Source organism: Pseudomonas sp. NFIX10 (genome assembly GCF_900111955.1).
Classification (GTDB): domain Bacteria; phylum Pseudomonadota; class Gammaproteobacteria; order Pseudomonadales; family Pseudomonadaceae; genus Aquipseudomonas; species Aquipseudomonas fluorescens_AA.
This window is the reverse complement of the sequence record NZ_FOKH01000007.1, coordinates 153481-211151: the sequence shown is the minus strand read 5'-3', so window position 1 is coordinate 211151 and position 57671 is coordinate 153481. Positions and strand designations below refer to the sequence as shown.

The 57671-nt window shown below is 61.2% G+C and carries 52 protein-coding genes; 16 read left to right on the top strand and 36 right to left on the bottom strand.

Translation table 11 applies throughout. The features are described from left to right. Nucleotides 1-379 precede the first annotated feature (379 nt). The 8 genes from rpoS to BM321_RS09275 all read right to left on the bottom strand — a co-directional run bounded on the left by rpoS (nucleotide 380) and on the right by BM321_RS09275 (nucleotide 7503). Nucleotides 380-1387 (bottom strand): RNA polymerase sigma factor RpoS, encoded by a 1008-nt coding sequence (gene rpoS, locus BM321_RS09310; RefSeq protein ID WP_047227588.1) that lies wholly within the window; start codon nucleotides 1385-1387, stop codon nucleotides 380-382. 106 nt (nucleotides 1388-1493) lie between these two features. Further along, a complete protein-coding gene (locus tag BM321_RS09305) occupies nucleotides 1494-2339 on the bottom strand; it encodes a peptidoglycan DD-metalloendopeptidase family protein (RefSeq protein WP_092442283.1) in 846 nt (281 codons plus the stop codon). Between the two features lie 211 nt (nucleotides 2340-2550). Next, complete coding sequence (locus tag BM321_RS09300; RefSeq protein WP_161796107.1) at nucleotides 2551-3186, bottom strand: protein-L-isoaspartate(D-aspartate) O-methyltransferase; 636 nt, start codon at nucleotides 3184-3186, stop codon at nucleotides 2551-2553. Between the two features lie 41 nt (nucleotides 3187-3227). Then, on the bottom strand, nucleotides 3228-3977 hold the full coding sequence (surE, locus tag BM321_RS09295) for a 5'/3'-nucleotidase SurE (protein WP_092330619.1): 750 nt from the start codon (nucleotides 3975-3977) through the stop codon (nucleotides 3228-3230). Then, nucleotides 3965-5023 carry a tRNA pseudouridine(13) synthase TruD gene (gene truD / locus BM321_RS09290; protein ID WP_092442282.1) on the bottom strand — a complete coding sequence of 353 codons (1059 nt, stop codon included), beginning with the start codon at nucleotides 5021-5023 and terminating at the stop codon, nucleotides 3965-3967. The genes surE and truD overlap by 13 nt, the downstream gene beginning before the upstream one ends. Next, nucleotides 5020-5493 (bottom strand): 2-C-methyl-D-erythritol 2,4-cyclodiphosphate synthase, encoded by a 474-nt coding sequence (gene ispF, locus BM321_RS09285; RefSeq protein ID WP_072408310.1) that lies wholly within the window; start codon nucleotides 5491-5493, stop codon nucleotides 5020-5022. Before ispF ends, truD begins: the two co-directional genes overlap by 4 nt. 43 nt (nucleotides 5494-5536) lie before the next feature. Then, nucleotides 5537-6382, bottom strand: coding sequence for an S-formylglutathione hydrolase (fghA, locus tag BM321_RS09280; protein ID WP_092202179.1), 846 nt, complete (start codon nucleotides 6380-6382; stop codon nucleotides 5537-5539). Nucleotides 6383-6390: 8 nt separating this feature from the next. After that, nucleotides 6391-7503, bottom strand: a complete 1113-nt coding sequence (locus tag BM321_RS09275; RefSeq protein ID WP_092330624.1) for an S-(hydroxymethyl)glutathione dehydrogenase/class III alcohol dehydrogenase — start codon at nucleotides 7501-7503, stop codon at nucleotides 6391-6393. Nucleotides 7504-7610: 107 nt separating this feature from the next. Between BM321_RS09275 and BM321_RS09270 the strand changes: the two genes are divergently transcribed. Then, nucleotides 7611-8507, top strand: coding sequence for a LysR substrate-binding domain-containing protein (locus tag BM321_RS09270; RefSeq protein ID WP_092330626.1), 897 nt, complete (start codon nucleotides 7611-7613; stop codon nucleotides 8505-8507). A gap of 168 nt (nucleotides 8508-8675) precedes the next feature. Here the strand turns inward: BM321_RS09270 and ispD are convergent, their stop codons facing one another. The 23 genes from ispD to rpsB all read right to left on the bottom strand — a co-directional run bounded on the left by ispD (nucleotide 8676) and on the right by rpsB (nucleotide 35092). After that, complete coding sequence (gene ispD / locus BM321_RS09265; RefSeq protein ID WP_092442281.1) at nucleotides 8676-9383, bottom strand: 2-C-methyl-D-erythritol 4-phosphate cytidylyltransferase; 708 nt, start codon at nucleotides 9381-9383, stop codon at nucleotides 8676-8678. Continuing rightward, a complete protein-coding gene (gene ftsB, locus BM321_RS09260) occupies nucleotides 9380-9658 on the bottom strand; it encodes a cell division protein FtsB (protein ID WP_003184873.1) in 279 nt (92 codons plus the stop codon). Before ftsB ends, ispD begins: the two co-directional genes overlap by 4 nt. Nucleotides 9659-9829: 171 nt before the next feature. Beyond that, entirely contained in the window at nucleotides 9830-11119 is a 1290-nt protein-coding gene (gene eno / locus BM321_RS09255; RefSeq protein WP_092442280.1) for a phosphopyruvate hydratase, read from the bottom strand. A gap of 247 nt (nucleotides 11120-11366) precedes the next feature. Continuing rightward, nucleotides 11367-12212: a 3-deoxy-8-phosphooctulonate synthase gene (kdsA, locus tag BM321_RS09250; RefSeq protein ID WP_092442279.1), complete on the bottom strand. Its 846-nt coding sequence runs from the start codon at nucleotides 12210-12212 to the stop codon at nucleotides 11367-11369. Nucleotides 12213-12216: 4 nt separating this feature from the next. Further along, nucleotides 12217-13848, bottom strand: coding sequence for a CTP synthase (locus tag BM321_RS09245; protein WP_058542194.1), 1632 nt, complete (start codon nucleotides 13846-13848; stop codon nucleotides 12217-12219). A 274-nt stretch (nucleotides 13849-14122) separates the two neighbouring features. Then, a complete protein-coding gene (tilS, locus tag BM321_RS09240; RefSeq protein ID WP_092442278.1) occupies nucleotides 14123-15451 on the bottom strand; it encodes a tRNA lysidine(34) synthetase TilS in 1329 nt (442 codons plus the stop codon). Between the two features lie 135 nt (nucleotides 15452-15586). Next, complete coding sequence (locus tag BM321_RS09235; RefSeq protein WP_092330636.1) at nucleotides 15587-16534, bottom strand: acetyl-CoA carboxylase carboxyltransferase subunit alpha; 948 nt, start codon at nucleotides 16532-16534, stop codon at nucleotides 15587-15589. A gap of 149 nt (nucleotides 16535-16683) precedes the next feature. Next, the gene (gene dnaE / locus BM321_RS09230; protein WP_092330638.1) at nucleotides 16684-20205 is read right to left on the bottom strand and encodes a DNA polymerase III subunit alpha; all 3522 of its coding nucleotides are present in this window, start codon (nucleotides 20203-20205) and stop codon (nucleotides 16684-16686) included. Nucleotides 20206-20446: 241 nt separating this feature from the next. Then, nucleotides 20447-21106: a ribonuclease HII gene (gene rnhB, locus BM321_RS09225; RefSeq protein ID WP_092442277.1), complete on the bottom strand. Its 660-nt coding sequence runs from the start codon at nucleotides 21104-21106 to the stop codon at nucleotides 20447-20449. Then, the gene (gene lpxB / locus BM321_RS09220) at nucleotides 21103-22233 is read right to left on the bottom strand and encodes a lipid-A-disaccharide synthase (RefSeq protein ID WP_092442276.1); all 1131 of its coding nucleotides are present in this window, start codon (nucleotides 22231-22233) and stop codon (nucleotides 21103-21105) included. The genes rnhB and lpxB overlap by 4 nt, the downstream gene beginning before the upstream one ends. A 2-nt stretch (nucleotides 22234-22235) precedes the next feature. Beyond that, nucleotides 22236-23012: an acyl-ACP--UDP-N-acetylglucosamine O-acyltransferase gene (gene lpxA / locus BM321_RS09215; protein WP_003198252.1), complete on the bottom strand. Its 777-nt coding sequence runs from the start codon at nucleotides 23010-23012 to the stop codon at nucleotides 22236-22238. Then, entirely contained in the window at nucleotides 23009-23449 is a 441-nt protein-coding gene (fabZ, locus tag BM321_RS09210; protein WP_003184897.1) for a 3-hydroxyacyl-ACP dehydratase FabZ, read from the bottom strand. The genes lpxA and fabZ overlap by 4 nt, the downstream gene beginning before the upstream one ends. 105 nt (nucleotides 23450-23554) lie before the next feature. Next, entirely contained in the window at nucleotides 23555-24610 is a 1056-nt protein-coding gene (gene lpxD, locus BM321_RS09205; protein ID WP_092330646.1) for a UDP-3-O-(3-hydroxymyristoyl)glucosamine N-acyltransferase, read from the bottom strand. Between the two features lie 3 nt (nucleotides 24611-24613). Beyond that, a complete protein-coding gene (locus tag BM321_RS09200) occupies nucleotides 24614-25117 on the bottom strand; it encodes an OmpH/Skp family outer membrane protein (protein ID WP_003184901.1) in 504 nt (167 codons plus the stop codon). A 45-nt stretch (nucleotides 25118-25162) separates the two neighbouring features. Continuing rightward, entirely contained in the window at nucleotides 25163-27538 is a 2376-nt protein-coding gene (gene bamA, locus BM321_RS09195; protein ID WP_092442275.1) for an outer membrane protein assembly factor BamA, read from the bottom strand. A gap of 74 nt (nucleotides 27539-27612) precedes the next feature. Continuing rightward, nucleotides 27613-28965 carry an RIP metalloprotease RseP gene (gene rseP, locus BM321_RS09190; protein WP_072408283.1) on the bottom strand — a complete coding sequence of 451 codons (1353 nt, stop codon included), beginning with the start codon at nucleotides 28963-28965 and terminating at the stop codon, nucleotides 27613-27615. A 52-nt stretch (nucleotides 28966-29017) separates the two neighbouring features. Further along, entirely contained in the window at nucleotides 29018-30208 is a 1191-nt protein-coding gene (ispC, locus tag BM321_RS09185) for a 1-deoxy-D-xylulose-5-phosphate reductoisomerase (protein WP_092442274.1), read from the bottom strand. Further along, nucleotides 30205-31011, bottom strand: a complete 807-nt coding sequence (locus BM321_RS09180) for a phosphatidate cytidylyltransferase (RefSeq protein ID WP_092442273.1) — start codon at nucleotides 31009-31011, stop codon at nucleotides 30205-30207. Before BM321_RS09180 ends, ispC begins: the two co-directional genes overlap by 4 nt. Beyond that, nucleotides 31011-31766, bottom strand: coding sequence for a polyprenyl diphosphate synthase (gene uppS, locus BM321_RS09175; protein WP_060739000.1), 756 nt, complete (start codon nucleotides 31764-31766; stop codon nucleotides 31011-31013). The genes BM321_RS09180 and uppS overlap by 1 nt, the downstream gene beginning before the upstream one ends. A 13-nt stretch (nucleotides 31767-31779) precedes the next feature. Further along, nucleotides 31780-32337: a ribosome recycling factor gene (gene frr, locus BM321_RS09170; protein ID WP_092330659.1), complete on the bottom strand. Its 558-nt coding sequence runs from the start codon at nucleotides 32335-32337 to the stop codon at nucleotides 31780-31782. After that, nucleotides 32334-33077: a UMP kinase gene (gene pyrH / locus BM321_RS09165; protein ID WP_024779012.1), complete on the bottom strand. Its 744-nt coding sequence runs from the start codon at nucleotides 33075-33077 to the stop codon at nucleotides 32334-32336. The genes frr and pyrH overlap by 4 nt, the downstream gene beginning before the upstream one ends. Nucleotides 33078-33292: 215 nt before the next feature. Beyond that, complete coding sequence (gene tsf, locus BM321_RS09160; protein WP_092202205.1) at nucleotides 33293-34159, bottom strand: translation elongation factor Ts; 867 nt, start codon at nucleotides 34157-34159, stop codon at nucleotides 33293-33295. Nucleotides 34160-34354: 195 nt separating this feature from the next. Then, nucleotides 34355-35092, bottom strand: coding sequence for a 30S ribosomal protein S2 (gene rpsB / locus BM321_RS09155; RefSeq protein WP_003198231.1), 738 nt, complete (start codon nucleotides 35090-35092; stop codon nucleotides 34355-34357). Nucleotides 35093-35539: 447 nt separating this feature from the next. Here rpsB and map point away from each other — a divergent pair, with 447 nt between their 5' ends. From map to dapC, 3 genes are all read left to right on the top strand, one after another. Continuing rightward, nucleotides 35540-36322 carry a type I methionyl aminopeptidase gene (gene map / locus BM321_RS09150; RefSeq protein ID WP_053118843.1) on the top strand — a complete coding sequence of 261 codons (783 nt, stop codon included), beginning with the start codon at nucleotides 35540-35542 and terminating at the stop codon, nucleotides 36320-36322. 53 nt (nucleotides 36323-36375) lie between these two features. Then, nucleotides 36376-39078 carry a [protein-PII] uridylyltransferase gene (locus tag BM321_RS09145; protein WP_092442272.1) on the top strand — a complete coding sequence of 901 codons (2703 nt, stop codon included), beginning with the start codon at nucleotides 36376-36378 and terminating at the stop codon, nucleotides 39076-39078. 135 nt (nucleotides 39079-39213) lie between these two features. Beyond that, nucleotides 39214-40413 carry a succinyldiaminopimelate transaminase gene (gene dapC / locus BM321_RS09140; protein WP_092442271.1) on the top strand — a complete coding sequence of 400 codons (1200 nt, stop codon included), beginning with the start codon at nucleotides 39214-39216 and terminating at the stop codon, nucleotides 40411-40413. Between the two features lie 307 nt (nucleotides 40414-40720). Here dapC and BM321_RS09135 read toward each other — a convergent pair whose 3' ends face one another. Beyond that, a complete protein-coding gene (locus BM321_RS09135) occupies nucleotides 40721-41083 on the bottom strand; it encodes a DUF6124 family protein (protein WP_092442270.1) in 363 nt (120 codons plus the stop codon). Between the two features lie 694 nt (nucleotides 41084-41777). On the opposite strand from BM321_RS09135, the gene BM321_RS09130 reads away from it, so the two are divergent. Next, on the top strand, nucleotides 41778-42149 hold the full coding sequence (locus BM321_RS09130) for a helix-turn-helix domain-containing protein (RefSeq protein WP_092442269.1): 372 nt from the start codon (nucleotides 41778-41780) through the stop codon (nucleotides 42147-42149). 249 nt (nucleotides 42150-42398) lie between these two features. On the opposite strand, the gene BM321_RS09125 is transcribed toward BM321_RS09130, so the two are convergent. Beyond that, nucleotides 42399-44045, bottom strand: coding sequence for a Na+/H+ antiporter (locus BM321_RS09125; RefSeq protein WP_092442268.1), 1647 nt, complete (start codon nucleotides 44043-44045; stop codon nucleotides 42399-42401). Nucleotides 44046-44227: 182 nt separating this feature from the next. Beyond that, on the bottom strand, nucleotides 44228-45580 hold the full coding sequence (locus BM321_RS09120; RefSeq protein WP_092442267.1) for a type III effector protein RopAA: 1353 nt from the start codon (nucleotides 45578-45580) through the stop codon (nucleotides 44228-44230). A gap of 178 nt (nucleotides 45581-45758) precedes the next feature. Between BM321_RS09120 and BM321_RS09115 the strand changes: the two genes are divergently transcribed. The 4 genes from BM321_RS09115 (at nucleotide 45759) to BM321_RS09100 (ending at nucleotide 48971) form a co-directional block, all read left to right on the top strand. Continuing rightward, nucleotides 45759-46121 (top strand): ArsC family reductase, encoded by a 363-nt coding sequence (locus tag BM321_RS09115; RefSeq protein ID WP_092330688.1) that lies wholly within the window; start codon nucleotides 45759-45761, stop codon nucleotides 46119-46121. 32 nt (nucleotides 46122-46153) lie between these two features. Further along, a complete protein-coding gene (gene dapD / locus BM321_RS09110; RefSeq protein WP_092330690.1) occupies nucleotides 46154-47188 on the top strand; it encodes a 2,3,4,5-tetrahydropyridine-2,6-dicarboxylate N-succinyltransferase in 1035 nt (344 codons plus the stop codon). Nucleotides 47189-47361: 173 nt separating this feature from the next. Continuing rightward, complete coding sequence (locus BM321_RS09105) at nucleotides 47362-48567, top strand: aminotransferase class V-fold PLP-dependent enzyme (RefSeq protein WP_092442266.1); 1206 nt, start codon at nucleotides 47362-47364, stop codon at nucleotides 48565-48567. Further along, nucleotides 48564-48971, top strand: coding sequence for a SufE family protein (locus BM321_RS09100; RefSeq protein WP_092442265.1), 408 nt, complete (start codon nucleotides 48564-48566; stop codon nucleotides 48969-48971). The genes BM321_RS09105 and BM321_RS09100 overlap by 4 nt, the downstream gene beginning before the upstream one ends. Before the next feature lie 58 nt (nucleotides 48972-49029). Here BM321_RS09100 and tcdA read toward each other — a convergent pair whose 3' ends face one another. After that, a complete protein-coding gene (gene tcdA, locus BM321_RS09095) occupies nucleotides 49030-49848 on the bottom strand; it encodes a tRNA cyclic N6-threonylcarbamoyladenosine(37) synthase TcdA (RefSeq protein WP_092442264.1) in 819 nt (272 codons plus the stop codon). A gap of 300 nt (nucleotides 49849-50148) precedes the next feature. Here tcdA and dapE point away from each other — a divergent pair, with 300 nt between their 5' ends. The 3 genes from dapE (at nucleotide 50149) to BM321_RS09080 (ending at nucleotide 52569) form a co-directional block, all read left to right on the top strand. Next, complete coding sequence (gene dapE / locus BM321_RS09090; protein WP_092442263.1) at nucleotides 50149-51300, top strand: succinyl-diaminopimelate desuccinylase; 1152 nt, start codon at nucleotides 50149-50151, stop codon at nucleotides 51298-51300. Next, nucleotides 51300-52109, top strand: coding sequence for a putative RNA methyltransferase (locus BM321_RS09085; RefSeq protein ID WP_092442262.1), 810 nt, complete (start codon nucleotides 51300-51302; stop codon nucleotides 52107-52109). Before dapE ends, BM321_RS09085 begins: the two co-directional genes overlap by 1 nt. An 82-nt stretch (nucleotides 52110-52191) precedes the next feature. Next, complete coding sequence (locus BM321_RS09080; RefSeq protein ID WP_092442261.1) at nucleotides 52192-52569, top strand: hypothetical protein; 378 nt, start codon at nucleotides 52192-52194, stop codon at nucleotides 52567-52569. A 258-nt stretch (nucleotides 52570-52827) separates the two neighbouring features. Here BM321_RS09080 and BM321_RS09075 read toward each other — a convergent pair whose 3' ends face one another. Beyond that, nucleotides 52828-53037, bottom strand: a complete 210-nt coding sequence (locus BM321_RS09075) for a cold shock domain-containing protein (RefSeq protein ID WP_092165825.1) — start codon at nucleotides 53035-53037, stop codon at nucleotides 52828-52830. Between the two features lie 233 nt (nucleotides 53038-53270). Between BM321_RS09075 and plsB the strand changes: the two genes are divergently transcribed. From plsB to BM321_RS09055, 4 genes are all read left to right on the top strand, one after another. After that, nucleotides 53271-55769, top strand: coding sequence for a glycerol-3-phosphate 1-O-acyltransferase PlsB (plsB, locus tag BM321_RS09070; RefSeq protein ID WP_092442260.1), 2499 nt, complete (start codon nucleotides 53271-53273; stop codon nucleotides 55767-55769). Nucleotides 55770-55956: 187 nt separating this feature from the next. Beyond that, entirely contained in the window at nucleotides 55957-56328 is a 372-nt protein-coding gene (locus BM321_RS09065) for a hypothetical protein (RefSeq protein ID WP_092442259.1), read from the top strand. A 95-nt stretch (nucleotides 56329-56423) separates the two neighbouring features. Next, the gene (locus BM321_RS09060) at nucleotides 56424-56819 is read left to right on the top strand and encodes a YbaY family lipoprotein (protein ID WP_092202229.1); all 396 of its coding nucleotides are present in this window, start codon (nucleotides 56424-56426) and stop codon (nucleotides 56817-56819) included. 33 nt (nucleotides 56820-56852) lie between these two features. Then, on the top strand, nucleotides 56853-57542 hold the full coding sequence (locus BM321_RS09055; protein ID WP_092330713.1) for a DUF4197 domain-containing protein: 690 nt from the start codon (nucleotides 56853-56855) through the stop codon (nucleotides 57540-57542). The last annotated feature ends 129 nt before the right edge of the window (nucleotides 57543-57671 follow it).

Here is a 57671-nt window from a genome sequence, read left to right as displayed (position 1 = left end):
CCTTTAATCCTATTCATCGTCCTGATGAATCGCGTCCTGCGATGTCCTTCCTTCCCCATCGTCCTTGACGGGTGTGTCTGTCCGTCGACACAGGACTGATATTAGTATTTTCCCAGGTGAGTGCAACGCGGCTGATACAGGTGGTTTGCTCTGTCACACCACATTCACAAAATAAAAATCTTTATAAATCATATATATACAAAAAAATCACGAGACTTATAGCTGTCTGTCCCGCCAATGAGGAACCGATCACTTACGTAACACTAGGCAAAGGCTTACAAGTTGAACCTACAAATAGAGCGGCCCTGGAAAAAACAACCCTTCGGAAACGGAAAAGCCCCGAACCAGTCGGGGCTTTTCTTGCTGCGCTGCACTCAGGTCATTGAAACAACGACTCGCTCGACAAGCCGTTCTTCTCCAGGATCTCTCGCAGACGCTTGAGGCCTTCCACCTGGATCTGCCTGACCCGTTCACGGGTCAAACCAATCTCCAGGCCTACATCTTCAAGGGTGCTGCTTTCATGCCCCCGCAAGCCGAAGCGGCGGATCACCACTTCCCGTTGCTTGTCGGTCAGCTCCGAGAGCCACTGGTCGATGCTCTGGGACAGGTCATCGTCCTGCAACAGCTCGCATGGATCGGTAGGTCGATCATCGGTGAGGGTGTCCAGCAAGGTTTTATCCGAGTCCGGCCCCAGGGAAACGTCCACCGAGGAGACTCGCTCGTTGAGCCCAAGCATGCGCTTGACCTCACCCACCGGTTTTTCCAGCAGGTTGGCGATTTCTTCGGGTGAAGGCTCATGGTCGAGTTTCTGGGTCAACTCGCGGGCGGCCCGCAGGTAGACGTTCAGTTCCTTGACCACATGAATCGGCAACCGGATCGTCCGGGTCTGGTTCATGATCGCCCGTTCGATGGTCTGGCGGATCCACCAGGTGGCGTAGGTCGAGAAGCGGAAGCCGCGTTCGGGGTCGAATTTCTCGACGGCGCGAATCAGGCCCAGGTTGCCTTCTTCGATCAGGTCCAGCAGCGAAAGCCCGCGATTGACGTAGCGTCGGGCGATTTTCACCACCAGGCGCAGGTTGCTTTCAATCATGCGTTTTCGACCGGCCGGGTCGCCACTTTGCGACAGCCGCGCAAAATGAACTTCTTCCTCGGGAGAGAGCAGTGGCGAAAAACCGATTTCGTTGAGGTACAGCTGAGTGGCGTCCAGCGCCCGGGTGTAATCGATGTACTTATGTTGTTTAAGTGAAGCGGAGTGTCTGGATTTGGCACGAACGGAAGGTGGAGTCGCCCCTTCATCATTCGACATCGAATCCATAGCGATGCCGGTCTCCATAAGGAGAACCTCATCGTCGATGTCAAACTCCGGCACTTCTTTACTGAGAGCCATTGTTATAGTCCTTTGGTGAGTTCGACCTCAAGCTCAAGCGACGCCTTTATCCTTGGCAACGCTGGAGCCTGTTCCCTCTACGTGACGGAACAGGCTGACAATCAAATCAACGACGTGGCAGGAATTGCAGCGGATCGACTGGTTTACCTTGTCGGCGAATCTCAAAGTGCAGTTTCACCCGGTCCGTTCCCGTTGATCCCATTTCGGCAATTGTCTGTCCGACCTTGACCTGCTGCCCCTCCCGAACCAACAGCCTGCGGTTGTGACCGTAGGCACTGACGTAGGTATCGCTGTGTTTGATGATCACGAGTTCGCCGTAGCCCCTCAAACCACTCCCGGCGTACACAACCGTGCCATCAGACGCGGCTAAAACAGGCTGTCCCAAATCCCCGGCGATATCAATTCCTTTATTCAAACTACCGTTTGAAGAGAATTTTCCAATGAGAACGCCATTAGAAGGCCATCCCCAGCCAGTCGGGGCGGGACCCGCAGGAGGCATCGGAGCAGGGGTCGGTTTGCTCGCGACGGACGGTATTACCGCTGTCCCAGAGCCCGCCGGCCGGCGAATGACAGTGGTTTTGCTCGACGACGAAGCCGTCGAACCCGACTGTGTCACCACCGCGGTAGGCGTTGAACCGCTACGGCCATCGAAGCGAATCGTCTGACCGGGGTGAATCGTATAAGGCGCAGGAATATTGTTGCGCGCCGCGAGGGCCTTGTAGTCCCAGCCGTAGCGAAAAGCGATGGAAAACAGCGTATCGCCGCGACGGACTACATATTGGCCGGTCGTTACCGTAGGACGTTGAGGTGTTGCGCTGTTGCGATCGACAACCCGGACATTGCTCGACGGCGTACTGGAACAACCGACCAGCAAAGTGCTCAAGACAAGGCCAGTCACCAGGCGCCGAAAGCTCGTGATACCCATACGCTGCGCAATGACTGTGAGACTCACCCGCCGCTCCCTTTGTGGTGGCTGAAAAATTGGAGGCTGCCTGTCCAGGCAGCGTTCATACAAATATAGCTGGCAACGACTGCGCCTCTATTAATGAAGCACAACGCGCCGCCGCACACGTTTGCTCGACGCCATTGGGCTCTGTTCAGCGAATCGGTGCCGCTGTAAGACACAGGCGTGGCCACGGAATTCAGCGCCTGTTTATAAATGCTCAGGCCAACGGTCCATTGAGCAACGGCACGAACCGCACCGCACCCAGGACGTGTCGCGAAAAACCGTGTTCTTCGCGCACGATCAGCATCAGTTGCTGGACTTCACCGGCGCCCACGGGAATGACCAGCCGCCCACCAGGGGCGAGCTGATCCAGCAGGGCCTGGGGCACGTCGGTGGCCACGGCGGTCACGATGATGCCGTTGTAGGGCGCCAAGGCCGGCCACCCTTCCCAGCCATCGCCCCAACGAAACACCACGTTGCGCAGGTTCAACTCCACCAGGCGTTCCTTGGCGCGATCCTGCAGCACCTTGATCCGCTCGACGGAAAACACCCGCTCGACCAGCTGCGACAACACCGCTGTCTGGTAACCCGAACCGGTGCCGATCTCCAGCACCTTGTCCAGCGGCCCGGCCTCGAGCAGCAACTCGCTCATGCGGGCCACCATGTACGGCTGGGAAATGGTCTGGTTGTGGCCGATGGGCAACGCCGTGTCTTCATAGGCACGATGGGCCAGGGCTTCATCGACGAACAGGTGCCGCGGCGTGCGGCGAATCACCTCCAACACCTGGGCGTTGGACAGGCCTTCTTCGTAGAGACGCTGGATCAATCGTTCACGGGTCCGCTGGGAGGTCATGCCAATCCCGCGGCGCATCATATCGTCTTGCTCACGAGCCATCAGCTCAGCCCCTCCAGCCAGCCATCGAGACTTCGAAAGGCGTCATTGAAGGTACGGTCCAACTGCAACGGCGTGATCGAGACATAACCCTGCATCACCGCATGGAAGTCGGTGCCCGGCCCGCCGTCCTCGGCATCCCCGGCGGCGGCGATCCAGTAGCCGGCCTTGCCGCGTGGGTCGACCACGTGCATGGGCCTGGCAGCGCGGGCGCGGTGGCCCAGGCGCGTGAGCTGGATGCCACGGATATGATCGAGCGGCAGATTCGGGATATTCACGTTCAACACCGTACGTGGCGGCAGGTCCAGCGCACCATGGGCTTCGACCAATTTACGGGCGAAGTAGGCGGCGGTCGGCAAGTTGTCGACCTGGCGTGAAACAAAGGAAAAGGCAAACGATGTTTTCCCCAGGAAGCGACCTTCCAGGGCCGCGGCGACTGTCCCGGAATAAAGCACGTCATCCCCCAGGTTAGCGCCCAGGTTGATGCCCGACACCACCATGTCCGGTGCTCGTTCCAGCAACCCGTTGATACCCAGGTGCACGCAATCGGTCGGGGTCCCGTTGAGGCTGATGAAACCGTTATCCAGATAGCAGGGGTGCAACGGACGGTCGAGCGTCAGCGAGCTGCTGGCGCCGCTTTTGTCCTGGTCCGGAGCGATGACCACGCACTCGGCAAAATCCGCCAGCGCAGCATAAAGCGCGGCAAGACCGGGTGCTGTCACCCCGTCGTCGTTAGAAATCAGAATACGCATGGGCTGTCCGTCTGCCCCACCGGCACCAGATCGACGAGTTCGCGCACCAAGACAGTGGCGAAACATCCGGCCGGCAGGACGAATTCCAATTGCAGAATGTCAGGCTGGGGATAATGCCACGACAGCCCGCCAATGGGCAGTCGCAGGATGCGACGTTCGTGACTCATTCCCGCGTTTATCAACCAGTCCCGCAGATCGGCCTCGCCCTCGGCGATGGCCTGTTCCAACGCAAAGGTCGCGCCGGCGGCAGGCGATGGCCCCTCGCCCCACTGCGGCCCGGTCGGGTGCAGATCGAGAATCGCCAGGCGTGGATCGCTGCATTCAGCCTCACCGGCCGGGAAAAAACTGCGGCTGTCGGTGAAGGCCAGCAAGTCGCCGACCTGCGCGTGTTGCCAGGTGCCATCGGCAACTCGTGCCGCCAGCACCCGGTTGAACAGGAAACTGCGGGCGGTGGACAACAGTCGCGAGCGCACGTTGCGCTGTTCCGGCAAGGCCTTGCGCGCGGCCCAGGCACGGGCATCGGCGACATTGCCGCCGTCATGGCCGAACCGCTGGGCGCCGAAATAATTGGGGATACCCTGGCGCATGATCTGTTGCAGTCGCGCCTCGATGGCGGCCACGTCCCCCTTGAACTGGGTCAGGCGCAGGGTGAAGCCATTGGCCGAGTGCGCGCCGCGTTGCAGCTTGCGTCGATGCCGGCCGGTCTTGAGGATCTTCAGCGTGTCGTTTTCTGCCGCCGACAGGTCGGGATCGGCCTTGCCCGGCAGTTGGACACTGAACCATTGGCGGGTCAGGGCCTGGCGGTCCTTGAGCCCGGCGTAACTGACGGTGCGCAACGGCACGCCGGCGGCCTTGGCGATGCGCCGGGCGGCCTCTTCAGTGTTCAGGCCGCGCTTTTCCACCCAGATCCACAAATGCTCGCCATCGCCGGTCAACGGGATATCGAGCACTTCGTCGACCTGGAAATCTTCAGCAGTGGCCTTGAGGACCGCGCTGCCCAGCGATGGGCCGTAGGCACGCGGCCCCAACAGTTCCAGTTCGGTCATGGGCGCAGCAACAAGGCAACGGAATGGACGGCGATGCCTTCTTCACGGCCGACGAAGCCAAGCTTTTCGGTGGTGGTGGCCTTGACGTTCACTTGGTCCAGCTCAACTTGAAGATCCTCGGCGATCAGGCGACGCATCGACTCGATGTGCGGCGCCATCTTGGGCGCCTGGGCGACAATGGTGTTGTCGACGTTGCCGACTTTCCAGCCCTTGGCATGGATCAGCGCGACCACATGGCGCAGCAGCACGCGGCTGTCGGCACCCTTGAATTGCGGGTCGGTGTCGGGGAAGTGCTTGCCGATGTCACCCAGCGCCGCGGCGCCGAGCAAGGCATCGCTCAAGGCATGCAGCAGGACATCACCGTCAGAATGCGCGAGCAGCCCGAAGCCGTGTGCGATCCGCACGCCGCCCAGAGTAATGAAGTCGCCTTCAGCGAAACGGTGAACATCGTAGCCGTGGCCAATACGCATAAAAAAACGCCCCGATTTTTGTCAGGGCGTGATTCTACCTGCATTAGGCGTTTAGAGCGCGCGCATGATGCTGCAAGTGGTCGTCAATGAAGCTGGCGATGAAGAAGTAGCTGTGGTCGTAGCCCGGTTGCAGGCGCAGCTCCAACGGATGGCCGGCGGACTTGGCCGCCTGTTGCAAGGCTTCGGGCTTGAGCTGGTTGGCCAGGAAATCATCGCGATCGCCCTGATCCACCAGCAATGGCAACTTCTCCTGCGCCTCAGCAATCAATGCACAGGCATCCCATTCCCGCCATTTCGAGCGGTCTTCCCCCAAGTAACGGGAGAACGCCTTCTGGCCCCATGGGCAATCCATTGGATTGTTGATCGGCGAAAAGGCCGACACCGAACGGTAACGCCCCGGGTTGCGAAGGGCGCAGACCAGCGCACCGTGGCCGCCCATGGAGTGGCCACTGATGCCGCGTTTGTCCGAAGCCGGGAAATGCGCTTCGACCAGCGCCGGTAATTCCTGCACCACGTAGTCATGCATCCGATAGTGCCGCGCCCACGGATCCTGCGTGGCGTTCAGATAAAAGCCCGCCCCCAGGCCGAAGTCCCAGGCATTGTCCGGATCGCCCGGCACGTCGGCACCACGAGGGCTGGTGTCCGGCGCGACGATGATCAGGCCCAGCTCGGCGGCCATGCGCTGGGCGCCGGCCTTTTGCATGAAGTTCTCGTCGGTGCAGGTCAGCCCGGACAGCCAATACAGCACCGGCAACTTGCCGCCCTGCTCGGCTTGCGGTGGCAGGTACACGGCAAACACCATGTCACAACCGAGCACCTCGGAACGGTGCCGGTAGCGCTTGTGCCAGCCGCCGAAGCTTTTCTGGCAAGAAATGTTTTCCAGACTCATGACCGACCTCAGAAATGGATAACGGTGCGGATGCTCTTGCCTTCATGCATCAGGTCGAACGCCTTGTTGATATCTTCCAGGCCCATGGTGTGGGTAATGAAGGTATCCAGCGGGATCTCGCCCTTCTCGGCCATTTCCACGTAGCTTGGCAATTCGCTGCGCCCGCGCACGCCGCCAAAGGCCGAACCGCGCCAGACGCGCCCGGTCACCAACTGGAATGGACGGGTAGCGATTTCCTGCCCGGCCCCGGCCACGCCGATGATCACCGACTCGCCCCAGCCCTTGTGGCAGCATTCCAGCGCGGCGCGCATCAACTGCACATTGCCGATGCATTCGAAGGAGAAGTCCACGCCGCCATCGGTCATGTCGACGATGACTTCCTGGATCGGACGGTCGAAGTCCTTCGGGTTGACGCAATCGGTGGCGCCCAGTTGCTTGGCGATTTCGAACTTGGCCGGGTTGATGTCGATGGCGATGATCCGCGCGGCCTTGGCCTTCACGGCGCCGATCACGGCCGACAGGCCGATGCCGCCCAGGCCGAAGATCGCCACGGTGTCACCCGGCTTGACCTTGGCGGTGTTGAGTACCGCGCCGATGCCCGTGGTGACGCCACACCCCAGCAGGCAGACTTTTTCCAGCGGCGCTTCTTTTGGAATCTTCGCGATGGAGATTTCCGGCAGCACGGTGTACTCGGAGAACGTCGACGTGCCCATGTAGTGGAAAATCGTCTCGCCTTTGTAGGAAAAACGCGAAGTGCCATCCGGCATCAGGCCTTTGCCCTGGGTGGCGCGAATCGCCTGGCAGAGGTTGGTCTTGCCCGACTTACAGAATTTGCACTGGCCGCACTCCGGCGTGTACAGCGGGATCACATGGTCACCCACCGCCACCGAGGTCACGCCCTCGCCGATGGCCTCGACAATGGCACCGCCTTCATGGCCCAGGATCGACGGGAAGATCCCTTCCGGGTCGGCGCCCGACAGGGTGTAGGCGTCGGTGTGGCAGACACCGGAAGCCACCACGCGCAACAGCACCTCGCCCGCCTTGGGCATGGCGACGTCGACTTCAACGATTTCCAGGGGTTTCTTGGCCTCGAAGGCAACGGCAGCGCGCGACTTGATCATTCGGGTACTCCAGCAAATAAATACAAGACCGGGAGTGTAATCCTCCGCCGGACAATGAATAATCCAGCCAAAAGCAAAACATTATTGCTGTACAGGGATAATCCTTCATGTCCGATAACCGCTGGGAAGGCATCGACGAATTTGTGGCCGTGGCCGAATGCAGCCAATTCACCGCCGCCGCCGAGCGTCTCGGGGTTTCGTCCTCCCATATCAGTCGACAAATCGTACGGCTCGAAGAACGTCTACAGACACGCTTGCTGTACCGCAGCACCCGCCGGGTGACCCTGACCGAAGCCGGACAAACTTTTTTGCAACATTGCCAGCGTCTGCAGGATGGACGCGAAGAAGCACTGCGAGCCGTCGGCGACCTGACCAGCGAACCCAAGGGCATGCTCCGCATGACCTGTGCCGTGGCCTATGGCGAACGGTTTATCGTGCCACTGGTGACGCGGTTCATGGGGCTCTACCCGCAGTTGCGGGTCGACATCGAGCTGAGCAATCGCCCGCTGGACCTGGTGCACGAGAGCCTGGACCTGGCGATTCGCCTGGGTCGCTTGCAGGATTCCCGCCTCGTCGCCACGCGCCTGGCCCCCCGGCGCATGTACTTGTGCGCCTCACCCTCTTACCTGGAACGCTATGGCCGGCCCCACAGCGTGTCGGAACTGAGCCGCCACAATTGCCTGATCGGCAGCTCCGACATCTGGCAACTGGAGCAGAACGGGCGGGAATTTTCCCAACGGGTGCAGGGAAACTGGCGCTGCAACAGTGGGCAAGCGGTGCTCGATGCGGCGCTGCAAGGCGTGGGGCTGTGTCAGTTGCCGGATTATTACGTGCTGGAGCATTTGCACAGCGGTGCGTTGATCTCGCTGTTGGAAGCCCATCAGCCGCCGAATACGGCGGTGTGGGCGTTGTATCCACAGCAGCGGCATCTGTCGCCGAAGGTGCGCAAGTTGGTGGATTACTTGAAGGAAGGGTTGGCTGAGCGGCCGGAATATCGGGGGTGACCGTAGTCTTTGCTGCCTGGGCTGATGCTATCGCGAGCAAGCTCGCTCCCACAGGGGTTTATCGTCGAATGATGGGCAAGTGTTCCACACCGGTCCATTGTGGGAGCGAGCTTGCTCGCGATAGCGCCAGCCCAGATGCTGAAGATCTAACGAGGGAACAGATCCCGCTTAACGCCGATTCGCCCAACGCTGGCGCAACCACTCGAGGTCTTCCGGCCGAGTGACCTTGATGTTATCCGCCCGCCCCTCAATCAACCGAGGCGCCTGCCCCGCCCATTCCAGGGCGGACGCTTCGTCGGTGATTACCGCATCCGCCACCAGGCTGTCAGCCAACGCCCGATGCAAGGCGCCGAGGCGGAACATCTGCGGCGTGTAGGCTTGCCAGATCACGCTGCGATCAATGGTTTCCAGCACGCGGCCATGCTGGTCGACGCGCTTGAGGGTGTCGCGCGCCGGAACGGCCAGCAGGCCGCCGACCGGGTCGTTCGCCAACTCGCTGAGCAGTGTGTCCAGGTCGTCCCGGCTCAGGTTGGGCCGTGCGGCATCGTGGACCAGCACCCAATCGTGATTGTCGGCGCCCTGCCCGTGCAGATGCAGCAAGGCATTGAGCACTGAATCGGAACGTTGCTCGCCACCGTCGACACGCTGGATGCGTGTGTCGCTGGCGCAGGCCAGGGTCGGCCAGTAAGGATCATCGTGTGCAAGGCTGACCACCACACCCTTGACGGTGGGATGGTCGAGGAAACAGCCGAGGCTGTGTTCGAGAATTGTGCGTCCGCCCAGTTGCAGGTATTGCTTGGGACGGTCGGCGGCCATCCGGGCGCCAACGCCCGCGGCAGGAATCACGGCCCAGAAGGCCGGCAAACGCATACTCATTGGGCCAACTGGTAGAGGGTTTCGCCCTCCTTGACCATGCCCAATTCATGTCGAGCCCGCTCTTCAACGGTCTCCATGCCTTTTTTCAACTCTGTCACTTCGGCGTCCATCACCCGATTACGCTCCAGCAGCGCCTCGTTTTCGGCGTGCTGGTCGGCAATTTGCTGAGTCAGGTCGGCCACTTGCGCCAAGCTGCCATTGCCCACCCACAGGCGGTACTGCAGGCCGGCCAGCAATAGGAGCAAGACAAGAAACAACCAATTGGGACTGCGCATCGAATATCAGGTATCCAGTGAAAAAAGACCGCCATGCCAAACTTTGAAGCGTCTGATAGCACGAAGCCTGGAAGAACCAGGCTTGTGCTTGATAAGGCATCAGATTAGAGGGAAAAGCGCCGCCATGGCGACTTTTCCGACCTAAGCCGCTGTCTTTTTACCATTTACCGCTTAACCGCGAAACTCGGCGCGACCGTTGTACTTGGCCTTGCCATTCAATTGCTCTTCGATACGCAGCAATTGGTTGTACTTGGAAACGCGGTCGGAACGGCACAGCGAACCGGTCTTGATCTGGCCCGCCGCAGTGCCCACGGCCAGGTCGGCAATGGTCGAGTCTTCGGTTTCACCGGAGCGGTGGGAGATCACGGCGGTATAGCCGGCGGCCTTGGCCATCTGGATGGCTTCCAGGGTTTCGGTCAGGGTGCCGATCTGGTTGAACTTGATCAGGATCGAGTTGGCGATCTTCTTGTCGATGCCTTCTTTCAGGATCTTGGTGTTGGTCACGAACAGGTCGTCACCTACCAGTTGGATCTTCTCGCCGATCTTGTCGGTGAGGATTTTCCAGCCAGCCCAGTCGGACTCGTCCAGACCGTCTTCGATGGAGATGATCGGATAACGTTCGGTCAGGCCCTTGAGGTAGTCGGCGAAACCTTCGGCGGTGAACACCTGGCCTTCGCCGGACAGGTTGTACTTGCCGTCTTCGAAGAACTCACTGGCGGCGCAGTCCAGGGCCAGGGTCACGTCGGTACCCAGCTTGTAGCCAGCGTTGGCCACGGCTTCGGAGATCACTTTCAGCGCGTCTTCGTTGGACGCCAGGTTCGGTGCGAAACCGCCTTCGTCGCCAACGGCGGTGCTCAGGCCACGGGCCTTCAGCACGGCCTTGAGGTGATGGAAAATCTCGGTGCCCATGCGCAGGCCTTCGGAGAAGGTCTTGGCGCCAACCGGCTGCACCATGAACTCCTGGATGTCGACGTTGTTATCGGCATGCTCGCCGCCGTTGATGATGTTCATCATCGGCACCGGCATCGAGTAGACACCCGGGGTACCGTTGAGGTTGGCGATGTGCGCGTACAGCGGCAGGTCCTGGTCCTGGGCAGCGGCCTTGGCGGCGGCCAGGGACACGGCGAGGATCGCGTTGGCGCCCAGGGAGGCTTTGTTCTCGGTACCGTCGAGCTTGATCATCGCGTGATCGAGGGCTTTCTGGTCGGCAGGGTCCTTGCCCAGCAACAGTTCACGGATCGGCCCGTTGATGTTGGCGACGGCTTTGAGCACGCCCTTGCCCAGGTAACGGCTCTTGTCGCCATCACGCAGCTCCAGCGCTTCGCGCGAGCCAGTGGAAGCACCGGACGGCGCGCAGGCGCTGCCGATGATACCGTTGTCGAGAAGCACGTCCGCTTCAACAGTGGGGTTGCCACGGGAGTCGAGAACTTCACGACCTTTGATGTCGACGATTTTTGCCATTGTTGTAAACACTCCAAAGTTGACTAGAACGTTGCAGAAAACTTGCTCACGCTCAGCTGCGATGCAGCCTAGAGCCTGGATGGGGAGCGCTTCGCGCTCCAGCGGGAGCAAGCTCCCTCGCCACAAGGAGCAAGGCTTGTCGACGATGAGCCCTGAAGGACACCATCGCAAGCCATGCTCCCACAAGAGCAGTGCGGCCAGCGGGCCAGAGCGATAATCGAGCGGTACTTTACCGGAGAAAACCGCGTTACGCGGTTTCTATCGTCGGAAAACCCTTGACCAGCTCGTCCAATGCCTTGAGCTGAGACAGGAAAGGTTCCAGCTTGTTCAAGCGCAAGGCACAAGGGCCGTCGCACTTGGCGTTGTCCGGATCGGGGTGGGCCTCGAGGAACAGGCCGGCCAGGGACTGGCTCATGCCCGCCTTGGCCAGGTCGGTGACCTGGGCGCGACGACCGCCGGCGGAATCGGAGCGACCACCGGGCATCTGCAAGGCGTGGGTCACGTCGAAGAACACCGGGTACTCGAACTGCTTCATGATGCCGAAGCCGAGCATGTCCACCACCAGGTTGTTATAGCCAAAGCTCGAGCCACGCTCGCAGAGGATCAACTGGTCATTGCCGGCCTCTTCGCACTTGCTCAGGATGTGTTTCATTTCCTGGGGCGCGAGGAACTGGGCTTTCTTGATGTTGATCACCGCACCGGTCTTGGCCATCGCCACCACCAGGTCGGTCTGGCGCGACAGGAAAGCCGGCAACTGGATGATGTCGCAGACCTCGGCGACGACCGCGGCCTGGGCAGGCTCGTGGACGTCGGTGATGATCGGCACGCCAAAGGCTTGCTTGATGTCCTGGAAGATCCGCATGCCTTCTTCCAGGCCCGGGCCACGGTAGGACGTCACGGACGAACGATTGGCCTTGTCGAAACTGGCCTTGAACACGTAAGGGATACCCAGTTTCTGGGTCACCCTCACGTACTCCTCGCAGACCTGCATCGCCATGTCGCGGCTTTCCAGCACGTTCATGCCGCCGAACAGCACCATGGGCTTGTCGTTGGCAATCTCGATGTCGCCGACGCGGATGATCTTCTGGGCCATCGTCTTATGCCTTTTTCTGGTGTTGAGCCAATGCGGCCTTCACGAAACCGCTGAACAGCGGATGACCGTCCCGAGGCGTGGAGGTGAACTCGGGGTGGAACTGACAGGCGACAAACCATGGATGGTCCGGGGACTCGACCACTTCCACCAGCGCGCCGTCACCGGAACGACCGGAGATTTTCAGGCCGGCCTCGATCAGTTGCGGCAGCAGGTTGTTGTTCACTTCGTAGCGATGACGGTGACGCTCGACGATCACATCCTTGGCGTAGCAATCGTGCACCTTGGAGCCGGCTTCGAGCAGGCATTCCTGGGCGCCCAGACGCATGGTGCCGCCCAGGTCCGAGCTTTCGGTGCGCACTTCCACGGCGCCGGTGGCATCTTCCCACTCGGTGATCAGGCCCACGACCGGATGGCCGCTGGCGCGATCGAACTCGGTGGAGTTGGCGTCCTTCCAGCCCAGCACGTTACGGGCGAACTCGATGACCGCCACTTGCATGCCCAGGCAGATCCCCAGGTAAGGCACCTTGTTTTCACGGGCGTACTGCACCGCAGTGATCTTGCCTTCCACGCCCCGCAGGCCGAAGCCGCCCGGCACGAGGATCGCATCGGCGCCTTCGAGCAGGCCGGTGCCCTGGTTCTCGATGTCTTCGGAATCGATGTAGCGCAGGTTGACCTTGGTGCGGTTGCTGATACCGGCGTGACTCATCGCCTCGATCAGCGACTTGTAGGCGTCCAGCAGTTCCATGTACTTGCCGACCATGGCGATAGTGACTTCGTGTTCCGGATTGAGCTTGGCATCGACCACGGCGTCCCATTCGGACAGGTCGGCGCTGGCGCATTGCAGGCCGAAACGCTCGACGACGAAATCGTCCAGGCCCTGGGAGTGCAGGATGCCCGGGATCTTGTAGATGGTGTCGGCGTCTTCCAGGCCGATGACCGCGCGCTCTTCGACGTTGGTGAACTGGGCGATCTTGCGACGCGACGAGATGTCGATCGGGTGGTCGGAGCGGCAGATCAGCACGTCCGGCTGCAGGCCGATGGAGCGCAGTTCCTTGACCGAGTGCTGGGTCGGCTTGGTCTTGGTTTCGCCGGCGGTGGCGATGTACGGGACCAGGGTCAGGTGCATCAGCATCGCGCGCTTGGCGCCGATTTCGAAACGCAACTGGCGGATGGCTTCGAGGAACGGCTGGGACTCGATATCGCCCACGGTCCCGCCGATTTCGACCATCGCCACGTCGGCGTCGCCGGCACCCTTGATGATGCGGCGCTTGATTTCGTCGGTGATGTGCGGGATGACCTGGATGGTCGCGCCCAGGTAGTCACCACGACGCTCTTTGCGCAGCACGTGTTCGTAGACACGGCCGGTGGTGAAGTTGTTGTTCTGGGTCATGGTCGTGCGGATGAACCGCTCGTAGTGGCCCAGGTCCAGGTCGGTCTCGGCGCCGTCGTGGGTGACGAACACTTCACCGTGCTGGAACGGGCTCATGGTGCCCGGGTCGACGTTGATGTACGGGTCCAGCTTGAGCATGGTGACCTTAAGTCCCCGCGCCTCCAGGATGGCCGCCAATGAAGCCGAGGCAATGCCTTTCCCCAATGAAGAAACAACACCGCCCGTGACGAATATGTAGCGCGTCATGAAAAACCCTAGAAGTCTGCGTTAAAGCGGTCCGAGCCGCCGGGGAAAGCGAAGGAAGGCCGAAGCCCCCGATCACCTGCATTAATCACAGTGCACCTTTCAAAAAAACCGCCGCGTTGGGACAGACCGGAAGTGAAATCACCGGTACGTTGCTCGCTACACATTTTTTGGAATCGCCCAGCAAAGACTGCTTGGTAATCGGCAACTCCTGCAATTCAGGCGAATCCACAGAAGTTGTATCAAGAAGGGAGCGTAGTCTACCGGAAAGCCCCTTTCAGCTCAAACCCAGATCTTGGTTTCCTGGCGTCCAGATCAATCGCCAGCTGCCACCCGCTTGCGCATTGAGCCCGGCCAGGTTGGCCACCGCCAGCAATTGCTCACCTTGATAAAGCAGCGGCAATCGGCCGCGAACGAACGCCGGCACGCCCTTTTCATTGAGCAAACGCTTGAGATCACGATGACCACGACCGGCTAACGCCAGCACCTCGCCGCCTTGACGATAGCGCACGCTAAGCGGCCCCGCAGGCGGCTGGCCGATAAGCGCCACCCGACCATTGCCCGGCAAGGGCAGCGGCAGCGCCGGATCCGCCCAATCGACGGGGCCTGGCAGCGAACATAGCCAGTGGTCGGATAACCACCAGACCCGCCCGGCGGCCCGGTGCAGCTCGCCGCCGGCCAGTCGCCAGATGGGCCGGGCATCGTCCGCGGCATCGCGCAACGAGTCCCAGCCGGCCCAGTGATCGCTGTCGGGCAGCAGGGTCAGCGGCGCCAGCCAGTGGCTCAATGCGTTGCGCTGACGGGCCGGCGACAACGCCCGCAACGGCGCCAGCACCAGCGATTGCAACCCAAGCCAGTCGAACGCATCTGGCGTCGCGGCCTGGGCCAAGTCGATCCGCGCCAAATCGTCCAGCAAGCCTTGGGCTTCGCCCATGTGCGCAGCACTTCGGGCCAGGGTCGCCGAGGCTTGCGGCCAGTGCTCGACCAGCACTGGAAAAACCCGCTGGCGCAGATAGTTGCGCGCGTAGCGGTGATCATCGTTGGACGGGTCGTCGATCCAGCTCAAGCCCTGTTGCGTCGCATAGGCTTGCAGCTCGGCACGGGACACCTCGAGCAAGGGCCGCAGCAGATGCCCCAGGCCCAAAGACCGCTGCCGTGGCATCGCCGCCAGGCCCCTCACCCCTGCTCCCCGCAGCAGGCGAAACAACATGGTTTCGGCCTGGTCATCCCGATGCTGGGCGGTGAGCAGCACTTCATTGCCCTGGAGGGCCGCCACGAACGCGCCATAACGCGCCTCCCGGGCGGCACGCTCGATACTGGCGCCAGGGCGCACTTGCACATTCACCACGTCCAGCGGCACATCAAGGGCCGCACAGACCGAACGGCAATGATCCGGCCACGCCTCGGCCACTGCCTGAAGGCCGTGATGCACATGGATAGCACTCAGCGCGGGCAGGGCGTGGTGTCGTGAAAGGGTCGCGAGCAGGTGCAGCAGGACGGTGGAGTCGAGGCCGCCGGAGAAGGCGATGCGCCAGGTGGCGGCGTTGCGCCAGGGGGATAGCTGTGTGAGGAGCCGGGTTGGCAGGTCGATCCTGGGCTGATTCATAGAAACTGGCCTTCACACCAATCAAATGTGGGAGCGAGCTTGCTCGCGATGGCGGCGTATCAGTCAACTTATCTGTTGAATGTTAAACCGTTATCGCGAGCAAGCTCGCTCCCACACAGGGGTACAGCGCCTGGATCAGAGACCGTAGCTCATCAACCGCTCGTAACGACGGGCCAGCAGCGCGTCGTTGTCGAACTTCTTGAGCATCGACAGCTGGGAACTCAGCTCGGCGCGGATCAGTGCCGCCGCCGCAGCCGGGTCGCGGTGGGCGCCGCCCACGGGCTCGTTGATCACTTTGTCGACGATGCCCAGGCCCTTGAGACGCTCGGCGGTAATACCCATGGCCTCGGCGGCATCCGGCGCCTTCTCGGCCGTTTTCCACAGGATCGAGGCGCAACCTTCCGGCGAGATCACCGCATAAGTGGAATACTGCAGCATGTTCAACTGGTCGCAGACACCGATGGCCAACGCACCGCCGGAACCGCCCTCGCCAATCACGGTGGCGATGATCGGGGTTTTCAGGCGTGCCATGACGCGCAGGTTCCAGGCAATCGCTTCGCTCTGGTTGCGCTCTTCGGCGTCGATGCCCGGGTAGGCGCCCGGGGTGTCGATGAAGGTCAGGATCGGCATCTTGAAGCGCTCGGCCATCTCCATCAGGCGGCACGCCTTGCGGTAGCCTTCCGGACGCGGCATGCCGAAGTTGCGACGCACCTTCTCGCGGACTTCGCGGCCTTTCTGATGGCCGATAACCATTACCGGCTGCTCGTCCAGGCGGGCAACGCCGCCGACGATCGCGGCGTCGTCGGAGAAGTGACGGTCGCCATGCAGCTCATCGAACTCGGTAAAGATGTGCTCGATGTAGTCCAGGGTGTAGGGGCGACGCGGGTGACGTGCCAGGCGGGCGATCTGCCAGCTAGTCAGCTTGCCGAAGATGTCCTCGGTCAGCGTGCGGCTTTTGTCCTGCAGACGAGAGATTTCATCGCCGATATTCAGCGAATTGTCATTACCGACCAAGCGCAACTCTTCGATCTTGGCTTGCAGGTCGGCGATCGGCTGTTCGAAATCAAGAAAATTCGGGTTCATAGGCGTCCGTCTTGGGTCGACGTCCAAGAGAGCTTGGGCCGGCCGGTTGTCTATTCGCGCCTACCTTAAGGGAGAGGCGCGTTCAGGTCGAGATTAAAAATTCGGGTCGAGATCAGGAGCTTTCCGGTTTCAACAGTGGCCCCTGGCCGTCAACGGTATTGGAGGAAGACGTTGTCTTTGCCGAACTGGTCACGCAAGGCTTGAATCAACGCATCCGCCGGATCGATCCGCCAGCCTTCGCCGAACTGCAGCACGGCCTTGGCATCGGGGCGAACGTACTCCATGGTGATCGGACAGGCACCGCGATGACGCTTGAACAATTCGCCCAACCAGCGTAGCTGATCGCCCTTGAGGTCTTGGGTCTGCAACTTCAGGCGCAGGCTCTCGGCCAGGTTGGTACGGGCATCTTCCATGCTCATCACCCGCTTGACCCGCAACCGCAGGCCACCGGAGAAGTCATCGTTGCTGACTTCGCCTTCCACCACCACCATCGCGTCGGTCTGCAACAGCGACTGCGCCGAATGGAACGCATCGGCGAAAAGTGACGCCTCGATGCGCCCGGAGCGGTCGTCGAGGGTGATGAAACCCATCTTGTCGCCCTTTTTGTTCTTCATCACCCGCAAAGCGATGATCATGCCGGCGACCGTCTGAGTGTCGCGCGCCGGCTTGAGGTCAATGATGCGCTGGCGGGCGAAGCGGCGGATCTCGCCTTCGTATTCGTCGATCGGGTGACCGGTGAGGTACAGGCCCAGGGTGTCTTTTTCACCCTTGAGGCGTTCCTTGAGGGTCAGCTCCTTGGCCTTGCGATGGTTGCCGTAGACATCGGCGTCCTCCTCGACGAACAGCCCGCCAAACAGGTCGGCGTGGCCGCTGTCGTGGGTACGGGCGGTCTGTTCGGCGGCCTTGATCGCCTCCTCCATCGCCGCCAGCAACACCGCGCGGTTGCGGTCGATGTTGGCCTGGTAGGCCTTGGGCTCATCCTGGAAGTAAGGCCCGAGCCGGTCCAACGCGCCACTGCGGATCAAGCCGTCGAGGGTGCGCTTGTTGATGCGCTTGAGATCGACCCGCGCACAGAAATCGAACAGGTCCTTGAACGGCCCGTCCTGGCGCGCTTCGGTGATGGCTTCCACCGGCCCCTCGCCCACGCCCTTGATCGCACCGAGGCCATAGATGATGCGGCCTTCGTCGTTCACCGTGAACTTGAACTCCGAAGCGTTCACGTCCGGTGCGTCAAGGCGCAGCTTCATGGTCCGCACTTCTTCGATCAAGGTCACGACCTTGTCGGTGTTGTGCATATCCGCCGACAGTACCGCGGCCATGAATGGCGCCGGGTAATGGGCTTTCAACCATGCGGTCTGGTACGACACCAGACCATAGGCGGCGGAGTGGGATTTGTTGAAGCCGTAGCCGGCGAATTTTTCCACCAGGTCGAAGATGTTGCCCGCCAGGTCCGCATCGATGCCGTTGTTCGCGCAACCTTCGATGAAACCGCCGCGCTGCTTGGCCATTTCCTCGGGTTTTTTCTTACCCATGGCTCGACGCAGCATGTCCGCGCCGCCGAGGGTGTAGCCGGCCATCACCTGGGCAATCTGCATCACCTGTTCCTGGTACAGGATGATGCCATAGGTCGGAGCCAGCACCGGCTTGAGGCCGTCGTACTGATAATCCGGGTGCGGGTACGCCAGCTCGGCGCGACCGTGTTTACGGTTGATGAAGTCATCCACCATGCCCGATTGCAGGGGCCCCGGACGGAACAGGGCCACCAGTGCGATCAGGTCTTCCAGGCAGTCGGGCTTGAGCTTCTTGATCAGCTCCTTCATGCCTCGGGATTCAAGCTGGAACACCGCCGTGGTTTCGGCTTTTTGCAACAGGCTGTAGGTCGGCTTGTCATCCAGCGGGATGAAGGCAATGTCCAGCGGCTCTTCGCCGACCTTGGCCCGGTCGCGGTTGATGGTTTTCAGCGCCCAGTCGATGATCGTCAGGGTCCGCAGGCCGAGGAAGTCGAACTTCACCAGGCCCGCCGCCTCGACGTCGTCCTTGTCGAACTGGGTCACCAGGCCGTCGCCTTCTTCATCGCAATAGATCGGCGAGAAGTCCGTCAGCTTGGTCGGCGCGATGACCACGCCCCCGGCGTGCTTGCCGACGTTACGCACCACGCCTTCGAGCTTGCGGGCCATCTCCCAGATTTCCGCGGCCTCTTCGTCGACCTTGATGAAGTCCCGCAGGATTTCTTCCTGCTCATAGGCTTTCTCCAGGGTCATGCCGACTTCGAACGGAATCATCTTCGACAGGCGATCCGCCAGACCGTAGGACTTGCCCTGCACCCGCGCCACGTCACGCACCACCGCCTTGGCGGCCATGGAACCGAAGGTGATGATCTGGCTTACCGCGTTGCGGCCGTATTTCTCGGCCACGTAGTCGATGACCCGGTCGCGGCCGTCCATGCAGAAGTCGACGTCGAAGTCGGGCATGGAGACCCGTTCCGGGTTGAGGAAACGTTCGAACAGCAGGTCATATTCCAGCGGGTCGAGGTCGGTGATCTTCTGCACGTAGGCCACCAGCGACCCGGCACCCGATCCACGGCCAGGGCCCACCGGCACGCCGTTGTTCTTGGCCCACTGGATGAAGTCCATCACGATCAGGAAGTAACCGGGAAAACCCATCTGGATGATGATATCCAGCTCGAAATTCAACCGATCGACATAGACCTGGCGCTTGGCTTCGTAATCTTCGGTGGTGTCCTTGGGCAACAGGACGCGGAGGCGTTCTTCGAGGCCGTCGAAGGAGACTTTGCGGAAATATTCGTCGATGGTCATGCCATCGGGAATCGGGAAGTTGGGCAGGAAGTGCTTGCCCAGCTTCACTTCGATGTTGCAGCGCTTGGCGATCTCGACAGTGTTTTCCAGCGCCTCGGGCAAGTCGCTGAACAACTCGGCCATTTCCTCGGCGCTCTTGAGGTATTGCTGGTCGCTGTAGTTCTTCGACCGACGCGGGTCATCGAGGGCACGGCCCTCACCGATGCAGACCCGCGTTTCGTGGGCTTCGAAATCTTCCTGCTTGATGAACCGCACGTCGTTGGTCGCCACCAGCGGCGCGCCGATCCTGTCGGCCAGGGCCACGGCGGCATGCAGGTGCTCTTCGTCATTGGGACGGTTGGTGCGTTGCACCTCGATGTAGAAGCGGTCCGGGAACACCGCCATCCAGTCACGGGCCAGGGTCTCGGCTTCGTCGGGACTGCCACTGAGCAGGGCCAGGCCGATTTCACCTTCCTTGGCCGCCGACAGCATGATCAGCCCTTCGCTGGCCTCGGCCACCCACTCGCGCTCGATGATGATCGAGCCGTTGCGCTGGCCATCGATAAAGCCGCGGGAGATCAGCTCGGTGAGGTTGCGATAACCCACGCCGTTCATCACCAACAGGCTGATACGGCTCAGCGGCGCGTCCGGATCCTTGTTCGACAACCACAGGTCGGCGCCACAGATCGGCTTGATCCCGGCGCCCATGGCGGCCTTGTAGAACTTGACCAGCGAGCACATGTTGTTCTGGTCGGTAACCGCCACGGCAGGCATGTTCATGCCCACCAGGGTCTTGACCAGGGGCTTGATCCGCACCAGACCGTCGACCAGGGAGTATTCAGTGTGCAGGCGTAGATGAACGAATGAAGCCGGCATAGTGATCCTGCGTTAAGTCATGAAAACAACAAGGCCCGGATTGTACCGGGCCTTGGGTAAAACATCAGCCATGAGTGTCCGGTCTTGAAAACGCGAACACGGCTTTTGTGGCGAGGGGATTTATCCCCGCTGGGGCGCGAAGCGGCCCTTAAACCTGACAACCCGTCACGCCTGATAGACTTCGGGACTGCTTCGCAGTCCAGCGGGGATAAATCCCCTCGCCACAAAAGCATCGTTCGTCTTAAGAAACAGGGCACTGATTGTTTATGATCAACCCTTCACGGGCTTCATAAGCCAGCCGCACCGGGGCGAACGAGCGCCGGTGGATCGGCGTTGGTCCCAGGCGCGCCAGGGCTTCCAGATGAACGGGGGTCGGGTAGCCCTTGTGGTTGCCGATGCCGTAGCCCGGGTAGATCAACTCGAAGGCGCTCATTTCCCGGTCACGGCTGACCTTCGCCAGGATCGAGGCCGCCGCGATGGCCGGCACCTTGCCGTCGCCCTGGATGACCGCTTCGGCGCGCATCGACAGTTTCGGGCAGCGATTGCCATCGATCATCGCCAACTTCGGCGTGATGTGCAGGCCCTGCACCGCACGCTGCATGGCGAGCATGGTGGCGTGCAGGATATTGAGCTCATCGATTTCTTCGACTTCGGCCCGGGCGATGCACCAGCTCAGGGCTTTCTCGCAGATTTCGTCGTAGAGTGTTTCGCGACGGGCTTGCGTGAGTTTCTTCGAGTCATTGAGCCCCAGGATCGGCCGGTTCGGGTCGAGAATCACCGCCGCCGTCACCACCGCGCCGCACAACGGGCCGCGCCCCACTTCATCGACACCGGCCACCAGCTCTTCCACTTCGGCGACCAGGTTGAAATCCAGGCCCATCTGTAGCTTTACGTTGCTCATGGTTTTGCGCCGATCAGAGTCAGTACCGCGTCAGCCGCCTGGTTGGAGGCATCGCGACGCAGGGTACGGTGAATTTCGTCAAAGCCCCGCGTCTGTTCCTCGCCGCCGTCGATCAAGGGCGAGAGCGTGGTGGCCAGCGCCTCGGCGGTCGCATCGTCCTGCAGCAGCTCCGGCACCAACAGGCGTTGGGCCAGCAGGTTCGGCAAGGACACGTAGGGGCTCTTGACCATGCGCTTGAGAATCCAGAACGTCAGCGGCGCCAGGCGATAGGCGACCACCATCGGGCGTTTATACAACAATGCCTCAAGGGTAGCAGTGCCGGAAGCAATCAACACCGCATCACAGGCCGCCAACGCGTCATGGGAACGGCCGTCGAGCAACGTCACCGGCAAATCGCGACCGACCAGCAGGGCTTCCAGCTGGACGCGACGCTGCGGACTGGCACACGGCAGGACAAAACGCACATCAGGACGCATCGCCCGAAGGCGTTCGGCGGCGTCGAAGAACAAGCCACCCAGGCGACTCACCTCGCCGCCCCGGCTACCGGGCATCAAGGCCACCAGCGGCCCGTCGGGCAAGCCCAACGCCTGGCGAGCCGCCTCGCGGTCGGCCTCCAGGGGAATGGTATCGGCCAGGGTGTGCCCGACAAACCGCACCGGCACGCCCTTCTCTTCGTAAAACCTGGCCTCGAACGGCAGCAGCGTCAGCATCAGGTCGCAGCCTTCGCGGATCTTCAGCACCCGCTTCTGCCGCCAGGCCCAGACCGACGGGCTGACGTAGTGCACGGTCTTGATCCCGGCCTGACGCAATTTGAGTTCGACAGTGAGGGTGAAATCCGGCGCATCGATGCCGATGAACACATCCGGTTTTTCTTCGATCAGGGTCTGGATCAGTTTCTTGCGCCGGGCCAGCAGCTCGCGCAGGCGACCGAGCACTTCCACCAAGCCCATCACCGACAAGCGCTCCATCGGAAAATAGGAGATCAGGCCTTCGGCCTGCATCAATGGCCCACCGACCCCGATGAATTCCACCGCGGGGTGCTGCGCCTTGAGCGCTCGCATCAGACCCGCACCCAGAATGTCACCGGAAGCCTCTCCCGCCACCAGTGCAACGCGCACGTTAGCCATGGTCAGCGAGTGATGCCGCGAGTCGAAGACTGGATGGAGTCGCGGAAGATCGCGACTTCCGGGTGTTGCGCCGACGCCTCGGCCAGTTCGGCGAGCGCCTGCTCGACGGTCAGACCCTGGCGGTACACCACCTTGTAGGCGCGACGCAGGGCCGTAATCGCCTCTTCACTGAAACCACGACGGCGCATGCCTTCGAAGTTCATGCTGCGGGCTTCGGCCGGGTTGCCGAACACCGTGACATAGGCAGGGACGTCCTTGCCAATGGCGGTGCCCATGCCAGAGAAACTGTGGGCGCCGATATGGCAATACTGGTGCACCAGGGTGAACCCGGACAGGATCGCCCAATCGTCCACGTGCACATGGCCGGCCAACGCGGTGTTGTTGACCAGAATGCAATGGTTGCCAATCACGCTGTCATGGCCGATGTGTGCGTAAGCCATGATCAGGTTGTGGTCGCCCAAGGTCGTTTCGGAACGATCCTGAACAGTGCCACGGTGAATCGTCACGCCTTCGCGGATCACGTTGTGATCGCCAATGACCAGACGGGTTTCTTCACCTTTGTACTTGAGATCGGGCGTGTCCTCGCCTACCGAAGAAAACTGGTAGATGCGATTGTGCCGACCAATCCGGGTCGGTCCCTTGAGAATTACGTGGGGACCGATCACCGTACCCTCGCCGATTTCCACACCTGCGCCGACAATCGACCACGGGCCGACCTCGACATCGGCGGCCAGGACGGCCGTCGGATCGATGATTGCGCGAGGGTCAATCAAACTCATAGTTTGCGTTCCGCACAGATGATTTCAGCGGAGCAGACTGGCTTGCCGTCGACCGAAGCCTGGCATTCGAATTTCCAGATCTGGCGCTTGCAACTGATGAACTTGGCTTCGAGGATCAACTGATCGCCCGGGGTGACCGGCTGGCGGAAGCGCAGCTTGTCGGAGCCGACGAAGTAATAGAGCGTGCCGTCGGCAGGCTTGACGTCGAGCATTTTGAAACCAAGGATCCCGGCAGCCTGGGCCATCGCCTCGATGATCAATACGCCCGGCATGATGGGATGCGCGGGGAAGTGACCATTGAAGAACGGCTCGTTGATGCTGACATTCTTATAGGCGCGAATGCGCTTGCCTTCAACGTCCAGGTCCACCACCCGATCCACCAGCAGGAACGGGTAACGGTGAGGCAGGTATTCGCGAATCTCGTTGATGTCCATCATTTCGGGGGGAAGCCTATGTAAAGATTGGAAGCGCACGAGTGACGCGCACTCCGCTAGCAAATCAAGATGCCCTAACGGCTGTGCACACTTGATATGGAAATGGTATCAGCCATCTGATGAAGCATTACCGCCAGGGGTCACGTCCCCTACACGCTTTTCCACCTGCTTGAGGCGCCGCGCGATGTCGTCGAGCTGGCGGATACGCGCCGCGCTCTTGCGCCATTCGGCTGCCGGTTGCATGGCTGTGCCGGAAGAATAGGCGCCCGGCTCGGTAATCGAGTGGGTCACCATGGTCATCCCGGTCAGGAATACGTTGTCACAGATGTCGATATGGCCCACCAGGCCCACGCCACCGGCGAGCATGCAGTGCTTGCCGATCTTGGTGCTGCCAGAGATGCCCACGCAGGCGGCCATGGCGGTGTGGTCACCGACCTGGACGTTGTGGGCGATCTGGATCTGGTTGTCGAGCTTGACGCCATTGCCGATGACCGTGTCGGCCAGGGCACCGCGGTCGATCGCGGTGTTGACGCCGATCTCCACGTCATCGCCGATGGTGACACCACCGATCTGGGCGATCTTCTGCCAGATGCCTTTCTCGTTGGCAAAACCGAACCCTTCGCCACCCAGCACGGCGCCGGACTGGATCACCACCCGCTTGCCGATGCGCACATCGTGATACAGGGTGACCCGTGGCGCCAGCCAGCCGCCTTCGCCGATCTCGCTGCGTGCGCCAATGAAGCAATGGGCGCCCAGCGTGACGCCGGCACCGATTCGGGCCGCACTTTCGATGACCACGAAGGGGCCGACGCTGGCGGTAGGGTCCACCACGGCATCTGCGGCGATCACGGCGCTGGGATGGATACCGGCGGCCGATGTCGGCTTGGGATCGAACAGATGGGAAATGCGGGCATACGCCAGGTACGGATCGGGCACGATCAGGGCATCGCCGGCAAACCCATCGGCATCAGCGGCCTTGAGCAACAGGGCGGCCGCCCGGCTGTCGACCAGGTATTTGCGGTATTGAGGGTTTGCCAGAAAGCTCAACTGAGCTGGGCCAGCCTCTTGCAAAGTGGCTAGCCCAGTAATTGTCTTCTCCGGGTCGCCACGCAGGGTGGCGCCGAGGAACTCGGCCAACTGGCCGAGCTTGATAGTCGCTGTCATGGATTACTTCAGCTGATTCATGCGCTCGATCACTTGGCGCGTGATGTCGTATTGAGGCTTGACATCGATCACTGCGCCACGCTCGAACACCAGGTCAAAACCACCTTTCTTGATGACTTCTTCCACCGCGCTATCAAGTTTCGGCTTGAGTTGTTTGAGCATTTCGCGGTCGGCAACGGCTTTCGCTTCGTTCAGCTCCTTGGACTGGAACTGGAAGTCACGGGCCTTTTGCTTGAATTCAAGCTCCAGCCGCTCGCGCTCGCCCTGGGCCATCTTGTCGCCACCGGCGACCAGGCGGTCCTGGATGCCCTTGGCACTGCTTTCCAGGCCTTTGAGCTTGGTCAGTTGCGGACCGAATTTCTTCTCGGCATCCACGGCGTATTTCTTCGCTGCGTCCGATTCCAGCAGGGCCATCTGATAATTCAGCACGGCAATCTTCATGTCGGCAAAAGCCGGACCTGCGACCAGTACGGTCGCCAGGAGAACCAATTGAGTCAACTTACGCACGATGCACTCCTACAAAATCCATTGTCGTTATCTTGGGTCAGACGCTTAGAACGTCTGGCCGAGGGAGAATTGGAACACTTGGGTTTCAGCGTCATCCGGTTTCTTGATCGGCATCGCCAATGCGAAGCTCAAGGGACCCAGCGCGGTGACCCAGGTCACGCCCACACCGACGGAACTGGCCATGTTGCTCAGGCTGATGTCGTTGCACTGAGTATCGGACCTGCTGCCATTGGCGTTGGTGGTGTCGCTGCACTTGGAGTCGAATACGTTACCCACGTCCCAGAATACCGAGGTACGCAGGGAACGCTGATCCTTGACGAACGGCATCGGGAAGAGGACTTCCAGACCACCCTGGATAAGGACGTTGCCACCGAACGGAAGCGGATCCTGGTCCGGGTCGGCAATGGTACCTGGATTGGTGCCCCGGCTCGGCGTACTGCGCGGGCCCAGGGTACTGTCCTTGAAGCCACGTACCGAGTTGAAACCACCGGCGTAGTAGTTCTCGTAGAACGGCAGGCCATCGGTGGAACCGTAGCCGTCACCATAGCCCAATTCGGTGTGCAGGCGCATGGTGTAGGTGTCGGTCAGCGGCTGGAACAACTGACCGCGATAGTCGAGCTTGAAGAACGACAAGTCACTGCCTGGCGTAGTCGTTTCCAGTACCAGGCTCTGGGAATGACCACGGGTCGCCAGCACACCCTTGTTCAGGGTCGACTCGGACCAGCCGGCGGACGCCTTGAAGTTCAGGTAGCTGTCGCCTTCCTTGTTAACGAAGTCGAAGATCTCGTCGACGGTGTAGCGACCGGTGTTGATCTTGTCCTGCTGGGCGGTGAGGCCGAAGGTCAGGCGCGAGGTTTCGCTGATCGGATAGCCGATGTTGGCGCCGACACCGTAGCTGTCCACCGCATAGCTGGAGATATCCGAGTCGAGCTCGTCGTAGTCGGTGGTGCGATAGAAGGCGTTGTAGCCCAGGCTCACACCATCAGCAGTCCAGTAGGGGTCCACGTAACCGAAGTTGTAGCGGGTCTGGTATTCACTGCGGGTCAAGCCGATGCTGACCTTGTTACCGGTACCCAGGAAGTTGTTCTGGGTAATGGAACCACCGAGGATCAGGCCGGCGCTCTGGGCGAAACCGACGCTGGCGGTGATCGAGCCGGAAGCCTGCTCTTCGACGCTGTAGTTCACATCGACCTGGTCATCGACGCCCGGCACGGCCGGCGTCTCGACGTTGACTTCCTTGAAGAAGCCCAGGCGCTCCAGGCGGGTCTTGGACTGGTCGATCAGGTAGGTCGATGCCCAGCCACCTTCCATCTGGCGCATTTCACGGCGCAGCACTTCGTCCTCGGACTTGGTGTTGCCCCGGAAATTGATGCGGTTGACGTAGGCACGCTTGCCCGGATCCACGGCGAAGGTAATGTCGACGGTGTGGTCTTCATCGTGTGGCTGCGGCACGCCGTTGACGTTGGCGAAGGTGTAGCCCTCGTTACCCAGGCGGCGGGTGATCAGCTCGGAGGTGGTGGTCATCAGCTTGCGCGAGAACACCTGGCCCTTCTGCACCAGCAGCAGCGACTTGACCTGGTCCTCGGGAACCTTCAGGTCACCGCTGAGCTTGACGTCACGAACGGTGTACTTCTCGCCTTCGTTGACGTTGACGGTGATGTAGACGTGCTTCTTGTCCGGGGTGATGGACACCTGGGTCGAAGCGATGTCCATGTTGATGTAGCCACGGTCCAGGTAGTAGGAACGCAGGCGCTCCAGGTCACCGGAGAGTTTTTCACGGGCGTACTTGTCGTCGTTCTTGAAGAACGACAGCCAGTTGGTGGTCTTGAGTTCGAACAGGTCGATCAGGTCTTCATCCGGGAAAACCGTGTTGCCCACCACGTTGATGTGCTGGATGGCCGCCACGGTGCCTTCGTTGATGTTGACCTTCAGGCCGACGCGGTTGCGCGGCTGCGGCACCACTTCGGTGTCGACGGTGGCCGAGTAGCGGCCCTGGGCAACGTACTGGCGCTGCAGCTCGTTACGCACGCCTTCGAGGGTGGCGCGCTGGAAGATCTCGCCTTCGGCCAGGCCGGACTGCTTGAGGCCCTTCATCAGGTCTTCAGTGGAGATCGCCTTGTTGCCTTCGATCTCGATACTGGCGACCGACGGGCGCTCGACTACCGTGATGACCAGGACATTGCCGTCGCGGCCCAGCTGGATATCTTGAAAGAAGCCGGTCTTGAACAGCGCACGCGTGGATTCCACCAGGCGCCGATCATCCGCCTGCTCGCCGACGTTCAACGGCAAGGCACCAAAGACGCTACCCGCGGAGACCCGCTGGAGGCCATTGACGCGAATATCAGAGATAGTGAAGGACTCGGCGTGAACTTCGGCGATCATCAATACGGTGAGAACCGCAGTTAGCAGCAGACGTTTCATGAAGTCCTTTCTTATTCCAACTGGCAATAAACAAACTGCCGCAAAATGCGGCAGATTCGCAATTCAGCGAAGCGTTACAGACGACCCAGATCGTTGACGAGGGCAAGCAACATGACCCCGACCACCAAGCTGATGCCGATCTGTATCCCCCAACCTTGCACCCGATCCGACAAGGGACGACCACGCGCCCACTCGATCAGATAAAACAGCAGATGCCCCCCATCCAGTACCGGAATGGGCAGCAAATTCAGAACCCCCAGGCTAATGCTCAGATAAGCAAGGAAATTCAGGAAATCAGCGACGCCCGACTGGGCAGAAGCGCCCGCCACTTTAGCAATGGTTATCGGTCCACTCAAGTTTTTTACCGAGAGCTCGCCGAACAACATTTTCTTGAGCGAGTCCAGCGTCAGGATGCTCATGGTCCAGGTACGACGCGCACCCTCGCCAATCGCCGCCACCGGGCCGAAACTGACCTCGCGAATCATTTCCGGTGGCCAGTCGACCGCCTTGACGCCCGCCCCCAGGTAACCGGTCGGCGCCTTGCTCTCGCCACGGGCGGCCAGGGTCACCGGGACGTCGATTGGAGCACCGTCGCGCTCGATGCGCAGCACAATTTTGGTATCAGGACGTACACGAACCGAATCGACCACCTGCTGCCAGTCGCTGACCGGCTGGCCGTCGAGGGCCAGCAACCGATCGCCAGTCTTCAGACCTGCCGTCTGGGCCGGGCCTTTCGGGTCGAGTTCGGCGAGGATCGGCGGCAAGGCCGGACGCCACGGCCGGATCCCCAGGGAGCGGATCGGATCCGGCTCGTCCGCGCCCTTGAGCCAGTTGTCCAAAATGAGTTCGCGAGGCGAATCCACTGTGGAGCCTTGCTCACGCACCATCAATTGCAACGAACCGCTCTCACCCAGGCGACGTACCAACTGCAGATTGACCGCCGCCCAGCCCGATGTCGGCTCGCCATCAATGGCGACGATTTCCTGTCCGGCACCCAGCCCGGCACGGGCGGCAACGCTACCGGCCTCTACCCCACCGATGACCGGGCGCACCTGTTCGCTGCCCAGCATGGCCAGGCCCCAGAAAAACACCATGGCCAGCAGGAAGTTGGCAATCGGCCCCGCCGCGACGATGGCAATACGCTGACGGACGGTCTTGCGATTGAAGGATTGATCGAGCTGATCAGCCGGGACTTCGCCTTCGCGCTCGTCGAGCATCTTGACGTAGCCACCCAACGGGATGGCCGCCACGACGAACTCGGTGCCTTTCTTGTCGTGCCAGCGCAGCAATGGCATGCCAAAGCCCACGGAAAAACGCAGGACCTTGACGCCACAGCGACGCGCAACCCAGAAATGACCGAATTCGTGAAAAGTGACCAACACCCCCAAGGCAACCAGGGTGCCGACAATCATATAGAGCGCGCTCATCTGTTTTCTCCGCAATCCTGTCCAGGGCAACCCTGGCTAACGTATCGCAGCTTCAACGCCCGTGGCGCTGCAGCCATTGGCCCGCCAACTCACGAGCCCTGGCATCCGCCGTAAATACTGTATCGAGGTCATCGACCGAAACCACGGCCTCGAGACTCAAGACTTCCTCGATGATACTCGCGATCTCGAGGTAACGGACACGTCCATCGAGAAATGCGGCAACGGCCACTTCATTGGCCGCGTTCAACATGGCCGGCGCACTGTTGCCCGCCTCGGCCGCCTGGCGCGCCAGGCGCAGGCAGGGGAAGCGCTGTTCATCGGGCGCCTGGAAATCCAGGCGAGCGATGGCGAACAGGTCCAAAGGCGCAACGCCCGAGTCGATACGCTCCGGCCAGGCCAGGGCGTTGGCGATCGGAGTGCGCATGTCCGGGTTACCCAACTGGGCCAGAACTGACCCGTCGACGTAGTCCACCAGGGAGTGAATCACGCTCTGGGGGTGAATCACCACCTCGACCTGCGACGGCTTGGCATCAAACAGCCAACAGGCCTCGATCAGTTCCAGGCCCTTGTTCATCATGCTGGCCGAATCCACGGAAATCTTGCGCCCCATGGACCAGTTCGGATGGGCACAGGCCTGTTCGGGTGAAACATGCACCAATTCTTCCAGCGGCGTCTGCCGGAACGGACCACCGGAAGCTGTCAGCAAAATCCGCCGAACGCCTACCGCGCCGAGACCACGGGAGAAATCCCGCGGCATGCATTGAAAAATCGCGTTGTGCTCGCTGTCGATCGGCAGCAGCACCGAGCCGCTCTTGCGTACAGCTTGCATGAACAGCGCGCCGGACATCACCAGCGCCTCTTTATTGGCCAGCAGAATCTTCTTGCCAGCCTCCACCGCCGCCAGGGTCGGACGCAGGCCCGCCGCACCGACGATCGCCGCCATTACGGCGTCGACTTCAGGATCGGCAGCCACTTGGCAGAGCCCCTCTTCTCCCACCAGCACACGGGTTTGCAGGCCGGCTGCGCGCAGATCGTCCTGCAACGCCCGCGCCACGCCAACCTCAGGCACCACGGCAAACCGCGGCGTGTGGCGAATGCACAACGCCAGCAATTCGCTCAAACGCGTGAAGCCGCTGAGGGCGAACACCTGGTAGCGCTCCGGATGTCGGCCAATGACGTCCAGCGTACTGAGGCCAATCGAACCGGTCGCGCCAAGGACAGTGATCTGCTGGGGGCGACTCACGATGCCGCCATCCACAACAGCACGGCAAAGATCGGGATAGCGGCAGTCAGGCTGTCGATGCGATCCAGCACACCACCGTGACCGGGCAACAGGTTACTGCTGTCCTTGATCCCGGACTGACGCTTGAACATGCTTTCGGTCAGGTCGCCGACCACCGACACAAATACGATCAGGGCGGCGCCAATAAGGCCCATGAACAGTTGCGCGACCGTCCAGTCCCGCACGAAACCGACTACCGTGGTGATCACCAGGCTCAAGGCCAGGCCACCATAGACCCCTTCCCAGCTCTTGCCAGGGCTGACTTTCGGCGCGAGCTTGCGCTTGCCGAAGGCCCGACCGGAGAAGTAGGCGCCAACGTCGGCCCCCCAGACCAGCACCATCACGGCCATGATCTGCCAGTTGCCCAACGGGCCTTGCTTGATCCAGATCAGCCCCTGCCAGGCCGGCAACAGGATCAACAGACCGATCACCAGCTTGGTCGCCGTATTGGCCCAATGATGCGTCGTCCGTGGATAGGTCAGGACCAGGAAGGTCGCCGTCGCCCACCACAGCACCGAGGCACCCAGCACCCAAGGCGCGAGGCCGGGCACCACGTACATGATGAACAGCATGGCCGCCACAGCCGTCGCATAGGTCACGCGCGCCGACTGCGCGGGGAAACCCGCCAGTCGCGCCCACTCCCACGCGCCCAAGGTCACGACCAGCCCGATGAACAGCGCAAAGCTGCCACCTTCGAGCAGGAAGAAACCACCCAGGGCGATAGGCAACAGGACCAAGGCAGTGATGATTCGTTGTTTAAGCATTAAACCCGGGCTCCAGCTTCGATCTGCTCGCTCGTTTTACCGAAGCGACGCTGACGGGAAGCGAAATCGGCCAGTGCGGTGCGCATGGCTTCGTGTTTGAAGTCCGGCCAGAACAGGTCGGAGAAGTACAGCTCGGCATAAGCCAACTGCCAGAGCAGGAAGTTGCTGATGCGATGCTCGCCACCGGTACGGATGCACAGGTCTGGCAATGGCAGGTCGCCGGTCGCCAGGCAGGTCTGCAACAGTTCAGGGGTGATGTCTTCCGGGCGCAAGTGTCCGGCCTGGACTTCCCGCGCCAGCCGCTGGGCAGCCTGGGCAATGTCCCACTGGCCGCCGTAGTTGGCGGCGATCTGCAGGACGAACCGATTGGTGCCCGCCGTCGCGGCCTCGGCCTCGCGCATCGCAGCCTGCAATTCAGGATGGAAGCGCGAGCGATCACCGATGATGCGCAAGCTGATCTTGTTGTCGTTGAGGCGCTTGGCCTCACGACGCAGGGCCTTGAGGAACAGGTCCATCAAGGCGCTGACTTCATCGGCCGGCCGCTGCCAGTTCTCGCTGGAGAACGCGAACAGGGTCAGCACCTCGACCCCCGCCTCGGCGCACACCTCGATGACCGCACGAACCGCATCGACCCCCGCCTTGTGCCCGGCGACGCCAGGCATAAAGCGTTTCTTGGCCCAGCGGTTGTTGCCGTCCATGATGATCGCCACGTGGCGCGGAACCGCGAACGGCACGGCCTGCTTGGTCTTTTCCATGAAAACGAGACCCTTATACGGCCATCAGGTCTTTTTCTTTCTGCGCCAAATCCGCGTCGATCTTAGCCACGTACTTCTTGGTCAGATCGTCGATTTCGCCAGTGGCGCGACGCTCTTCGTCTTCGCTGATTTCCTTTTCCTTGACCAGATCCTTGAGCTGGCTGTTGGCATCGCGACGGATGTTGCGCACGGCGACGCGAGCGTCTTCAGCCACATCGCGAGCCTGCTTGGTGAAACCACGACGGGTTTCTTCAGTCAGGGCCGGCATGGAGATCAGCAGCAATTCACCCAGGTTGGTCGGGTTCAGGTTCAGGCCGGCACTGCCGATGGCCTTGTCCACGGCTGCGAGCATGTTGCGCTCGAAGGCCACGACTTGCAGGGTACGGGCATCCTTGACGGTGATGTTGGCCACCTGCTTGATCGGCGTGTCGGCGCCGTAGTAAGGCACCATGACGCCTTCCAGGATGCTGGGGTGCGCCTGGCCGGTACGAATGCGACCGAAGTTGTGCGCCAGGGACTCCAGGGATTTCTGCATGCGCTGTTCAGCGTCTTTCTTGATTTCGTTGATCATTGTTGAACTTCCTCGATCAGTGTTCCTTCGGCGCCGCCATGGACGATATTCAACAGGGCACCGGGCTTGTTCATGTTAAAGACGCGCAGTGGCATCTTGTGGTCGCGGCACAGGCAGATAGCCGTCAGGTCCATGACACCCAGCTTGCGATCCAGCACTTCATCGTAGGTCAGATGATCGAACTTCTCGGCATGCGGGTCTTTGAACGGGTCAGCGGTATAGACGCCATCGACCTTGGTTGCCTTGAGCACGACATCGGCATCGATCTCGATCGCTCGCAGGCAAGCGGCCGAATCCGTGGTGAAGAACGGATTACCGGTACCGGCGGCAAAAATCACCACTTCCTTGGCGTTGAGGTGGCGCATGGCTTTGCGGCGGTCGTAGTGATCGGTCACGCCAACCATGGAAATGGCCGACATCACGATGGCCGAGATATTGGCACGCTCCAGCGCATCACGCATAGCCAGGGCGTTCATCACAGTGGCCAGCATGCCCATGTGGTCGCCCGTGACCCGATCCATGCCGGCCGCGCTCAGCGCCGCGCCGCGGAACAGGTTGCCGCCGCCGATGACCAGGCCGACCTGAACGCCGATCCCGACCAACTGGCCCACTTCCAGGGCCATGCGATCCAGCACTTTCGGATCGATCCCGAACTCTTCCGAGCCCATCAGGGCCTCGCCGCTAAGCTTGAGTAGAATGCGTTTATAGCGAGCCTGATAACCACTGCCCTGCTGAGCCATTGCGAATCTCTCCTGCGGCGTATGTGTTCAAAAATTCTTTGCAAGCTGTTTGCAGCCTGCGTTCACTCTAGCTTGACGCTGACACAGCGCCATCGGAACACGGCTTTGTAAGCCAGTTCCGACAGGAAACCAATAAAAATCGGCATCCCCATCCGAAAAGAGGCTGCGCGCGTTAAGCGGGCAGCCTCTTCAGGGCGACAGTTATGAAAACCGTCTTATTGCTTGCTGGCAGCAGCTACCTGGGCAGCAACTTCAGCAGCGAAGTCATCAACCGGCTTCTCGATGCCTTCGCCTACTTTGAAGTAGGTGAACGAAACGATTTCAGCACCGGCTTTCTTCGCCAGGTCGCCGACCTTGACTTCCGGATTCTTGACGAAAGCCTGCTCAACCAGGCTGGCTTCGGCCAGGAACTTGGAGATACGGCCGCTGACCATTTTTTCTGCGATTTCAGCAGGCTTGCCTTTGAGCTTCTCTTCGTTCAACTGCAGGAAGACGCCCTTCTCGCGCTCGATCGCTTCAGCCGAAACGTCCGAAGGCAGCAGGAACTCAGGGTTGGTAGCAGCCACGTGCATGGCGATGTCTTTCGCCAGCTCGGTGTCGCCGCCCTTCAGGACAACCGCAACACCGATCTTGTTGCCGTGCAGGTAGGTACCGACCACGTCACCTTCAACGCGAACCAGGCGACGGATGTTGACGTTCTCGCCAGTCTTGCCGACCAGGACCAGGCGTGCTTCTTCCTGGGCTTCGATCAGCGGGGCTGCGTCGGTCAGTTTGTCAGCGAAGGCTTTCTCGACGCTGGCAGCGACGAATGCCTTGAAGTCATCCTGCAGAGCCAGGAAGTCGGTCTGGGAGTTGACTTCCAGCAGAACGGCGGCCTTGCCGTCGTCCTTGATGGCGATGGCGCCTTCAGCGGCGACGTTGCCGGCTTTCTTGGCGGCCTTGATGGCGCCCGAAGCACGCATGTCATCAATGGCTTTCTCGATGTCGCCGCCAGCCTTGGTCAAGGCCTTCTTGCAGTCCATCATGCCTTCGCCGGTACGCTCGCGCAGTTCTTTGACCAACGCTGCAGTAATCTCTGCCATTTCAAAATCCTCTTGGATAGGTTTTCAACCATTCCACCCGACCGAACGGGCGTTCAATTCTTCCTGGAAAACCATTGCTTATAGGCCGCGGCAGGTTACAAACAGGTCACTGCGCTGGCGGCAAATGGTTTTCGAGGTGGCAAAAAGGGGGCCAAGCCCCCTTTTTGCTTACTGAGTCAACGCCAGGGGCGTCAATTACTCAGCGGCTGCTGCCGGAGCTTCTTCAGCGAAGACTTCGGTGCCGCCATTCACGTTGTTGCGACCACGGATCACAGCGTCAGCCATCGAACCCATGTACAGCTGGATGGCGCGGATGGCGTCATCGTTGCCTGGGATGATGTAGTCAACGCCTTCCGGGCTGCTGTTGGTATCGACAACGCCGATGACCGGGATACCCAGCTTGTTGGCTTCGGTGATCGCGATGCGCTCGTGGTCAACGTCGATCACGAACAGTGCGTCAGGCAGACCGCCCATGTCCTTGATACCGCCCAGGGAGCGGTCCAGCTTCTCAAGATCGCGAGTGCGCATCAGCGCTTCTTTCTTGGTCAGCTTGGCGAAAGTACCGTCTTCGGACTGGACTTCAAGGTCACGCAGACGCTTGATGGAAGCGCGAATGGTCTTGAAGTTGGTCAGCATGCCGCCCAACCAGCGGTGATCGACGTACGGCGAACCGCAACGTGCCGCTTCTTCGGCAACGATCTTGCCAGCGGAACGCTTGGTGCCGACGAACAGAATCTTGTTTTTGCCCTGGGCCAGGCGCTCTACGAAGGTCAGTGCTTCGTTGAACATCGGCAGGGTTTTTTCAAGGTTGATGATGTGGATCTTGTTACGCGCGCCGAAAATGTACTTGCCCATTTTCGGGTTCCAGTAACGGGTCTGGTGACCGAAGTGCACACCGGCCTTCAGCATATCGCGCATGTTGACTTGGGACATGATAGTTCCTTGATAAGTCGGGTTTGGCCTCCACGTATCCCAATGACCAACCAGCGGCTATATAAACCGAAGGCACCCAGGTCATCGTGTCGACACGTGTGTGGATTTAAGCTTACGGGGTCATCCCCGGAAAGCGGCGCATTTTATACCACAGCAAGGGCGAAAACGGAACACGGATTCTGAAATCCTCTTGTGGCGAGGGGATTTATCCCCGCTGGGGCGCATAGCGGCCCCATACCAGGCGATTCAATCGACGCGATACACCACGCGGCCTGATTTGGGGCTGCTGCGCAGCCCAACGGGGATAAATCCCCTCACCACAGAGTTCCAGCCTGGAGAGCTCATTGTACTGATCGTCTGTTAGAATCGCGTTTTCAGGGCCGCGCTGGTCATCATCCGCCGCCCATTTCGTTTTGAACAGCGCCGTCGGGCGCAGAGAGAGCCTGTATGACCGTTACCCTCAAGACACCCGAGGACATCGCCAAAATGCGTGTCGCCGGCAAACTCGCCGCCGAAGTGCTGGAGATGATCGCCGACTACGTCAAGCCGGGCGTGACCACCGAAGAGCTGGACCGCATCTGCCACGACTACATCGTCAACGAGCAGAAGGCCATCCCGGCCCCGCTCAACTATAAAGGCTTCCCGAAGTCGATCTGTACCTCGATCAACCACGTGGTCTGCCACGGCATCCCCAACGAAAAACCGTTGAAGGATGGTGACACCCTGAACATCGACGTCACCGTCATCAAGGACGGCTATCACGGTGACACCAGCCGCATGTTCCATGTCGGCAACGTGCCGGAGTGGGCCCAGCGCCTGTCCAAGGTGACCCAGGAATGCATGTACATGGCCATCGAACTGGTGAAACCGGGCTGCCGCCTGGGAGACATCGGCGAAGTGATCCAGAAGCACGCGCAGAAGAACGGCTTTTCGGTGGTGCGCGAGTTCTGCGGCCACGGCATCGGCAAGGTGTTCCACGAAGAACCGCAGATCCTGCACTACGGCCGTGCCGGCACCGGCATGGAGCTGCAGGCGGGCATGACCTTCACCATCGAGCCGATGATCAACCAGGGCCGCGCCGACACCAAGGTGCTGGGCGACGGCTGGACCGCCATCACCAAGGACCGCAAGCTGTCGGCCCAGTGGGAACACACTCTGTTGGTCACTGAGACCGGCTATGAAATCTTCACCCTGCGTAGCGATGACACCATCGCGCGCGTTTCCGCCTGATCCGAACCCAGCCTACAGATCCGATAGATATAGATAGAAAGGAAAGCCATTCAATGCCGCAGGTGGATCCAGAACTCTTCGACCGCGGCCAGTTCCAGGCTGAACTGGCCCTGAAGGCAAGCCCCATCTCGGCGTTCAAGAAGGCGATCCGCCAGGCCCACGAAGTGCTCGACCAGCGCTTTCGCAATGGCCGGGACATTCGCCGGCTGATCGAGGACCGCGCCTGGTTCGTCGATAACATCCTGCAAAAGGCCTGGGAGCAGTTCGATTGGAGCGAAGACGCCGACATCGCCCTGGTGGCGGTGGGCGGCTATGGGCGCGGCGAGCTGCACCCTTACTCCGACATCGACCTGCTGATCCTGCTGGACAGCGCCGACCATGAGGTTTTCCGCGATTCCATCGAGCGTTTCCTGACGCTGCTGTGGGACATCGGCCTGGAAGTCGGCCAGAGCGTGCGCTCGGTGCAGGAATGCGCCGAGGAGGCCCGCGCCGACCTGACGGTGATCACCAACCTGATGGAAAGCCGCACCATCGCCGGCCCCGAGCGCCTGCGCCAGCGCATGCTCGATGTCACCAGCACGGCGCACATGTGGCCGAGCAAAGACTTCTTCCTGGCCAAGCACGCCGAGCAGAAGGCCCGTCACCACAAGTACAACGACACCGAATACAACCTGGAACCCAACGTCAAGGGCTCGCCCGGCGGGCTGCGGGACATCCAGACGATCCTGTGGGTCGCCCGTCGCCAGTACGGCACGCTGAACCTGCGCGCCCTGGCCGGCGAAGGTTTCCTGGTGGAAAGCGAAAACGCCTTGCTGGCCTCGTCCCAGGAATTCCTGTGGAAGGTCCGCTACGCCCTGCACATGCTCGCCGGACGCTCCGAGGACCGCCTGCTGTTCGATCACCAACGCTCCATCGCCGGCCTGTTGGGTTTCGAAGGACAGGATGCCAAGCAGTCCATCGAAAACTTCATGCAGCAGTACTACCGCGTGGTGATGAGCATCGCCCAGCTCAGCGAACTGATCATCCAGCACTTCGAGGAAGTCATCCTCGCCCCCGAGGACGAAGAGCCGCCGCAGCCGATCAACTCACGCTTCCAATTGCACGACGGCTACATCGAAGCGCGCAACGCCAACGTGTTCCGCCGCACGCCCTTCGCCATGCTCGAGATCTTCGTACTCATGGCCCAACAGCCGGAAATCAAGGGCGTACGCGCCGACACCATCCGCCTGCTGCGGGAAAACCGTCATCTGATCGATGAAGATTTCCGCCACGACATCCGCAACACCAGCCTGTTCATCGAGCTGTTCAAGTGCAGGATCGGCGTGCACCGCAACCTGCGCCGGATGAACCGCTACGGGATCCTCGGGCGCTATCTGCCGGAGTTCGGTTTCATCGTCGGACAGATGCAACACGACCTGTTCCACATCTATACGGTCGATGCCCACACCCTGAACCTGATCAAGCACCTGCGTAAGTTGCAATACACCCAGGTGTCAGAGAAATTCCCGCTGGCCAGCAAGCTCATGGGCAAGTTGCCCAAGCCCGAGCTGATCTACATGGCCGGGCTGTACCACGACATTGGCAAGGGCCGCCACGGTGACCACTCCGAAATCGGCGCGGTGGATGCCGAGGCGTTCTGCCAGCGCCATCAACTGCCCCTGTGGGACAGCCGGCTGATCGTCTGGCTGGTGCAGAACCACCTGGTGATGTCCACCACCGCCCAGCGCAAGGACTTGTCCGACCCGCAGGTGATCCACGACTTCGCCCAGATCGTCGGCGATGAAACGCGCCTGGATTACCTCTACGTGCTGACCGTGGCCGACATCAACGCCACTAACCCGAGCCTGTGGAATTCCTGGCGCGCCAGCCTGTTGCGCCAGCTCTACACCGAGACCAAGCGGGCCTTGCGCCGTGGCCTGGAAAACCCGGTGGACCGCGAAGAACAGATCCGTCGCACCCAAAGCGCGGCCCTGGACATCCTGGTACGCGGCGGCACCGATCCGGACGATGTCGAGCAGCTCTGGTCGCAATTGGGCGATGACTATTTCCTGCGCCACACCGCCGGCGACGTGGCCTGGCACAGCGATGCGATCCTGCAGCAACCGGCCGATGGCGGGCCGCTGGTGCTGATCAAGGAAACCACCCAGCGCGAGTTCGAGGGCGGCACACAGATCTTCATCTACGCCCCGGACCAGCACGACTTCTTCGCCGTGACCGTGGCGGCGATGGACCAGCTCAACCTCAACATCCATGACGCCCGGGTCATTACCTCCAGCAGCCAGTTCACCCTCGACACCTACATCGTGCTCGACACCGACGGCGACTCGATTGGCGACAACCCGGCGCGGGTCAAGCAGATTCGCGACGGCCTCACCGAAGCCCTGCGCAACCCGGCGGACTACCCGACCATCATCCAGCGCCGGGTGCCGCGCCAACTCAAGCATTTTGCGTTTGCGCCCCAGGTGACGATCCACAACGACGCCCAGCGCCAGGTCACTGTGCTGGAACTCAGCGCCCCGGACCGCCCGGGCCTGCTGGCGCGGATCGGCCATATTTTCCTGGAGTTCGATCTGTCGCTGCAAAACGCCAAGATCGCCACCCTCGGCGAACGGGTAGAAGACGTGTTTTTCATCACCGACGCTCACAACCAGCCGCTGTCCGATCCGCAACTGTGCAGCCGCCTGCAGGAGGCCATCGTCCGGCACCTGAGCGTCAACCAGGAACCCGATGCTCACCTGACACGCATCAGCATCTGAACGAACAATCCCCCTCTGTGGGAGCGAGCTTGCTCGCGATAGCGGCGGAACACCCAGCATTGATGCTGCTGACACACCGCCATCGCGAGCAAGCTCGCTCCCACAAGGACCGCGCCCACATTGACGAGGCCCTCGATGAACAACGCTTTGAACCAGTTGCAGCCCTACCCGTTCGAAAAGCTCCGCGCCCTGCTCGGCAGCGTCACGCCCAACCCCGACAAACGCCCCATCGCATTGTCCATCGGCGAGCCCAAGCATCGCTCGCCCAGCTTCGTGGCTGAAGCGCTGGCCAGTAATCTGGAAAAAATGGCCGTGTACCCGACCACCCTCGGCATCCCGGAACTGCGTGAAGCCATCACCGGCTGGTGCGAGCGTCGCTTCAACGTGCCGAACGGCTGGCTGGACCCGGCGCGCCATGTGCTGCCGGTCAATGGCACCCGTGAAGCCTTGTTCGCCTTCACCCAGACCGTGGTCAACCGGGGCGACGATGCCCTGGTGGTCAGCCCGAACCCGTTCTACCAGATCTACGAAGGCGCGGCGTTCCTGGCCGGGGCCAAGCCGCACTACCTGCCGTGCCTGGACGCGAATGGTTTCAACCCGGATTTCGATGCTGTCTCGCCGGACATCTGGAAACGCTGCCAGATCCTGTTCCTGTGTTCCCCGGGCAACCCGACCGGCGCATTGATCCCGGTGGACGTGCTGAAAAAACTCATCGCCCTGGCCGATGAGTATGACTTCGTGATCGCGGCGGACGAGTGCTACAGCGAACTGTACTTCGACGAACAGACCCCGCCGCCAGGGCTGCTCAGTGCCTGCGTCGAACTGGGGCGAAAGGATTTCAAGCGCTGCGTGGTGTTCCACAGCCTGTCCAAGCGCTCCAACCTGCCCGGCCTGCGCTCCGGTTTCGTCGCTGGCGACGCGGACATCCTCAAGGGTTTCCTGCTGTACCGCACCTATCACGGCTGCGCGATGCCGGTTCAGACCCAACTGGCGAGCATCGCCGCGTGGAACGACGAAGTGCACGTACGGGCCAACCGCGCGCTATACCGGGAGAAGTTCGACGCGGTGCTGGAAATCCTCAGCCCGGTGCTGGACGTGCAACGCCCCGACGGCAGCTTCTACCTCTGGCCGAACGTGGCCGGCGATGATGCAGCGTTCTGTCGCGACCTGTTCGAACAGGAACACGTGACCGTGGTGCCGGGCTCCTACCTGTCCCGCGATGTGGATGGCGTCAACCCGGGCGCCGGGCGCGTGCGCATGGCCCTGGTTGCGCCATTGGCCGAATGCGTGGAAGCGGCGGAGCGGATCCGCGCGTTCATCCAGCGTCGGGTTTAATGACTGTATCTGGGCTGTTGTGGCGAGGGGATTTATCCCCGCTGGGCTGCGAAGCGGCCCCCAAACCAGCCAACTCGGTGTGCCAGGAAGATTGAGTTCACTGCTTTAGGGCTGCTGCGCAGCCCAGCGGGGATAAATCCCCTCGCCACAGGTCCAGTGCTTCACAGGTATTTTTGTGTTTGCCTTTCGATTTATCGCGAGCAAGCTTTGCTCCCACAGTGGACTTGTGTGGCTCACACAACCTGTGATCGATACCCGGATCCTGTGGGAGCAAAGCTTGCTCGCGATGAGGTCGGCACTTATGACATCAAGTCCGAAGCTCTACCCGATCCAGGCACTTGTTCGCCAACAACATCCCCAACTCAATCATCTGGGCCACTCCCAATGCGACATGCCGTCGCGAGCCATCCTGATCGAAGGCAAGGTCGTTGAGCATTGCATTGGCAGACGCCAGGGTTTCGCTGAGGTTGGCCAGCAATACTTCCGTGTCGATACCGTCAGCCACAGTGAATAGCTGTACTGAGGGTTTGGGTTCTGACTTGCTGTCGTCATCAGGCTTGAGATATTGATCCAACACACGGTCGGCTGCCTCTTGCAGCTTTTCGGGTGCATAGTCGCCGTAGGGAAAAGTGGAGGCTGGTTTTGGTGGGTTTGGAGTTTCTTTGATCATTTGGATGCTCCTTGGGTGTTGGAGCCGCCACAAAGCCTTCTCACGGACTAGAGAGTGGCAGCCGTACGCGGGGTGAGAATCCGGGTCAAACACCCACTAAATACCCGGCCATGTCGAAACATGCCCGCGCACAGCCGCCATAACATGATGTATGGACGAAACGCGCCTGCACTTTATATGGCGGGCGCTTATGCGCATAGTGGGTATTCGGATTCTCACGTCCGGTCGCTGAATTGGCAGCGACACCCAAAGGCTAGAGCCCTCGCGTCCGACGGACAACCTTAAAAACTTGTCGGAAACTTCGGTGCGTCTGACAGACCACAAGCGCTTGCTCAGACAAGAAAAGAAATAAAACGCACCTCATCAAAGCAAGCCCTTGATTTTACGGGTTTAACACCTCAACAAAACTCATGCAGCCCTGTTTCAAGAATCAAGCTCGCTTGAATTCGCTGATACCAGTAGCCATGATCGCCCCCGTCACCAGTGAACGCTGGCAGGAGTCTGGGTTCCTCTCCGGGTTGACCCAGCCACGCAGACGGGGCAAAGCAACCTCAGCTGCGTGTCGATTGAAGCCGCCTTCGGGCGGTTTTGCTTTTTATGAGGTTAAGGATGTGTAGTGTTCCAATGAAACCGCAAACTCCATCCCTCTAGACTTTGAGATCGACGCAAACACCGTGGAAATGGAGTAATTACCATGAACATTCGCCCAATCCGCACCGATGACGAATACCGGGTAGCTCTCAAAGAGATTTCTCCTCTGTTCGAGAATGAGCCTGAACCTGGCACCCCGGAAGGCGATGCTTTTGAAGTCATGGTCACCCTGATCGAGGCCTACGAAACCAAGCACTTCCCGGTGGATCTGCCCGACCCAATTGAAGCCATCAAGTTTCGCATGGAGCAATCCGGACTCACCGCGGCCGATCTGGCTCCCGCTATCGGAAAAACGAACCGCGTATACGAGGTGCTCAACCGTAAACGCTCGTTAACTCTACCCATGATCTGGAAGCTTCACGATATGTTCGGCATCCCAGCAGAAAGCCTGATAAAGCCAGTAAAAGTTGCCTGATACTGGCCCGGCCCGCCGAGCTTTTTCAAACCAGCAAGGACAAGAAATGACCTCAACCGAAGAGAAAGACATACCAGAGGTCGGCCTGGGTGAGTTCGTAAAGCACATCGGCTTGAGAAATCGGTTCCTGGGCGTTACAGCTTGTAGCAGCACAGGATCGCCCACCATTCGTATTTGACTTTACCCATCGCAAGGTATGTCCATAGAGTTTGTGGTCGACCCCAGACTCTTCGGGCGATGAGGCCGATATTATTTCCCCAACCCCAAATTCGCCTCCGCCAGATCCAACTCCCCCAGCACCTCACGCAGCACATCATCGCCGATCTGGTGATGACGGCTGAGGCGATACAATTCCAGCCGCTGCGCCCGAAAAGCCTTCAAGCGCAGCCGGCGCTCCAGCAGGTCCATTTCGAACGCCAGCGCCTGGGCCTCGGCGGAGTCGTTGAACACGTCGAGCTGGTGGCGATACTCGGACATCAGCCGCGCCTTGACCTCGGCCGCCAACGCCGCTTGGGCCGCATCCGGCGGACTGCCCGCCTCGGTCGGTTCTTCCACTTCCAGCGCATGGATCGCCGCTTCAGCGGTTTTGCGCCAGGCCTCGCGGACTTCGTTGCGACGTTTGTCATCAGGGCTCTTTTCGATGCCCCGCAGCAGCAACGGCAAGGCGATGCACGCCGCGATCAGCGACAGCAGAATCACCCCGGCGGCGATGAAGATCAGCAGGTCCCGCTCGGGAAACGCCTCGCCCGCGTCCAACAGCATCGGCACCGATAGCACGCCCGCCAGTGTCACTGCGCCGCGCACGCCACCGAAAGTCAGCAACCAACAAGAACGTGCGGTCGGCATCGGGGTCAGTTCGCCCTGGCCACGCCAGCGTCGCAGCAGCCCGGACAGGCGCCAGATGCTTTGCACCCAGACAAACCGCAGTACCAGCAGCACCAGGAAAATCGCCACTACATCCAGGCAACGGTAGAACAACGTCGGCCAGAGCGTGGTCTCGAGGTGGGTCACCGCCTTGATGATGTCCGGCAGTTGCAAGCCCAGCAGCAGGAAGATCAACCCGTTGAAGGCGAACTCCAACAGCGACCAGACACTGCGATTGAGCAGCCGCGTGCCGGTCTGGCGCGGCAGCAGGTCGAGCCAGCTCTGCATCATCCCCGCCGCCACTGCCGAGAGAATGCCCGAGGCGCCCAAGCGCTCAGCCAGCACATAGGCGGCAAACGGCAGCAGCAACATGAACACCACATGGGTGGCCGGATCGTCCCAGCCCTGGGCAATCATCCACGCCCGCAGCCGGCCCATCAGCCAACTCAGGGCCACGCCGACCAGCAGGCCGCCGACCGCCACCAATACGAACGTCAGGCTCGCGCTGGCCAGGGAAAAGACCCCGGTGATAGCCGCCGCCAGGGCGAACTTGAACGTCACCAGACCCGACGCATCGTTCATCAGCGCCTCGCCCTGGAGCATGTGCATCAACGGCGCGGGCAGACGGTCGCGGGCAATCGCCGACACCGCCACCGCGTCGGTCGGCGACAACACCGCTGCCAGGGCGAAGGCCACCGGCAACGGGATACTTGGCAGCAGCCAATGAATGAAATAACCGGCGCCCACCACCGTGAACAACACCAGCCCCACCGCCAGCGTCAGGATCGGCCCGCGCAGGCGCCACAATTCGCGTTTGGGCATGCGCCAACCGTCGGAGAACAGCAGCGGTGGCAGGAACAGAAACAGGAACAACTCAGGATCGAGGGCCACGTGCAGGCCCAGGGACGGCCAGGCCAGCACAGCACCGGCGCCGATCTGCACCAGCGGCAACGGCAGCGGGATCAACCGTCCGATCAGGCGCGACACGCCTACCAGCATCAACAGGATCAGGACGGTATAAGCGCTTTGCATAACGAACTTCCAATGACAGCCATACACATCTGCGGCAACAGTTGGCCGGTTGAAGTGCCATATTAACCGCCAAGGTGAACCGCTGCCGTTGCACATTGGTCGCACCTCAACGGCGTCAATGCGCAGTCGCCTTGGCCGCTCCTAACCTCCACGCGGCAGGAGCGACCGGCGACTATCCGAAGCTAAACAGCTCGCTCAGCGGCATTGAGGGTCGAGCGGCCCGAGACAACATCGACGCCGTCACCCTCATTGTCGCGATCTTCGATCTGTTCGGCCGCCGATATTTCGGCCAAGGGCAACATTCCCTGCAGCTCATCCGGATGAGCGGAATCGCCTAATAGCCTGTCCAGCGCGGCGCTAGCCTCGTCCGCCAACGGCTGGGTCACTACTCCCGTTGTCACCCAGGCGGCGACCACCGGGGCCATCGTCGCCGTAACCGTCGCCTTGCCAATCGCCGCAACACCCGCAGGCGAAATCCCGGCGCGCCTGGCGGCGTTGACAGCGGCGGTCTGGGCCATGCCGATCGCCGTAATACCGCCGGCCAACGCTCCGAGACCACTGACCAAGCCAGTCGGCGTAACCAAGTCTTGCAGCGATTTGCTGCCATCGCGCATCACGTCCAGCGGCAGTTTGCCGACCCGCTTCGCAATGCCCACCGCAGCCCTCCCTACGCCATAATTCTTGAGGTCCTTGTAACGCTGATGCCAGTCTTGACGCCCTAACAGGTATTCCGGGCCAACCCGGTGTTGGGCTTTATCGATGGAATGTTGCAGGTCATAGGCGGCCATGCCTGAAATCGGAGAACCGACGGCAGCTATCACAGAGTCCACCCTGCTGCCCGTTTGCGCATCGACGGCCATCGTCACGACGGGCTGGATGACCGTGCGCAACACGTTTCGCGCGGTGAAGGTCTGGAAAGTCAGGCTGCCTTCGATAGCGCGGGTCATCAGGCTCGGCTTCACCGCCCGGGCGGGTTCCCGCATGACCGGCTCCAGATCGGCACTTTCGGCAACCAGCCACTGGGTGTTGCTAGTAGCACGCTTGATCAGGCCATTGCCGACCGTGTCGGCGGCGCTGCTGACCAGGCCGGAAATCGACGACAGCGCCAATGGAGCGGTAATCGAGCCATTGCCGGTCAGCGCCGGGGCGAAGTCCAGCGCGATGGACGCCGCGCCGAAGGGAACCGAACGAAGGAATCCAACAGTGCCCTGGGACGCGCGATCCAGCCGCGCGCCTTTGGCCAGTACCGCGTCGACGCTTTCCGCGGTTTCCCCGTCATTGGCCAAGGTACGCGAACGATCGTCGATCAGTGCTTCGAAGGCCTGGCGATTGGCACCGTTCATATGCGGCTCGAATACCCGGGTGAGCTGGGCCTTGATTGCACCCGTCCGATTTGCCAGGTCCTGTTCAGCCGTGACAGGGCCGATCGGGACAGATGCAGCGGTCCCGATGGTCAATGTCGTTGAATGGGGCGGGGGTGTTTCTTCAGTTTGATACGCCGGTGGATGGGACGGTGTCAGAGAGATGGAATTCATGGGAGGGTCTCTTGTGCGTACAAGTGGTGGGTTTACTTGTGCTGTGTGGTCACCTCTTTCGTATCGGTTCCGTCTCGTCCGATCCGTCGCGACAGTCAAGGCACTGAAAGAAACGACGTGGCATAATCGTCCGCTGATTTTCAGGACGATACCGGGAACGTTTTGGGGGGGAGCATTCATGCCCAAGGAAAACAAGCACTTACGGCTTTTCGGCATCAAAGCCTGCGATACGATGAAAAAAGCGCGTACCTGGCTCGATGATCACGCTGTGCACTACGACTTTCACGACTACAAGACCGCCGGCATCGACCGTGAACACCTGACCCAATGGTGCAACGAGCATGGCTGGCAAGTGGTGTTGAACCGTGCCGGTACGACCTTTCGCAAACTCGACGACGAACGCAAAGCCGATCTCGACCAGACGAAAGCCATCGAACTGATGCTCGCTCAACCCTCGATGATCAAGCGCCCGGTGCTCGATCTCGGTGACCGAACCCTGATTGGCTTCAAGCCAGATATTTATGCGGCAGAGATCAAGTAAGCCTGCCCAGTCCATTTTGTAGAGGTAATTTCATGTCCACTACCCTGTTCAGCCTGGCCTTCGGCGTCGGCACCCAAAACCGTCAAGGCGCCTGGCTGGAAGTGTTCTACGCACAGCCGCTGCTCAAGCCGTCGGCTGAGATCGTCGCGGCTATCGCGCCGATCCTTGGCTACAGCGAGGGCAACCAGGCCATCACCTTCACCACCGCCCAGGCCTCGCAACTGGCTGAGGCCCTCAAGGGCGTCGATGCCGCACAAGCTGCCCTGCTGACCCGCCTGGCTGAAAGCCACAAGCCGCTGGTCGCCACCCTGCTGGCCGAAGATGCCCAACTGAGCTCCACCCCTGAGGCCTACCTCAAACTGCACCTGTTGTCCCATCGCCTGGTCAAGCCCCACGGCCTGAACCTGGCCGGCATTTTCCCTCTGCTGCCGAACGTGGCCTGGACCAGCCAGGGTGCGATCGACCTGGCCGAACTGGCCGAGCACCAGCTCGAAGCCCGCCTGCGTGGCGAACTGCTGGAAGTGTTCTCGGTGGACAAGTTCCCGAAAATGACCGACTACGTGGTCCCGGCCGGCGTACGTATCGCCGATGCCGCGCGGATCCGTCTGGGCGCCTATGTGGGCGAAGGCACCACGGTCATGCACGAAGGTTTCGTCAACTTCAACGCCGGCACCGAAGGCCCGGGCATGATCGAAGGCCGTGTCTCGGCGGGCGTGTTCGTCGGCAAGGGTTCGGACCTGGGCGGCGGCTGCTCGACCATGGGCACCCTGTCGGGCGGCGGCAACATCGTGATCAAGGTGGGCGAAGGCTGCCTGATCGGCGCCAACGCCGGCATCGGCATTCCGTTGGGCGACCGCAACACCGTGGAGTCGGGCCTGTACGTGACCGCCGGCACCAAAGTCGCCCTGCTGGACGAAAACAACCAACTGGTGAAAGTGGTCAAGGCCCGCGACCTGGCTGGCCAACCCGACCTGTTGTTCCGCCGCAATTCCGAGACCGGCGCGGTGGAATGCAAGACGCATAAGTCGGCCATCGAGCTGAACGAAGCACTGCACGCCCACAACTAAGCTTCACACCACCACCTGTGGGGGCGAGCCCTTGTGGGAGCCGAGCTTGCTCGCGATGAACGATGACGCGGTCTTGCAGTTAAACCGTGTCGCTGCCATCGCGAGCAAGCTCGGTTCCCACAATAAAGCCCGCTCCCACAAGGTCCGGCGTAACTCCAGCAGGGCCCGAAAGCATGTTGATCCAATCCCCCTGGCGTGCCGATTTCCCGGCCATCGCCGCCCTGCAACGGCAAGGCCAGATCTACCTGGACAACGCCGCCACCACGCAAAAACCCCAAGCCCTATTGGATGCCCTGACGCATTACTACACCAACGGCGCGGCCAACGTGCACCGTGCGCAACATTTGCCGGGCGCCCATGCCACCCAGGCGTTCGAGGACAGCCGCCTCAAGGCTTCGCAATGGCTCAATGCCGGAAACTGCGGGCAGGTGGTCCTCACCCACGGCGCCACTTCGGCGCTGAATCTGCTGGCCTACGGGCTGGAACATTTATTCAACCCGGGCGATGAGATCGTCATCAGCGCCCTGGAACACCACGCCAACCTGTTGCCGTGGCAGCAACTGGCCGAGCGCCGCTCGTTGACCCTGGTGGTGTTGCCACTGGATGCCGACGGCGTGATCGATCCTGGCGCCGCCGCCGAACTGATCGGCCCCCGTACGCGCTTGCTGGCGGTGAGCCAGTTATCCAACGTGCTGGGCACCTGGCAGCCCGTGCCGGCGCTGCTGGCACTGTCCAAGGCCCACGGCGCGCTGACAGTGATCGACGGCGCCCAGGGCGTGGTCCATGGCCGCCACGACGTGGAAGCGCTGGGCTGCGACTTTTACGTGTTTTCCAGCCACAAACTCTATGGCCCCGACGGGCTGGGCGTGCTGTTCGGCCGTACCGAAGCCCTCGGTAAGCTGCGCCATTGGCAGTTCGGTGGCGAAATGGTGCAGCAGGCCGATTACCACAGCGCCACCTTCCGTCCGGCGCCGCTGGGCTTCGAAGCCGGTACGCCGCCGATTGCCAGCGTGATCGGCTTGGGCGCGACCCTGGACTACCTGTCCGCCCTCGATCCGCAAGCGCTCATCGACCATGAGGCGGCGCTGCATGACTACCTGCTCCATGGCCTGCTGGCCCGCAACGGCATTCGCCTGCTGGGCAACCCGCGCCTGGCCCTGGTCAGTTTCGTGGTCGACGGCATCCACAACGCCGACCTGGCGCACCTGCTGACCGAGCAAGGCATTGCCGTGCGCGCCGGGCATCATTGCGCGATGCCGCTGTTCAAGCATTTGAAGCTGTCCGGGGCGATCCGCGTGTCGCTGGCGTTGTACAACGATTCCGCCGACATCGAGCGGTTCTTCGAAGCCCTCGACTACGCCTTGGAGATGTTGCGATGAACCTGCCAGCCGATGCCGCCACGGCGCTGCAGATCTTCCGGGACGCATCAGGCTGGGAGCAACGGGCCCGATTGCTGATGCAATGGGGCGAACGTCTGCCGCCCCTGAGCGACGAGGACAAGTGCGAGGCCAACCTTGTCCACGGCTGTGAAAGCCAGGTGTGGTTGGTGGGTCGCTTGCACGACGGGCACTGGCAGTTTTGCGCCAGTAGCGATGCGCGGTTGATCCGTGGGTTGGTGGCGTTGCTGCTGGCGCGGGTCAACGGGTTGTCCGCTGACGAGCTGCAGCAGGTGGACCTACCGGATTGGTTCAACCAGCTGGGATTGTCGCGGCAGCTGTCGCCGTCGCGTAGCAATGGCTTGAATGCGGTGTTGCAGCGGATGCGTGAACTGGCGCGCCAATGATCGTTCCCATGCTCTGCGTGGGAATGCCTCTACGGACGCTCCGCGTTCGGCTTCCCCCTCAGGTCTGAGGCTTGACCCTGTCCGCCGGTCGCCGCACACCCGCCACGATCTTATCCACAGCCTTGGTCGCCGCGACCATGCCAAACGTCGCCGTGACCATCATCACCGCACCAAACCCACCGGCGCAGTCGAGCTTGACGCCGTCGCCGACAAAACTCTTCTGCAGGCAAATGCTGCCGTCCGGCTTCGGGTAGCGCAGTTGTTCGGTGGAGAACACGCAGGGCACGCTGTAGTGGCGGGTCACCGTGCGGGAAAAACCGTAGTCGCGGCGCAAGGTGGAGCGCACCTTGGAGGCCAGTGGATCGTTGAACGTACGGTTGAGGTCGCAGACCTGGATCAGCGTCGGGTCAATCTGCCCGCCCGCGCCGCCGGTGGTGATGATCTGGATCTTGCGGCGCTTGCACCAGGCGATCAGCGCCGCCTTGGCGTTGACGCTGTCGATGCAGTCGATCACGCAGTCGATGTTCGGCGTGATGTATTCGGCCATGGTGTCGCGGGTGACGAAGTCCGCCACCGCGTGCACCATGCAGTCGGGGTTGATCCCCCGCAGCCGTTCGGCCATCACGTCGACCTTGGGTTTGCCGACGGTGCTGTCCAGGGCGTGCAACTGGCGGTTGGCGTTGCTGACGCAGACATCGTCAAGGTCGAACAGCGAAATCTCGCCCACGCCGCAACGGGCGATGGCTTCCGCCGCCCAGGAACCGACGCCACCGACGCCAACGATCGCCACATGGGCCGCCCGCAGGCGTTCCAGGCCCTCAATGCCATACAAACGGGCGATACCGGCAAACCGTGGATCTTCTGTACTCATGACCATTACCCCAAAAACCGGCGCGCATTATAGGGCTTTGCCGTGGCAATTCGAGCGGGTCGCAAAATGAATCTCACCATTTCCCTTGTGGGAGCGAGCTTGCTCGCGATGGCGTCAGTCCAGTCAATAGAGTATCGACTGATCCACCGCCATCGCGAGCAAGCTCGCTCCCACAGGTTCTGTGTCACACACCGTCGGCATACTTGGGCCAATGACGGTCGTTTTGCTATAAGATAACCGCCATTTTGCGCGAGCCAGCCCGCGCCTGCACAAGCCTTGCGTTCACACTATATTCCCGGAGTTTCCATGACGGCCCACGCCGACCTCTCGCCGACCCTGCAACTCGCCTGCGACCTGATCCGCCGTCCGTCCGTGACGCCGGTGGATGCCGATTGCCAGAAACTGATGATGCAGCGCCTGGGCAACGCGGGCTTCACGCTCGAGCCGATGCGCATCGAGGATGTGGATAACTTCTGGGCCAGCCATGGCAAGCATGACGGCCCGGTGCTGTGTTTCGCCGGGCACACCGATGTGGTGCCGACCGGTCCGGTCAAGGCCTGGCAGCTCGACCCGTTCGATGCGGTCATCGATGAAGAAGGCATGCTCTGTGGGCGCGGTGCGGCGGACATGAAGGGCAGCCTGGCGGCGATGGTCGTGGCGGCCGAACGGTTCGTCGCCGACTACCCGGACCACAAGGGTTCGCTGACCTTCCTGATCACCAGCGATGAAGAAGGCCCGGCCCACCACGGCACCAAAGCCGTGGTCGAACGCCTCAAGGCCCGTCAGGAACGACTGGACTGGTGCATCGTCGGCGAGCCGTCGAGCACTACCTTGGTGGGCGATGTGGTCAAGAACGGTCGGCGCGGCTCCCTCGGCGCAAAACTGACCGTGCGCGGCAAGCAAGGCCACGTGGCTTATCCACACCTGGCGAAGAACCCGATCCACCTGGCCGCGCCCGCCTTGGCCGAATTGGCCGCCGAGCACTGGGACCACGGCAACGACTTCTTCCCGCCGACCAGTTTCCAGATCTCCAACCTCAATTCCGGCACCGGCGCGACCAACGTGATCCCCGGAGACCTGGAAGCGGTCTTCAACTTCCGCTTCTCCACCGAGTCCACCGTCGAAGGCCTGCAACAGCGCGTCGCCGACATCCTCGACAAGCATCAATTGGACTGGCACATCGACTGGGCCTTGTCCGGCCTGCCGTTCCTCACCGAACCGGGCGCGTTGCTCGATGCGGTGTCGTCGAGCATCCGGGATGTCACCGGGCGCGAGACCCAGGCGTCCACCAGCGGCGGCACGTCCGACGGTCGCTTCATCGCCACCATGGGCACGCAAGTGGTGGAACTCGGGCCGGTCAACGCGACCATCCACCAGGTCAACGAGCGCGTGCTGGCTGCCGATCTCGACGTGCTGACCGAGATCTACTACAAGACGCTGATCAAGTTGCTCGCCTGATGCTCGCCTGCCCGATCTGCAGTGAACCACTGAATGCGGTGGACAACGGCGTGGTGTGCCCGGCCGGCCACCGCTTCGACCGCGCGCGGCAGGGTTACCTGAACCTGCTGCCGGTGCAGCACAAGAACAGCCGCGACCCCGGTGACAACCAGGCGATGGTCGAAGCCCGCCGCGACTTTCTCAACGCCGGGCACTACGCCCCGGTTGCCCGGCGCCTGGCGGAACTGGCCGCCGAGCGCGCGCCCGGGCGCTGGCTGGACATCGGCTGCGGCGAGGGTTACTACACCGCGCAGATCGCCGAGGCGTTGCCCCATGCCGATGGCTATGCCCTGGACATTTCCCGCGAGGCGGTCAAGCGCGCCTGCAAACGCAACCCGCAACTGACCTGGTTGATCGCCAGCATGGCCCGGGTACCGTTGGCGGACGGCTGCTGCCAGTTCCTGGCGAGCGTGTTCAGCCCACTGGACTGGCAAGAGGCCAAACGCCTGCTCAGCCCCGGCGGCGGCCTGATGAAGGTCGGCCCCACCGCCGGACACCTGATGGAGTTGCGCGAGCGCCTGTACGACGAAGTGCGCGCCTACACCGACGACAAGCACCTGGCCCTGGTGCCGTCGGGCATGGCGCTGGATCACAGCGAAACCCTCGAATTCAAGCTGACCCTCGACAACGGCCAGGATCGCGCCAACCTGCTGGCCATGACGCCCCACGGTTGGCGCGCCAGCGCCGAACGCCGCGCCAGCGTGATCGAGCAGGCCGAGCCATTCGAGGTCACGGTGTCGATGCGCTACGATTATTTCGTTCTTCAATAACCTTTTGATTCCGGTCCCGGGCAACCGCTCGGGGCCCGTTAAATCCGCGAATGGATTTTTCAAGACCGCAGCGAGGACATCCATGCGCCAACCCGATATCGAGATTTACCTCAAAGACGCCGACGTCGACCACAAGGCCATCGCCGCCTGGCTCGGCCAGGCCCTGGGCCCGTGCAGCGACTGGGTCCAGAAAGGCCAGACCTACAAGTGCAAGGCCGGCAGCATTCCAGTGACCTGGCTGCCCAAGGCCGTGGGCAAATGGAACAGCCTGTACCTGGAAAGCGACCAGACCCCGTGGGAAGACGACATCGCCTGCGCCCGCGCCGCCTTCGCCGCATTGAACGTCGAAGTGCGCTGCGCGCCTGGGTCATGGGTGGAGGAAGAAGGGGAAGAATCGGCGGACCGCTGGATTCGCATCAGCACCGATGGGGAAGAAGAGATTACCTGGAAAACGGCCTGAGGCGAAAAGCCAATATGGGAGCGAGCTAACCCGCAATGACGGTCTGCCTGAAACGATGATGTTGAATGTACCGCCGTCATCGCGAGCAAGCTCGCTCCCACAGAGCGATGTATGGCGGGCACGAAATATGTGAACACCCCATTCACAACTGTGGGAGCGAGCTTGCTCGCGATAGCGGTAGATCAGCCAGATTAGAAGTGACTGACACACCGCTATCGCGAGCAAGCTCGCTCCCACAAGGGGTTTTGTGTAGCCAGCTTACAACCCCACCACATCCTCAGCCTGCAGGCCTTTCTGCCCTTCCACGACCGCGTACTCGACCTGCTGGCCTTCGGTCAGGGAACGGTGGCCTTCACCGCGGATGGCGCGGTAATGCACAAACACATCCACCCCGCCTTCGCGTTGGATAAAGCCGTAACCCTTGGCGTCGTTGAACCACTTCACACTGCCGGTTTCCCGTGCTGCCATGATGCTCACTCCCATTTTTATCTTATAAGTCGACTTTTCGATGGAAAGCCGTACGCACTTTCACCACTGTCTGGCCGTCCATGGGAGGCCGGGGCGGTAACTGCCGAGTATATGACACACGGGAAAACTCTCAACTGACTTTACTTCGCCGCTTTTTTGCCGATTTTCGATGAATCCGGCACACTAGCGTGCCCGAGCAGCCGCTCGGTTTTATCCACTCATGCAGAAGCCGTATGACCCGCTCCCCGTTCCGCCGTCTTGTGTTTGGCACCCTGCGCCGACTGTTGTACCTCTGGGTTCGCTCCGAGACCATCAACCAGTCGTCCTTTACCCTCAACCTCGACCGCAGTCGTCCGGTGTTCTACGTCCTGCAAGACCCTTCGCTCACCGACCTGGCGGTCCTCGACACCGAATGCACCAAGGCCGGCCTGCCCCGTCCGGTGCTGCCGGTCTCGGTGGGTAACCTGCTGGAGCCGGCGGCGTTTTTCTACCTGACCCCCGCGCCGGACTGGCTCGGCCGCCAGGATAAGCGTGGCGCGCCCCCCACCCTGACGCGGCTGGTCGACGCCCTGACCCACAATGCCGCCGAAGACGCCCAGATCATCCCGGTCAGCGTGTTCTGGGGCCAGTCGCCGGACAGCGAGTCCAGCCCATGGAAACTATTGTTCGCCGACAGCTGGGCCGTCACCGGGCGCTTGCGCCGCCTGTTGAGCATCATGATCCTGGGGCGCAAGACCCGCGTGCAATTCTCCGCACCGATCCACCTGCGTGAACTGATCGAACACGGCAAGGGCCACGAACGCACCGTGCGCATGGCCCAGCGGATCCTGCGGGTGCACTTCCGCAACTTGAAAGCGGCGGTCATCGGCCCCGACATCTCCCACCGCCGCAATCTGGTCAAGGGTCTGTTGAACCAGCCGCTGGTCAAGCAGGCGATCGCCGAGGAAGCCGAGCGGGAAAAGATCTCCCCGGAAAAAGCCAAGGCCCAGGCCCTGCGCTACGGCAACGAGATCGCTTCGGACTACACCTACACCGCGATCCGCTTCCTGGAAGTGGTGCTGAGCTGGTTCTGGAACAAGATCTACGACGGCATCAAGGTCAACCACATCGAAGGCGTGCAGAACGTCGCCCAGGGCCACGAAGTCATCTACGTACCGTGCCACCGCAGCCACATCGACTATCTGCTGCTGTCGTACCTGCTGTTTCGCAACGGCCTGACGCCACCGCACATCGCCGCTGGCATCAACCTCAATATGCCGGTGATCGGCGGCCTGTTGCGCCGAGGCGGGGCGTTCTTCATGCGCCGCACTTTCAAGGGCAACCCGCTCTACACCGCGGTGTTCAACGAATACCTGCACACCCTGTTCACCAAAGGCTTCCCGGTGGAGTACTTCGTCGAGGGCGGTCGCTCGCGCACCGGGCGCATGCTGCAACCCAAGACCGGCATGCTCGCCATCACCCTGCGCAGCTTCCTGCGCTCCTCGCGCATGCCCATCGTGTTCGTGCCGGTCTACATCGGTTATGAGCGGGTGCTGGAAGGCCGCACCTACCTGGGCGAACTGCGTGGGGCCAGCAAGAAGAAAGAATCGATCTTCGACATCTTCAAAGTCATCGGCGCCCTCAAGCAGCGCTTCGGCCAGGTGGCGGTGAACTTTGGCGAACCGATCAAGCTGGCGGAATTCCTCGACGGCGAACAACCCGGTTGGCGCCAACAGGAACTGGGCCCGCAATTCAAGCCGGCCTGGCTCAACGCAACCACCCATCGCCTCGGCGAACGCGTGGCCCGGCACCTGAACGAGGCCGCGGCCATCAACCCGGTCAACCTTGTCGCCCTGGCGCTGCTGTCCACCAGCCGCCTGGCCCTGGACGACCGCGCCATGGCGCGGGTGCTCGACCTGTACCTGACGTTGCTGCGCAAAGTCCCGTACTCGCCCCACACCACCCTGCCCGAAGGCGATGGCCAAGCGCTGATCGAACACGTGAAGGGCATGGACCTGCTGTCGGAACAGAGCGATGCCCTGGGCAAGATTCTGTACCTGGACGAGCAGAACGCGGTGCTGATGACCTACTACCGCAACAACGTGCTGCACATCTTCGCCCTGCCGGCGTTGCTGGCGAGCTTCTTCCAGAGCAGCTCGCGCATGAGCCGCGAACAGATCCTGCGCTACACCCATGCGCTGTACCCGTACCTGCAATCGGAGTTGTTCATTCGCTGGTCGCTGGAAGAGCTGGACGGCGTGGTCGACCAATGGCTCGACGCGTTTGTGGAACAAGGCCTGCTGCGTTTCGAAAACGACCTGTACCTGCGTCCGGCGCCGAGTTCACGGCACTTCGTGCTGCTGACCCTGCTGTCCAAAAGCATCGCCCAGACCTTGCAGCGCTTCTACATGACCGTCTCGCTGCTGCTCAACAGCGGTCAGAACAGCGTCAGCGCCGAAGAACTGGAAGACCTCTGCACCGTCATGGCCCAGCGCCTGTCGATCCTCCATGGCCTGAATGCACCGGAATTCTTCGACAAGAGCCTGTTCCGCCACTTCATCCAGACGATGCTGGACCTCGATGTGCTGCGCCGCGACGAGGCCGGCAAGCTCAGCTACCACGAACTGCTGGGCGAACTGGCCGAAGGCGCGGCCAAGCGGGTGCTGCCGGCGGAGATTCGCCTGTCGATTCGCCAGGTGGCGTTGCATCGCAGCGAAGATGCGGCGGAGATCGCCGTCAGCCCAGACCTTTGACATTGCCCGATCACTCACCCCGGACATGGAACGGTTCCGGTGAGTGGATCGGTCAGTCGACAGGCGTACTCCGACGCTGCGCAGCGGCCAAGGCGACGTCAAACGAAGAAAAGACCTACAGAGAACTTTGGAGCAGGCCTCTAGGATGAGCCCACGTCAATGTCGACGTATTGAAAAGGAATTCAACATGAACATCATCACCCTCACCCTGCGTTTGCCCGAAGGCTATCAACTCCCGGAAGCCGGCCGTGCCGAAATCAGTGTTCGAAATGCCGCCGGTGCGCAGATCAGCACCAGCGGTGGCCAAAGCTCCAACGTGGCCTCAACGGAGGCCCCCCAGCAGCCTTGGCAATATCGCTTCCAGATCAATTCCGAGATGGCGGGCGTCGGCGAGAAACTCTCGGTAAAGGTGCAGATGTACCAAGGTGGTACCGCTCTTTTCCTTGATACCGAACAGGCCTTTACCTGGGATGGCGGCAATCAACACGTTGACATCCCCCTGAGCCTGGCGCCAGCATCGCTGGCTGAAACTGTTCAAGCGCCCGTGTTCGGTTCCTGAGCCGCGACGTTACGCAGGGATGCTTGGACGCAAATCCGCTAAATGCTCGTTGACGCCCGTGTGTGGCTGGCGTCAACGAGCCAGGTGCTTGCCCCATGAAGAAACTCGCTCTCCTTGCATCCATGGCCTTGCTGGCCGCTTGCCAGTCGACAACACCACCCCCTGCGTCCCTCGACGGCGAAGTCTTCTATCTGCAACGCATCGCCCTGCCGCCCAACGCCACCTTGAGCGTTAGCCTGCAGGACGTTTCCCTGGCCGACGCTCCTGCGGTGGTGCTCGATGAACAGAGCGGCCCGATCAAAGGCCAGGTCCCGCTGCCGTTCCACCTCAGTTATGATCCCGCCCAGGTCAAGCCCGGCCATCGTTATGCCGTGAGCGCCCGCATCGAAGTGGACGGCCAGTTGATGTTCATCACCACCGAACAACACGCCGTACAACTCGATGGCAAGGATCCGCAGCCGTTGAAGATCCGCGTCAACGCCGCACGCTGATTGTTTTTTCCAACTTTTTTCAAGGACGCCATCATGCTCCGCTCTACCCTCCGTTTCGCCGGCCTGTGCGCGGGCCTGTTGATCTGCGCCAATGCCATGGCCCTGTCCCTGGGCGACCTGTCGCAAAAAGATGCCACGGGCGGCCTCAAGGACGCCTTGACCCAAGGCGCACAGGTGGCGGTCAAGCAACTGGGTACACCCGGCGGCTTCAGCAACAACCCGGATGTGAAAATCGAACTGCCAGGCAAGCTGGGCAAAGTCGCCAGCAAGATGAAGGCCTTCGGCATGGGTGAACAGGTCGATCAACTGGAAACCAGCATGAACCAGGCTGCCGAAGCCGCCGTGGTCCAGGCCCAGCCGATCCTGGTCAATGCCGTGAAGAACATGAGCGTGAGCGATGCCAAGGGCATCTTGAGCGGCGGCAACGACTCGGCCACGCAATACCTGAACAAGAGCAGCCGCGAGCAGATCCGCGCCAAGTTCCTGCCCATCGTCAAGCAAGCCACCGACAAGGTCGGCCTGGCCCAGAAATACAATGCCTTCGCCGGCCAGGCCGCGACGCTCGGCGTGCTGGATGCCAAGAGCGCCAACATCGAGAACTACGTGACCGAACAAGCGCTGGATGGGTTGTTCGAGATGATCGGCAAGCAGGAAGCCACCATTCGCCAGAACCCGGCGGCTGCGGCGACCAGTTTGGCGAAGAAAGTCTTCGGCACCCTCTGAGCCCCAACCCGAACCAACTGTGGGAGCGAGCTTGCTCGCGATAGTGGTATCAGCTTCAACATCTTTGTTGGCTGTTGCACCGCTATCGCGAGCAAGCTCGCTCCCACATTGGATCTGCGCTGGTCGCTG

Bases quoted from the DNA above. Each gene is read 5' to 3' on its own strand.
- ftsB (WP_003184873.1), bottom strand. From the start codon at position 9,658: ATGCGCAGTCCCAATTGGTTGTTTCTTGTCTTGCTCCTATTGCTGGCC.
- fabZ (WP_003184897.1), bottom strand. From the start codon at position 23,449: ATGATGGACATCAACGAGATTCGCGAATACCTGCCTCACCGTTACCCG.
- lpxD (WP_092330646.1), bottom strand. From the start codon at position 24,610: ATGACAGCGACTATCAAGCTCGGCCAGTTGGCCGAGTTCCTCGGCGCC.
- truD (WP_092442282.1), bottom strand. From the start codon at position 5,023: ATGACCGAACTGGAACTGTTGGGGCCGCGTGCCTACGGCCCATCGCTG.
- BM321_RS09270 (WP_092330626.1), top strand. From the start codon at position 7,611: ATGTCCGATAACCGCTGGGAAGGCATCGACGAATTTGTGGCCGTGGCC.
- BM321_RS09145 (WP_092442272.1), top strand. From the start codon at position 36,376: ATGCCGCAGGTGGATCCAGAACTCTTCGACCGCGGCCAGTTCCAGGCT.
- eno (WP_092442280.1), bottom strand. From the start codon at position 11,119: ATGGCAAAAATCGTCGACATCAAAGGTCGTGAAGTTCTCGACTCCCGT.
- BM321_RS09080 (WP_092442261.1), top strand. From the start codon at position 52,192: ATGCGCCAACCCGATATCGAGATTTACCTCAAAGACGCCGACGTCGAC.
- BM321_RS09135 (WP_092442270.1), bottom strand. From the start codon at position 41,083: ATGATCAAAGAAACTCCAAACCCACCAAAACCAGCCTCCACTTTTCCC.
- BM321_RS09130 (WP_092442269.1), top strand. From the start codon at position 41,778: ATGAACATTCGCCCAATCCGCACCGATGACGAATACCGGGTAGCTCTC.
- BM321_RS09120 (WP_092442267.1), bottom strand. From the start codon at position 45,580: ATGAATTCCATCTCTCTGACACCGTCCCATCCACCGGCGTATCAAACT.
- ispD (WP_092442281.1), bottom strand. From the start codon at position 9,383: ATGAGTATGCGTTTGCCGGCCTTCTGGGCCGTGATTCCTGCCGCGGGC.
- tsf (WP_092202205.1), bottom strand. From the start codon at position 34,159: ATGGCAGAGATTACTGCAGCGTTGGTCAAAGAACTGCGCGAGCGTACC.
- dnaE (WP_092330638.1), bottom strand. From the start codon at position 20,205: ATGCCGGCTTCATTCGTTCATCTACGCCTGCACACTGAATACTCCCTG.
- rpoS (WP_047227588.1), bottom strand. From the start codon at position 1,387: ATGGCTCTCAGTAAAGAAGTGCCGGAGTTTGACATCGACGATGAGGTT.
- BM321_RS09075 (WP_092165825.1), bottom strand. From the start codon at position 53,037: ATGGCAGCACGGGAAACCGGCAGTGTGAAGTGGTTCAACGACGCCAAG.
- frr (WP_092330659.1), bottom strand. From the start codon at position 32,337: ATGATCAACGAAATCAAGAAAGACGCTGAACAGCGCATGCAGAAATCC.
- BM321_RS09275 (WP_092330624.1), bottom strand. From the start codon at position 7,503: ATGATCAAGTCGCGCGCTGCCGTTGCCTTCGAGGCCAAGAAACCCCTG.
- BM321_RS09100 (WP_092442265.1), top strand. From the start codon at position 48,564: ATGAACCTGCCAGCCGATGCCGCCACGGCGCTGCAGATCTTCCGGGAC.
- BM321_RS09115 (WP_092330688.1), top strand. From the start codon at position 45,759: ATGCCCAAGGAAAACAAGCACTTACGGCTTTTCGGCATCAAAGCCTGC.
- surE (WP_092330619.1), bottom strand. From the start codon at position 3,977: ATGCGTATTCTGATTTCTAACGACGACGGGGTGACAGCACCCGGTCTT.
- ispF (WP_072408310.1), bottom strand. From the start codon at position 5,493: ATGCGTATTGGCCACGGCTACGATGTTCACCGTTTCGCTGAAGGCGAC.
- BM321_RS09125 (WP_092442268.1), bottom strand. From the start codon at position 44,045: ATGCAAAGCGCTTATACCGTCCTGATCCTGTTGATGCTGGTAGGCGTG.
- pyrH (WP_024779012.1), bottom strand. From the start codon at position 33,077: ATGGCTCAGCAGGGCAGTGGTTATCAGGCTCGCTATAAACGCATTCTA.
- BM321_RS09065 (WP_092442259.1), top strand. From the start codon at position 55,957: ATGAACATCATCACCCTCACCCTGCGTTTGCCCGAAGGCTATCAACTC.
- tcdA (WP_092442264.1), bottom strand. From the start codon at position 49,848: ATGGTCATGAGTACAGAAGATCCACGGTTTGCCGGTATCGCCCGTTTG.
- plsB (WP_092442260.1), top strand. From the start codon at position 53,271: ATGACCCGCTCCCCGTTCCGCCGTCTTGTGTTTGGCACCCTGCGCCGA.
- tilS (WP_092442278.1), bottom strand. From the start codon at position 15,451: ATGAATCAGCCCAGGATCGACCTGCCAACCCGGCTCCTCACACAGCTA.
- BM321_RS09245 (WP_058542194.1), bottom strand. From the start codon at position 13,848: ATGACGCGCTACATATTCGTCACGGGCGGTGTTGTTTCTTCATTGGGG.
- BM321_RS09180 (WP_092442273.1), bottom strand. From the start codon at position 31,011: ATGCTTAAACAACGAATCATCACTGCCTTGGTCCTGTTGCCTATCGCC.
- uppS (WP_060739000.1), bottom strand. From the start codon at position 31,766: ATGGAAAAGACCAAGCAGGCCGTGCCGTTCGCGGTTCCGCGCCACGTG.
- lpxA (WP_003198252.1), bottom strand. From the start codon at position 23,012: ATGAGTTTGATTGACCCTCGCGCAATCATCGATCCGACGGCCGTCCTG.
- dapD (WP_092330690.1), top strand. From the start codon at position 46,154: ATGTCCACTACCCTGTTCAGCCTGGCCTTCGGCGTCGGCACCCAAAAC.
- dapC (WP_092442271.1), top strand. From the start codon at position 39,214: ATGAACAACGCTTTGAACCAGTTGCAGCCCTACCCGTTCGAAAAGCTC.
- lpxB (WP_092442276.1), bottom strand. From the start codon at position 22,233: ATGGCTAACGTGCGCGTTGCACTGGTGGCGGGAGAGGCTTCCGGTGAC.
- BM321_RS09235 (WP_092330636.1), bottom strand. From the start codon at position 16,534: ATGAACCCGAATTTTCTTGATTTCGAACAGCCGATCGCCGACCTGCAA.
- fghA (WP_092202179.1), bottom strand. From the start codon at position 6,382: ATGAGTCTGGAAAACATTTCTTGCCAGAAAAGCTTCGGCGGCTGGCAC.
- rseP (WP_072408283.1), bottom strand. From the start codon at position 28,965: ATGAGCGCGCTCTATATGATTGTCGGCACCCTGGTTGCCTTGGGGGTG.
- BM321_RS09105 (WP_092442266.1), top strand. From the start codon at position 47,362: ATGTTGATCCAATCCCCCTGGCGTGCCGATTTCCCGGCCATCGCCGCC.
- kdsA (WP_092442279.1), bottom strand. From the start codon at position 12,212: ATGGCCCAGAAGATCATCCGCGTCGGCGACATCGAGATTGCCAACGAC.
- dapE (WP_092442263.1), top strand. From the start codon at position 50,149: ATGACGGCCCACGCCGACCTCTCGCCGACCCTGCAACTCGCCTGCGAC.
- bamA (WP_092442275.1), bottom strand. From the start codon at position 27,538: ATGAAACGTCTGCTGCTAACTGCGGTTCTCACCGTATTGATGATCGCC.
- rnhB (WP_092442277.1), bottom strand. From the start codon at position 21,106: ATGAGCAACGTAAAGCTACAGATGGGCCTGGATTTCAACCTGGTCGCC.
- BM321_RS09300 (WP_161796107.1), bottom strand. From the start codon at position 3,186: ATGACCTCCCAGCGGACCCGTGAACGATTGATCCAGCGTCTCTACGAA.
- BM321_RS09085 (WP_092442262.1), top strand. From the start codon at position 51,300: ATGCTCGCCTGCCCGATCTGCAGTGAACCACTGAATGCGGTGGACAAC.
- rpsB (WP_003198231.1), bottom strand. From the start codon at position 35,092: ATGTCCCAAGTCAACATGCGCGATATGCTGAAGGCCGGTGTGCACTTC.
- map (WP_053118843.1), top strand. From the start codon at position 35,540: ATGACCGTTACCCTCAAGACACCCGAGGACATCGCCAAAATGCGTGTC.
- BM321_RS09060 (WP_092202229.1), top strand. From the start codon at position 56,424: ATGAAGAAACTCGCTCTCCTTGCATCCATGGCCTTGCTGGCCGCTTGC.
- BM321_RS09055 (WP_092330713.1), top strand. From the start codon at position 56,853: ATGCTCCGCTCTACCCTCCGTTTCGCCGGCCTGTGCGCGGGCCTGTTG.